Source organism: Agrobacterium leguminum (assembly GCF_005144435.2).
In the GTDB taxonomy this organism is placed as follows: Bacteria; Pseudomonadota; Alphaproteobacteria; order Rhizobiales; family Rhizobiaceae; genus Agrobacterium; species Agrobacterium leguminum.
This window is the reverse complement of the sequence record NZ_CP120211.1, coordinates 2,392,501-2,450,171: the sequence shown is the minus strand read 5'-3', so window position 1 is coordinate 2,450,171 and position 57,671 is coordinate 2,392,501. Positions and strand designations below refer to the sequence as shown.

General features: G+C 59.5%; 49 protein-coding genes and 1 riboswitch (1 of these 50 running past the window's edge). Of the genes, 19 read left to right on the top strand and 30 right to left on the bottom strand.

The features are described 5' to 3' along the window. The 5 genes from CFBP4996_RS11800 to CFBP4996_RS11780 form a co-directional block, all read left to right on the top strand. On the top strand, window positions 1-145 hold the end of the coding sequence (locus CFBP4996_RS11800) for an SDR family oxidoreductase (protein ID WP_080853044.1). 638 nt of this gene lie to the left of the window's left edge; 145 of the gene's 783 nt are visible here — the last part of the coding sequence; its start codon lies beyond the left edge, outside the window; the stop codon is at window positions 143-145. A gap of 44 nt (window positions 146-189) precedes the next feature. Next, on the top strand, window positions 190-2,109 hold the full coding sequence (locus CFBP4996_RS11795) for a beta-N-acetylhexosaminidase (protein ID WP_080853045.1): 1,920 nt from the start codon (window positions 190-192) through the stop codon (window positions 2,107-2,109). Between the two features lie 12 nt (window positions 2,110-2,121). Beyond that, window positions 2,122-3,555, top strand: coding sequence for a M81 family metallopeptidase (locus CFBP4996_RS11790; RefSeq protein ID WP_080853046.1), 1,434 nt, complete (start codon window positions 2,122-2,124; stop codon window positions 3,553-3,555). 62 nt (window positions 3,556-3,617) lie between these two features. Further along, window positions 3,618-4,823: an MFS transporter gene (locus CFBP4996_RS11785; RefSeq protein WP_080853047.1), complete on the top strand. Its 1,206-nt coding sequence runs from the start codon at window positions 3,618-3,620 to the stop codon at window positions 4,821-4,823. Window positions 4,824-4,849: 26 nt separating this feature from the next. Continuing rightward, window positions 4,850-5,590: a copper homeostasis protein CutC gene (locus tag CFBP4996_RS11780; protein ID WP_080853311.1), complete on the top strand. Its 741-nt coding sequence runs from the start codon at window positions 4,850-4,852 to the stop codon at window positions 5,588-5,590. On the opposite strand, the gene CFBP4996_RS11775 is transcribed toward CFBP4996_RS11780, so the two are convergent. The 7 genes from CFBP4996_RS11775 to CFBP4996_RS11745 form a co-directional block, all read right to left on the bottom strand. Further along, window positions 5,556-6,707, bottom strand: coding sequence for a glycosyltransferase family protein (locus CFBP4996_RS11775; protein WP_080853048.1), 1,152 nt, complete (start codon window positions 6,705-6,707; stop codon window positions 5,556-5,558). The two genes, CFBP4996_RS11780 and CFBP4996_RS11775, sit on opposite strands and share 35 nt — an antisense overlap. Next, window positions 6,704-7,951 carry a glycosyltransferase gene (locus CFBP4996_RS11770; RefSeq protein ID WP_162935969.1) on the bottom strand — a complete coding sequence of 416 codons (1,248 nt, stop codon included), beginning with the start codon at window positions 7,949-7,951 and terminating at the stop codon, window positions 6,704-6,706. Before CFBP4996_RS11770 ends, CFBP4996_RS11775 begins: the two co-directional genes overlap by 4 nt. A gap of 43 nt (window positions 7,952-7,994) precedes the next feature. Beyond that, the gene (locus CFBP4996_RS11765) at window positions 7,995-9,203 is read right to left on the bottom strand and encodes a glycosyltransferase family protein (RefSeq protein ID WP_080853049.1); all 1,209 of its coding nucleotides are present in this window, start codon (window positions 9,201-9,203) and stop codon (window positions 7,995-7,997) included. 72 nt (window positions 9,204-9,275) lie between these two features. Then, on the bottom strand, window positions 9,276-10,451 hold the full coding sequence (locus CFBP4996_RS11760) for an ABC transporter permease (protein ID WP_080853050.1): 1,176 nt from the start codon (window positions 10,449-10,451) through the stop codon (window positions 9,276-9,278). Next, a complete protein-coding gene (locus tag CFBP4996_RS11755; protein ID WP_080853051.1) occupies window positions 10,448-11,446 on the bottom strand; it encodes an ABC transporter permease in 999 nt (332 codons plus the stop codon). Before CFBP4996_RS11755 ends, CFBP4996_RS11760 begins: the two co-directional genes overlap by 4 nt. Window position 11,447: 1 nt before the next feature. Next, window positions 11,448-13,349 (bottom strand): ABC transporter substrate-binding protein, encoded by a 1,902-nt coding sequence (locus tag CFBP4996_RS11750; RefSeq protein ID WP_080853052.1) that lies wholly within the window; start codon window positions 13,347-13,349, stop codon window positions 11,448-11,450. Then, entirely contained in the window at window positions 13,346-15,238 is a 1,893-nt protein-coding gene (locus CFBP4996_RS11745; protein ID WP_078052409.1) for an ABC transporter ATP-binding protein, read from the bottom strand. Before CFBP4996_RS11745 ends, CFBP4996_RS11750 begins: the two co-directional genes overlap by 4 nt. Before the next feature lie 211 nt (window positions 15,239-15,449). On the opposite strand from CFBP4996_RS11745, the gene CFBP4996_RS11740 reads away from it, so the two are divergent. Next, a complete protein-coding gene (locus CFBP4996_RS11740; protein WP_162935970.1) occupies window positions 15,450-16,412 on the top strand; it encodes a glycosyltransferase family 32 protein in 963 nt (320 codons plus the stop codon). Here the strand turns inward: CFBP4996_RS11740 and CFBP4996_RS11735 are convergent. Beyond that, complete coding sequence (locus CFBP4996_RS11735; protein ID WP_080853053.1) at window positions 16,404-17,147, bottom strand: polysaccharide deacetylase family protein; 744 nt, start codon at window positions 17,145-17,147, stop codon at window positions 16,404-16,406. The genes CFBP4996_RS11740 and CFBP4996_RS11735 overlap by 9 nt on opposite strands. Continuing rightward, window positions 17,144-18,241: a glycosyltransferase family 4 protein gene (locus CFBP4996_RS11730; protein ID WP_080853054.1), complete on the bottom strand. Its 1,098-nt coding sequence runs from the start codon at window positions 18,239-18,241 to the stop codon at window positions 17,144-17,146. The genes CFBP4996_RS11735 and CFBP4996_RS11730 overlap by 4 nt, the downstream gene beginning before the upstream one ends. Window positions 18,242-18,368: 127 nt before the next feature. Between CFBP4996_RS11730 and CFBP4996_RS11725 the strand changes: the two genes are divergently transcribed. Then, complete coding sequence (locus CFBP4996_RS11725) at window positions 18,369-19,709, top strand: nucleotide sugar dehydrogenase (protein WP_162935971.1); 1,341 nt, start codon at window positions 18,369-18,371, stop codon at window positions 19,707-19,709. 4 nt (window positions 19,710-19,713) lie between these two features. After that, window positions 19,714-20,196, top strand: coding sequence for a class I SAM-dependent methyltransferase (locus CFBP4996_RS11720; protein ID WP_078052412.1), 483 nt, complete (start codon window positions 19,714-19,716; stop codon window positions 20,194-20,196). 34 nt (window positions 20,197-20,230) lie between these two features. Here the strand turns inward: CFBP4996_RS11720 and CFBP4996_RS11715 are convergent, their stop codons facing one another. The 4 genes from CFBP4996_RS11715 to CFBP4996_RS11700 form a co-directional block, all read right to left on the bottom strand. Next, window positions 20,231-21,925, bottom strand: coding sequence for an adenylate/guanylate cyclase domain-containing protein (locus tag CFBP4996_RS11715; RefSeq protein WP_080853056.1), 1,695 nt, complete (start codon window positions 21,923-21,925; stop codon window positions 20,231-20,233). A gap of 209 nt (window positions 21,926-22,134) precedes the next feature. Further along, window positions 22,135-22,836, bottom strand: coding sequence for an MBL fold metallo-hydrolase (locus CFBP4996_RS11710; RefSeq protein ID WP_233283549.1), 702 nt, complete (start codon window positions 22,834-22,836; stop codon window positions 22,135-22,137). A gap of 349 nt (window positions 22,837-23,185) precedes the next feature. Beyond that, entirely contained in the window at window positions 23,186-23,641 is a 456-nt protein-coding gene (locus CFBP4996_RS11705) for a cyclic nucleotide-binding domain-containing protein (protein WP_003521299.1), read from the bottom strand. Between the two features lie 43 nt (window positions 23,642-23,684). Beyond that, on the bottom strand, window positions 23,685-26,402 hold the full coding sequence (locus CFBP4996_RS11700) for an ABC transporter ATP-binding protein (protein WP_080853058.1): 2,718 nt from the start codon (window positions 26,400-26,402) through the stop codon (window positions 23,685-23,687). 102 nt (window positions 26,403-26,504) lie between these two features. Between CFBP4996_RS11700 and CFBP4996_RS11695 the strand changes: the two genes are divergently transcribed. Then, the gene (locus CFBP4996_RS11695) at window positions 26,505-26,708 is read left to right on the top strand and encodes a hypothetical protein (protein WP_080853059.1); all 204 of its coding nucleotides are present in this window, start codon (window positions 26,505-26,507) and stop codon (window positions 26,706-26,708) included. A 38-nt stretch (window positions 26,709-26,746) separates the two neighbouring features. Further along, entirely contained in the window at window positions 26,747-28,552 is a 1,806-nt protein-coding gene (locus tag CFBP4996_RS11690; protein ID WP_170988550.1) for a serine aminopeptidase domain-containing protein, read from the top strand. A 20-nt stretch (window positions 28,553-28,572) separates the two neighbouring features. Here CFBP4996_RS11690 and CFBP4996_RS11685 read toward each other — a convergent pair whose 3' ends face one another. From CFBP4996_RS11685 to CFBP4996_RS11665, 5 genes are read right to left on the bottom strand one after another with little or no spacing between them, the layout of a single operon-like run. Next, window positions 28,573-31,029: a beta-mannosidase gene (locus tag CFBP4996_RS11685; RefSeq protein WP_080853061.1), complete on the bottom strand. Its 2,457-nt coding sequence runs from the start codon at window positions 31,027-31,029 to the stop codon at window positions 28,573-28,575. Then, window positions 31,026-32,009: a DUF1839 family protein gene (locus CFBP4996_RS11680; RefSeq protein WP_080853062.1), complete on the bottom strand. Its 984-nt coding sequence runs from the start codon at window positions 32,007-32,009 to the stop codon at window positions 31,026-31,028. Before CFBP4996_RS11680 ends, CFBP4996_RS11685 begins: the two co-directional genes overlap by 4 nt. Before the next feature lie 6 nt (window positions 32,010-32,015). Continuing rightward, on the bottom strand, window positions 32,016-32,924 hold the full coding sequence (locus CFBP4996_RS11675) for an amino acid--[acyl-carrier-protein] ligase (protein WP_003504856.1): 909 nt from the start codon (window positions 32,922-32,924) through the stop codon (window positions 32,016-32,018). 4 nt (window positions 32,925-32,928) lie between these two features. Continuing rightward, on the bottom strand, window positions 32,929-34,110 hold the full coding sequence (locus tag CFBP4996_RS11670; protein WP_059759982.1) for an acyl-CoA dehydrogenase family protein: 1,182 nt from the start codon (window positions 34,108-34,110) through the stop codon (window positions 32,929-32,931). Further along, a complete protein-coding gene (locus CFBP4996_RS11665; protein WP_003521307.1) occupies window positions 34,110-34,361 on the bottom strand; it encodes an acyl carrier protein in 252 nt (83 codons plus the stop codon). The genes CFBP4996_RS11670 and CFBP4996_RS11665 overlap by 1 nt, the downstream gene beginning before the upstream one ends. 182 nt (window positions 34,362-34,543) lie before the next feature. Further along, a riboswitch (TPP riboswitch) is annotated at window positions 34,544-34,655 on the top strand. A 95-nt stretch (window positions 34,656-34,750) separates the two neighbouring features. Between CFBP4996_RS11665 and thiC the strand changes: the two genes are divergently transcribed. The 6 genes from thiC to CFBP4996_RS11635 all read left to right on the top strand — a co-directional run bounded on the left by thiC (window position 34,751) and on the right by CFBP4996_RS11635 (window position 40,016). Next, the gene (gene thiC, locus CFBP4996_RS11660) at window positions 34,751-36,574 is read left to right on the top strand and encodes a phosphomethylpyrimidine synthase ThiC (RefSeq protein WP_080853063.1); all 1,824 of its coding nucleotides are present in this window, start codon (window positions 34,751-34,753) and stop codon (window positions 36,572-36,574) included. 1 nt (window position 36,575) lies between these two features. Then, complete coding sequence (gene thiO / locus CFBP4996_RS11655) at window positions 36,576-37,580, top strand: glycine oxidase ThiO (protein WP_080853064.1); 1,005 nt, start codon at window positions 36,576-36,578, stop codon at window positions 37,578-37,580. Then, window positions 37,549-37,746, top strand: coding sequence for a sulfur carrier protein ThiS (thiS, locus tag CFBP4996_RS11650; RefSeq protein WP_080853065.1), 198 nt, complete (start codon window positions 37,549-37,551; stop codon window positions 37,744-37,746). The genes thiO and thiS overlap by 32 nt, the downstream gene beginning before the upstream one ends. A gap of 4 nt (window positions 37,747-37,750) precedes the next feature. Further along, window positions 37,751-38,524 carry a thiazole synthase gene (locus tag CFBP4996_RS11645; protein ID WP_080853066.1) on the top strand — a complete coding sequence of 258 codons (774 nt, stop codon included), beginning with the start codon at window positions 37,751-37,753 and terminating at the stop codon, window positions 38,522-38,524. Between the two features lie 88 nt (window positions 38,525-38,612). Beyond that, window positions 38,613-39,617 (top strand): P1 family peptidase, encoded by a 1,005-nt coding sequence (locus CFBP4996_RS11640; protein ID WP_080853067.1) that lies wholly within the window; start codon window positions 38,613-38,615, stop codon window positions 39,615-39,617. 3 nt (window positions 39,618-39,620) lie between these two features. Then, entirely contained in the window at window positions 39,621-40,016 is a 396-nt protein-coding gene (locus tag CFBP4996_RS11635) for a winged helix-turn-helix domain-containing protein (protein WP_080853068.1), read from the top strand. Here the strand turns inward: CFBP4996_RS11635 and modC are convergent. From modC to CFBP4996_RS11615, 4 genes are all read right to left on the bottom strand, one after another. After that, window positions 39,985-41,061, bottom strand: coding sequence for a molybdenum ABC transporter ATP-binding protein (gene modC / locus CFBP4996_RS11630; RefSeq protein WP_080853069.1), 1,077 nt, complete (start codon window positions 41,059-41,061; stop codon window positions 39,985-39,987). The genes CFBP4996_RS11635 and modC overlap by 32 nt on opposite strands. Further along, a complete protein-coding gene (modB, locus tag CFBP4996_RS11625; protein WP_020813461.1) occupies window positions 41,058-41,765 on the bottom strand; it encodes a molybdate ABC transporter permease subunit in 708 nt (235 codons plus the stop codon). The genes modC and modB overlap by 4 nt, the downstream gene beginning before the upstream one ends. Before the next feature lie 53 nt (window positions 41,766-41,818). After that, on the bottom strand, window positions 41,819-42,610 hold the full coding sequence (gene modA / locus CFBP4996_RS11620; RefSeq protein WP_080853070.1) for a molybdate ABC transporter substrate-binding protein: 792 nt from the start codon (window positions 42,608-42,610) through the stop codon (window positions 41,819-41,821). Window positions 42,611-42,877: 267 nt separating this feature from the next. Next, window positions 42,878-44,161: an NAD(P)/FAD-dependent oxidoreductase gene (locus CFBP4996_RS11615; RefSeq protein ID WP_080853071.1), complete on the bottom strand. Its 1,284-nt coding sequence runs from the start codon at window positions 44,159-44,161 to the stop codon at window positions 42,878-42,880. 130 nt (window positions 44,162-44,291) lie between these two features. On the opposite strand from CFBP4996_RS11615, the gene CFBP4996_RS11610 reads away from it, so the two are divergent. Together CFBP4996_RS11610 and CFBP4996_RS11605 are read left to right on the top strand one after the other, a co-directional pair. After that, entirely contained in the window at window positions 44,292-45,218 is a 927-nt protein-coding gene (locus CFBP4996_RS11610) for a LysR family transcriptional regulator (protein ID WP_080853072.1), read from the top strand. A 103-nt stretch (window positions 45,219-45,321) separates the two neighbouring features. Further along, window positions 45,322-45,558 carry an Lrp/AsnC ligand binding domain-containing protein gene (locus CFBP4996_RS11605; RefSeq protein WP_003521320.1) on the top strand — a complete coding sequence of 79 codons (237 nt, stop codon included), beginning with the start codon at window positions 45,322-45,324 and terminating at the stop codon, window positions 45,556-45,558. Between the two features lie 387 nt (window positions 45,559-45,945). Here the strand turns inward: CFBP4996_RS11605 and CFBP4996_RS11600 are convergent, their stop codons facing one another. The 3 genes from CFBP4996_RS11600 to epmA all read right to left on the bottom strand — a co-directional run bounded on the left by CFBP4996_RS11600 (window position 45,946) and on the right by epmA (window position 48,641). Then, window positions 45,946-46,137 (bottom strand): hypothetical protein, encoded by a 192-nt coding sequence (locus CFBP4996_RS11600; protein WP_003492264.1) that lies wholly within the window; start codon window positions 46,135-46,137, stop codon window positions 45,946-45,948. Window positions 46,138-46,515: 378 nt separating this feature from the next. Then, window positions 46,516-47,580, bottom strand: a complete 1,065-nt coding sequence (locus tag CFBP4996_RS11595) for a lysine-2,3-aminomutase-like protein (RefSeq protein ID WP_080853073.1) — start codon at window positions 47,578-47,580, stop codon at window positions 46,516-46,518. Next, complete coding sequence (epmA, locus tag CFBP4996_RS11590) at window positions 47,577-48,641, bottom strand: EF-P lysine aminoacylase EpmA (RefSeq protein ID WP_080853074.1); 1,065 nt, start codon at window positions 48,639-48,641, stop codon at window positions 47,577-47,579. Before epmA ends, CFBP4996_RS11595 begins: the two co-directional genes overlap by 4 nt. Window positions 48,642-48,892: 251 nt before the next feature. On the opposite strand from epmA, the gene efp reads away from it, so the two are divergent. After that, window positions 48,893-49,462, top strand: coding sequence for an elongation factor P (gene efp / locus CFBP4996_RS11585; RefSeq protein WP_003521324.1), 570 nt, complete (start codon window positions 48,893-48,895; stop codon window positions 49,460-49,462). Between the two features lie 112 nt (window positions 49,463-49,574). Here the strand turns inward: efp and CFBP4996_RS11580 are convergent, their stop codons facing one another. From CFBP4996_RS11580 to CFBP4996_RS11560, 5 genes are all read right to left on the bottom strand, one after another. Then, window positions 49,575-51,020: an efflux transporter outer membrane subunit gene (locus CFBP4996_RS11580; RefSeq protein ID WP_080853075.1), complete on the bottom strand. Its 1,446-nt coding sequence runs from the start codon at window positions 51,018-51,020 to the stop codon at window positions 49,575-49,577. Window positions 51,021-51,169: 149 nt separating this feature from the next. Then, window positions 51,170-54,259 (bottom strand): efflux RND transporter permease subunit, encoded by a 3,090-nt coding sequence (locus CFBP4996_RS11575; protein ID WP_080853076.1) that lies wholly within the window; start codon window positions 54,257-54,259, stop codon window positions 51,170-51,172. 53 nt (window positions 54,260-54,312) lie between these two features. Then, on the bottom strand, window positions 54,313-55,515 hold the full coding sequence (locus CFBP4996_RS11570; protein ID WP_059760011.1) for an efflux RND transporter periplasmic adaptor subunit: 1,203 nt from the start codon (window positions 55,513-55,515) through the stop codon (window positions 54,313-54,315). A 198-nt stretch (window positions 55,516-55,713) separates the two neighbouring features. Beyond that, entirely contained in the window at window positions 55,714-56,373 is a 660-nt protein-coding gene (locus CFBP4996_RS11565) for a TetR/AcrR family transcriptional regulator (protein ID WP_080853077.1), read from the bottom strand. 2 nt (window positions 56,374-56,375) lie between these two features. Continuing rightward, window positions 56,376-57,326 carry a phosphoribosylaminoimidazolesuccinocarboxamide synthase gene (locus tag CFBP4996_RS11560; RefSeq protein ID WP_065657018.1) on the bottom strand — a complete coding sequence of 317 codons (951 nt, stop codon included), beginning with the start codon at window positions 57,324-57,326 and terminating at the stop codon, window positions 56,376-56,378. Window positions 57,327-57,671: the final 345 nt, after the last annotated feature.

Sequence of the window (57,671 nt, the reverse complement as noted above, 5' to 3'; positions counted from 1 at the left end):
GCCCGAAGATGTGGCCAACGCCGTCGCCTTTCTGGCCGGCCCACAGGCGGAGGCGATCAGCGGCGTGTGTCTGCCGGTCGATTGCGGACTGACGGCGGGGCAGGCGCCGCTGGCCCGGACCTTCTCGCAATCCGAACATTACTGACCGAAGCCCTCCTGAGGGCTCAATGCGCAATAAAGGGGAGCATCATGGCGCTCGCACATTATCGTCTCGAAAATTCCTGGCATCCGCTCAAAGATTCCACCTCGGGCGGTTTTACCTTTACTCTGGTCAATCTTTCCCGCGAGCCGCTGAAGGATTTTCGCATCGTCTACACGTCGTTGACGCGGACGGTAGACAAGCCCGCTTGCGACAATGCCGTTTATCTGCGTCGCAACGCCAATTTCCATGAGTTTGCACCGCCGGCGGACTTCGTGCTCGAGCCGGGGAAATCCTGGCGCTTCACTGTCGATGGTCTGCTGCGGCCGGCCCGACATCGCACGGATGGCGCGAAATCCGCCTATGTCAGCCTTGCCGACGGGACGCATCGCGCCGTCGATGTCGGTGACGTGATGCTGGATGGGCGTCACAGCGAGCCGGCACCGGTGCTGCTTCCCGAAGGCAAGCTCGATCTGCCCTTTTCCATCCAGCCCTGGCCCGCTGAAATCGATGCCGAACCGGGCGAGGGTTTTCCCGTCGCGCTCTTCCCGGCGGAAGATGCGGGTGCAGAAGAAGTGTTTGCGGTGGAAACCGTGCTTTCGCTGTTCCGCCGGCTTTTTGCCGTCGGGCACGTGCCCTTCAGCCTTGCGCCGGTTCATGAGGGAAAACCGCTTCGTTTCAAGCGGCATAGCGGGCTGGAAGCGGAAGGTTATCGCCTCACTTTTTCAAAAGAAGCGGTGGTCGTGGAATATTCGGCCGCTGCCGGTCTGCAATATGGCCTGACGGTTCTGGCGCAGCTGCTGCATGGCGCGCGCATCGATCCCCAATTCCGCTTCCCGGCCTCCGGCACCATCAGCGATGCGCCACGTTATAGCTGGCGCGGCTGCCATCTCGATGTCTCGCGGCAATTCTATCCGACAGGCGATGTGCTGCGGCTCATCGATATTCTCGCATGGCTGCGCATGAACCGCTTCCATTGGCACCTGACGGATGACGAGGCATGGCGGCTCGAAATCAAGGCCTATCCGCTGCTGACCACCGTTGGCGCCACGCGCGGTCCGGATGCGCCGCTTCTGCCGCAGCTCGGTAACGGGGCTGAACCGGTGTCGGGCTATTACACGCAGGATGAGGTGCGCATGGTCGTCGCGCATGCGGCAGCATTGAACGTCGAAATCGTGCCGGAAGTCGATATTCCCGGCCACAGCACGGCGGCTCTCGTGGCCTATCCGGAGCTGACGGACGGGCAGGAAGCGCCGGACAGCTACCGCTCTGTGCAGGGATACCCGAACAATGCGCTCAACCCGGCCATCGAGCCGACCTATGAATTCCTCGGCAAGATATTCGACGAGATGGTGGAGCTGTTCCCGTCGCGGCTGATCCATATTGGCGGCGATGAGGTTGCGGATGGGTCGTGGCTGGCCTCGCCGCTTGCCAAGGCGCTGATGGAAAAGGAAGGGCTCGACGGCACCTTCGGCATCCAGTCCTATTTCATGAAGCGCATTCAGGGGATGCTGCATGAGCGCGGCCGCCAGCTTGCCGGCTGGGACGAGGTTTCCCACGGCGGTGGTGTCGATCCGGCCGGAACGTTGCTTATGGCGTGGCAGAAGCCGGAAGTCGGGCTTGAGCTTGCAAAGCAGGGCTATGACGTGGTGATGACGCCGGGTCAGGCCTATTATCTCGACATGGTGCAGGATGAAGCATGGCAGGAGCCGGGCGCAAGCTGGGCCGGCACTGTTCCGCCTTCGCATACTTATGCCTATGAGGCTGTCGGCGAATTTCCCGAGGAGTTGAAGGAGCGGATGAAGGGCGTTCAGGCCTGCATCTGGTCCGAACATTTCCTCAATCGCGCTTATTTCAACCATCTGGTTTTCCCTCGTCTGCCTGCGATTGCCGAGGCGGCGTGGACGCCAAAGGCGCAAAAGGACTGGCTGCGTTTTGCGGCCATCGTCCCCTTGAACCCGGTTTATTGAGGGGAAACCGACATGCGTATTGCCGTGGGTGGAATTCATACCGAATGCAGCACCTATTCGCCGGTGCTGATGGGCGAGCAGGACTTCCGCGTCTTTCGCGGCGCGGAACTGCTGGAGGCCGAGTATTTCAATTTCCTCGGCGAGCGCGGGGCGGAGGTGTTGCCGCTTCTGCATGCGCGGGCAGTGCCGGGCGGACCGGTTTCGCGCGTGGCCTATGAGGCGTTCAAGGCGGAGTTTCTCGAACGCCTTAAGGCCTGCCTGCCGCTGGACGGGCTTTATCTCGCCATGCATGGCGCGATGAATGTCGAAGGTATGGACGATGCGGAAGGTGACTGGATTTCAAGCGCCCGCGCTGTCGTCGGGCCGGATGTCGTGGTCTCTGCGAGCTATGATCTGCATGGCAATGTCAGCCAGACGATCATCAATCAGCTCGACATATTTGCCGGCTATCGAACTGCGCCGCATATCGATGTGCGCGAGACGATGGTGCGGGCGTGGACGATGCTGCTGAAGGCCCTGAAGACGGGCGAAAAGCCCGGCGTCGCTTGGGCGAAAATCCCCGTTCTGCTGCCGGGGGAGAAGACATCCACGGAAGACGAACCCACCAAAAGCCTTTATGCCGTTCTGCCGGATCACGATGCGCGGCCCGGCATTTGGGATGCGAATTTCATGATCGGCTACGTCTGGGCGGACGAACCCCGGGCGACGGCCTGCGCCGTGGTGACGGGAACGGACAAAGCGGCCGCACAGGCGGTCGCGATCGAGATCGCGCAATCCTACTGGAATGCCCGGCAGGATTTTCGTTTCGGACCCGTGACCGAGCCGCTTGAGGCCATTCTCGATATCGCCGAAAACACGGCAACGCGGCCGATCATCTTGGCCGACTCCGGCGATAACCCGACCGGCGGCGGGGTTGGCGATCGCGCCGATGTTCTGGTCGCACTGATTGCGCGCAACTGGCAGGATGCGCTGCTGGGCGGCATCACTGACAGACCGGCGGTCGAAGCCTGTTTTGCGGCCGGCGAAGGTGCCGCGCTTTCCCTGAAGATCGGCGGCAGTCTCGATCCGCAGAGCCCGTCCGTGACCGTCGAGGCCCGTGTTGTGAAACTGGACGATCCCGGTGCTGCTGACCAGCGGCAGGCAGTGGTCGCCATCGGCGGCATCACGGTCATTCTGGCGGCGCGGCGCAGGCCTTATCACATGATTTCCGATTTCACCCGTCTCGGCTTTAATCCAAAGGAGGTGCGGCTGCTGGTCGTCAAGTCCGGTTATCTTTCACCGGAGCTTGCGCCTATCGCCAATCCCAACCTCATGGCACTGACGGAAGGGGTCATCAATCAGGATATCGAAAATCTTTCCAATCGCCGCCGGGACGGCGATTTTTACCCATGGAAGCCGCATTTCGATTATACCCCTCAGCCCATCCTTTCGGCCCGCTGGCGATGACAGCGGTTCGGTAGCTTTTACCCAGCGATCCGGCGGTGCCGGATCATCTCAGGCGAATATCCATGCCGTCGGCTCTTTCCATCGTCATCAACAATCCGTCGATCCGCATCGGGGCGCTCGCCATCCTGTTCTTCGGGTTTTCGAATGCGGCGACCGCTCCCTATCAGGCGGTCATCGGTATTCGCGAAATCGGGCTGAGCAACAGCGTCTATTCGCTGTTGATGCTGTTTGCCGCCATCATCAATGTCAGCGCCAGCGTGTTGATGGGCATCGTCGCAGACAGGCTGGGCGAATATCGCAAGCCAATGCTCTATATCGCGCTCTTCGGCGTCAGCGGTTATCTGCTGGTCTATCTGGCCGGCAACGCCACCGCGTTTGTCGCTGCAAAGCTGGTACTTCTGCCGATTTTCGGAGCGATGAATTCGTTGATCTTCGCCCATGTGCGCGCCGATGCGCGCAACCTTTCGACGGGTGAGATGATCGCGGTGAATTCGATCATGCGGGCAACCATCTCGCTTTCCTGGGTGCTGGTGCCGGGCATTGTCGGTGTTTTTCTGGTGAATTCCGGCAATATGCTGATGGCATTCCTGTTTTCGGGCATCTGCGCGCTTGTCTGCTTTCTGCTCGTCGCCTTCTGTCTGCCACGCGCCGCCACGCCGGCATCGGCAAATACCGAAGCGCGGTTCGGCCTGCGTGCCTCGCTTGCGGAAATCGGATCGCGGCGGGTGCTGCTGCGGATCATCGCGATTGCGCTCATCTGCTCGATGCTGCATCTCAACGATTCCGTGCGCTCGCTCATCATAACCGGACAGGCGAGGGGCACGGTGGCGGATATCGGCATTGTTGCGGGCATTGTCGCTGCGCTGGAAATCGCCTTCATTCTCCTGTGGGGCTGGATCGAGAAGAAGGTTCCGCAGACACTGACACTTGCGGCGGGAGCGGGGCTTTACGCCATCTATCTCATTTTGCAGGGGCTTGCTTCAGCACCGTGGCATATCTACGCCCAAACGGTCATCAGTGCGCTGGGCGCCGCCGCGATCATCAGCATTCCAATTACCTACTTGCAGGAACTGATCGCGGACCGGCCGGGACTCGGAAGCTCGCTGATTGCGGTCAATATCTTCCTTGGGGCTGGTCTGGGTGCGTTGATTTTTGCCGTTGGAACCCTGGTCTCCAGCTATTCGGGAACCTCCATATTGGGGGCGATCGTGGGGCTCGGCGGCGTTTATATGCTTTACGCGCTTGATGGAAAGGGCCGCCGCAGGTAACGGCCACCCAAATGAAAGAGGTTACGATGATTCTCGAAATTTGCGTGGACGATGTCGCTGGTCTGGAAGCGGCGGTCAGCGGCGGGGCCGATCGGATCGAGCTCTGCGCGGCGCTTTCGGGCGGCGGTGTGACGCCATCGGCGGGTTTCATGCAGCGCGCGGCATCCTGTGGGTTGCCGGTGAGCGTCATGATCAGGCCGCGCGCCGGTGATTTCGTCTTCACACGCGACGAAGCGGATGTGATGAAACGCGACATTGATGCGGCAAGGGCGGCCGGTCTTTCCGGCGTGGTGCTCGGCGCATCGCGTGGCGATGGTTCTCTCGATATCGGCTTGCTTGAAGAACTGCGCAGTCATGCCGACGGGCTGGATGTGACGCTGCATCGCGCTTTCGATGTCGTGCCTGACATGGAAGAGGCGCTGGAAGCCGCCATCGCATTGGGGTTCCCAAGAATTCTCACCTCAGGCGGCGCGCGTTCGGCGCTTGAAGGGATTGAGGCTCTAGCCCACCTATCCGAGATGGCCACAGGCCGGATCGTCATCATGCCCGGTGCCGGCGTGCGTCCGCAGAGCGTTCAGACCTTGCTGGATCGCTTTCCGATCACGGAAATCCACGCATCCTGTTCCGCCGTTCCATCCTTTGATCCCGACAGTAGGGTGGCGAAGCTCGGTTTCACGGGCGCAGGGCGCAAGGTTACCGATGAGGCGGCGGTTCGCGAGTTGAAGACGATCCTCACCGCTCATCATAAAGGCGGCGCAGCGCTCTAGCCGTTCCGGCCGCGCCATCGAGATCGAGCGTGATCGTGCCGGGCGCCGGCAGGGACAATGCCGCCTTGATGGCATCGGCCATCGCTTGCGCCGAAATGTCCTTCTCCTCCAGCACATGCGCCAGCCCCAGCCGCGCCAGCCGTTCGGCGCGGGCGCTCTGTTCGGTTTCGCCTCCGGCTGCGAAAGGGATCAGAAGCGAGCGGCATTTTGCCTGAAGAATATCGCAGACGGTGTTGTAACCGGCCTGTGAAATCGAAAGCCGTGCGCCGGCGAGCAAACTTGCGAAATCCTTGCGGAAACGGAAGACGGACACATTTCCCGCCGCCCGCGCCGAGATCGCATCGAAATCCGCCTGCGGCATGTTTGGACCGGTCACGAGGCACCAGTTCTTGATGCCATCCAAGAGGGAGGCAGCCTCGAGAGCAGCCCGTATGAGTGCGGCCCCAACGGCGCCGCCGCCTGCGGAAACCACGATATCGAATTTTTCCGCCGGTTCCGGCGGTGGAAGGGGGGCGACGAGGCCGGTATAGACGATGCGCTGGCTGATCTCGCCTGCGAGGGGAAAGGTGTCTTCCAGCCGGGCGAAATCCGGATCGCCATGGACGAGCACCGCATCGAAATGTTTCTTCACCAGTGAAACGGTCTCTTCGTCCCGGCCCGGTTTGGTCTTTTCCTGCAAGATGTCGCGCAGCGACGCCATGACGAGCGGGCGTGGTTCGCTGTCTTCTATCTCATCGAGAAGCGGCAACAATTCGAAACGCACCTGCCTGCGACCGAAGGGGAATGCCTCGATGATAACGATATCGGGTTTGGCGCCGTGATAGGCGCCGATCAGCATGTCGGTTCTCAGCCTCTTGAAGTCGTCATCCACCGGTTTGCCGGAACTGTCGACCAGGCCGGCAAAGCTGCCGTTGCTGACGGCGATGGGCGGCAATTCGACATGGCGGATGCCCTCGCCCGGAAAGCCCGGAACCGGCGTGCCGCCCGTGACCAGCACGACATCGAAACCGTTCGCCTGAAGGGCGTTGGCAATGCGGCTGGCGCGGGCGATATGGCCGATGCCGAGAAGGTGCTGGACGTAGAAGAAGACGCAGGGGCGTTTTTCCGTATCGGTCATGGCGTTTTTTCCCACTCGGTCTCGAACAGGGCCTTCAGCTCGACAATGCTGGTGCGATGGTCGAAGGCGGTGCGCACACGGTTTTCGGCGGCACTGCCAAGACGCTGGCGCAATTGCGGATCGGTGATGGCCGTGCGCAGGGCCTCTGCGAAGGCGGCCGGATTTTCCGGTTCCGTCAGCAGGCCGTTTTCACCGCTGACGAAGAACTCCGGAATGCCGGAAATATTGGTGGAGATGCAGGTCAGCGCCTGGCTCGCGGCCTCGACCAGCACATTTGGCAGGCCGTCGCGGTCGCCATCGCTGGTGATGCGGCAGGCAAGGGCGAAGAGGTCCGCTTCCCGGTAGTTCTCCAGCACCTGCTTCTGATCCATGGCGCCGGTCCAGACGATCCTGTCGGCGACGCCGAGTTCGTCAGCGAGTTTCTTCAGGGAGGCCAGTTCATCGCCGCCGCCGATATGGGTGAAACGCCAATGGATATTCTGCGGCAGCGAGGCGAGCGCACGCAGGAGAATATCGATGCCCTTTTTCTTGACCGCCCGGCCGACGCTCAAAATCCTGACCGGATCATCGGCATCTGAACCGTCTCTTGCCGGTCGTGGCGTTTCGAAATGCGGGAAACGGGTGAGATCGAGGCCATGATAACTCAGATGCACATTCTGCCTGGTCCCGGAAAGGGCCTGCAGATGCTGGAAGCCGCCGGCAGTGCAGGTCACGGCCCAGCGGGCGCTTTGCAGCTTGGCGGCAAGGTCGCGGTCGTTCGAGGTCCAGATGTCCTTGGCGTGGGCCGAAATCGTCCAGGGCGTGCCGGTAATGAGGTGGGTATAGGCGGCGACCGAGGCGGGCGTGTGGATGAAATGGACATGCAGCCATTCGGCATCCGCCGGCCATTCATGCGCGAGCACGGCAGCCTGCCCGAAACGGCGGAAGCGATTGCGGCTGAGATCATGCGGCAGGTCGCTGAAAAACCGGCGGAGCGCCTTGGTGAAACCCGGCTTCCTGCGACAGGCCCAAAGCGCCTTTAGAACGCGCAGCGGCTCCTCATGCAGATATTCCGGCAGATATGTGACGGGTGCGCGGATTTCATCGTGAACGGGATGGCGCTTCTTGTCCGTGGGCCGGCGCATCGACATGAGTTCGAGTTTAAGCCCGGCCTTTTCCAGCCCCAGAAGCTCCTGGGCGATGAAAGTCTCGGACAGGCGCGGATAGCCCTTGAGGAGCACCACGATTTTTTTTGTATCGGTCACGTTGCGCGTGTCTCTTTTGAAGCGGTGTTTGTCGGGGAACCGGTCACGCGGTCAGCGTGATCGGCGCCTTGTCGCCCTCGGGCGGCAGCCATTCGGCTATCCGGCGCGATATGTTTTCCAGACCGTCCAGCTTCAGTCCGCGTGCATTGACGGAAGGCGGTGCGCGGTTCGGCAGCGCTTTCAGAGCAGCCGCCATCTTGGCGGGGTTCTCGGCATCTTCCGGCAGAAGCATGTCGAAAAGGCCAAGCTCCGAGGCGCGGCTGGCGCGGATAAGCTGCTCTTCGCGCGGCACCGTGCGCGGCACGACGAGGGCGGGTTTGTCGAAGGACAATATCTCACAGACGGTGTTGTATCCGCCCATGGACACGACGGCCTGCGCACCGGCGACGAGATCTTCCATGCGGTTGTCGAATTCGATGATTTCGATATGCGGAATATCGGCAACGCTGCTCATGAAGCGCTGGCGTTGATCCGCCGGCATATAGGGGCCGAGCACCACCAGCGCCTTGTGCGTCAGTTCGCTGTCATGGCGATAGGCGTTGATGACGTCGTCGATCAATTCGCTGCCATCGCCGCCGCCGCCGGTGGTGACGAGAAGGTAATCGCCTTCCGGCCGATGCGATACGGTTTCGGCCTGCGTCTTCGATCTTTGCAGGAAACCGACGAAATCCATCTTGTCGCGAACGGTGTGCGGAACGTCGAGCCCCGTCAGCGGATCGTGGAAATCGGGTGGGCCATAAATCCAGACGTGGTCATAGAACTGGCCGATCTTTGTCATGACATTGTTGCGCTTCCACTCCGCTTCGAGCAGCTGCGGCGCATCCATGACATCGCGCAGGCCGATGACGAGCTTGGTGCCCTGTCCCTTGAGATAGGCGAGCGTTTCCTCCACCTCGCCGCGCAGGCCCATGGGCTCCTTGTCGACGATGAAGATATCCGGCTGGAAGCTTTCGGCCGTGTGGTAGATGATGGAGCGGCGCATCTTCAAGGTTTCCTGAAGATCGATATGCCTGTCCATGGACGTATATTCGCCGTTGCGCAGCTTGATGACGCTCGGGATTTTCACGAAATCGACGCGGGCGCGGTAATCGAAGGCGCCGGCAATCGTCGCGCCTGAAATGATGAGGACGTTGAGGCCGCGATAATCCTCCACCAGAGCATGCGCGATGGTGCGACAACGCCGCAGATGCCCGAGCCCGAAGGAATCGTGGCTGTACATGAGGATACGCGCGTCGTTCAAACGGGAGGTCATGGGCCACACCTCTTTTTGCCTTTCACAAAAAAGGCGATGGCGGAAGGGCAGTTTATCAAAGGGTGTTCCATTTTATCTGAAGGGATCCGCAGCATCACGTAGTCCGTCACCGAAGAAATTAAAGGCCAGAATGACGAGAACGACCGGGATCGTCGGGATGAGAAGCCATGGATATAGCGCAATGACGCTGACGCTGCGCGCCTCCGTGAGTAGAATTCCCCAACTTGTGATCGGCGGTCTGAGGCCGAGACCGAGGAAGCTCAGCGCGGTTTCGCCGAGAATCATGCCCGGTATCGTCAGCGTTGCCGACGCGATCAAGTGCGACATGAAGCCGGGAATAAGGTGTCTGCCGATGATGCGCGGCGTGCTGGCACCCATTAATTGTGCAGACAAAACATAGTCTTCTTCGCGAAGCGCCAGAAGTTTCGAACGCACGGCGCGCGCAAGCCCCGTCCAGTCCAGCATGCCGAGAATGATGGTGATGCCGAGATAGACGAGGATCGGGCTCCAGGTCACCGGCATGATCGCCGCAAGCGCCAGCCACAGCGGAATGCTCGGGATGGATTGCAGGACCTCGATGATGCGCTGGACGATGAGGTCGAAAGTGCCACCGCGATAACCCGCGAGACCGCCGATCACAATGCCGAGAACGAAGCTCATGGCGACGCCGAGAAGGCCGATGGTCAGCGAGATGCGGGCGCCATAAATAATGCGGGACAGCACGTCGCGGCCAAGACGATCCGTGCCGAGCAGGAACAGTTCACCGCCCTCCGCCGGGCAAACGAGATGGGTTCTGCCTTCGAACATGCCCCAGAAACGGTAGGTATCGCCCTTGCAGAAGAAGCGCAGCGGCTGGATATCCGTCGGTACATCCCTGTAGACCCGTCTCAGATTGTCCATATCGAGCGTCATTTCCCGGCCGTAAACGAAGGGGCCGACAAATTTTCCGTCATTGAACAGGTGAATGGCCTGAGGCGGGGCGTAGATATGCTCGATATTGCGGGTATGGAGATTGTAAGGAGCGAGGAACTCACTGATCAGGATCGAAAGATAAAGCACTACCAGAAAAGCGCCGGACCATACCGCGATCTTGTGCTGGCGGAACTGCCACCACATGAGCCGCAGCTGCGACGCCTTGCTGAAGGCCGCCATTCCGGACGTGTTGGGTTCGATCAGCGACGGATCGAAGGGGGCGGTCGAGACGTAGTGGGGCAGGGTTTCGCCTGGTTTCGGGATGGATGAAGTCATTTGACGTTACCACCTCCAAAGCGAATTCTCGGGTCGAGTATGGCAAGGGCGATATCCGATACCAGAACGCCGATCACCGTCAGAAAAGCGAGGAACATCAGGAACGAGCCGGCCAGATACATATCCTGACTTTGCAGCGCCCGGATGAGCATCGGACCGGTGGTTTCGAGCGACAGGACGACGGCGGTGATTTCCGCGCCTGATATGATGGCGGGCAGGATCGAGCCGATATCCGAGATGAAGAAATTCAGCGCCATGCGTAGGGGATATTTGGTCAGCACCTTGAAGGGGTGAAGCCCCTTGGCGCGGGCGGTCACGACATATTGTTTCTGCAATTCGTCCAGCAGATTGGCGCGCAGGCGGCGGATCATGCCGGCCGTTCCCGCCGTGCCGATGATGAGGACGGGTATCCAGATATGTTCGAGGATCGACTTGAACTTCGCCCAGCTCATCGCCTGATTCAGATATTCCCGGTCCATCAGATGGCCGATGGAGATGCCGAACCAGATATTGGCGAAATACATCAGGATCAGCGCCAGCATGAAGTTGGGGATGGCGATGCCGAGCAGGCCGAGGAAGGTCAGGCCGTAATCGCCCCAGCTGTATTTATGCGTGGCGGAATAGATGCCGATCGGGAAGGCGAGGATCCAGGTGACGATGATGGTGACGAAGGACACCAGAACCGTCAGCCACAGGCGGTCTCCCACCACATCGCTGACGGGCAGCTGGTATTCGAAGGAATAGCCGAAATCGCCGACCAGCATGCCGGTCGCCCAGCGGAAATAGCGGATCGGCGCCGGCTGGTCGAAGCCGTAGCGGGTGCGCAATTCCTCGATTTCGGCAAGGTTCGCGGTCTCGCCCATGGCGCGCAGCTCTGCGACGTAACTTTCGAAATAATCGCCCGGCGGCAATTCGATGATGGTGAAGACCAGCATCGAGATCAGGATCAGCGTGGGGATCATGACGAGGATGCGCTTCAAAATATACCGCAGCATATCAGGCGTCTCCGTCGTACCAGAAGGCATCCGGCAGATAGACGCCGAGATAGGATGTGGGTTCATAGCCGAAAAGCGCCTTTTCCGGCACGTTTCGCATGCGTTTGACATGGACGACGGGTTGAAGCGCGCCGTTGACGATGCCGATGGAAAACACCTGCTGCGTATAAATATCAAGCATTTCCAGCCAGATGGTCGTCCGTTCTTCTTCGGTGATGCTTCTGCGCCATTTTTTCAGGAGATCGAGCAGGTGCGCCGCCTCCGGCAGATCGGGTTCCTTGCCTTCACGTCCGCCCGAGAGATAGTGGATGCCCCAGACCGGCCATTGCAGCTGGTCGTCACCGGTGGGCGCCAGGCCGGAGGGCAGCATGTCGGGCGTCGGCACGCCATTGTCCATGCCCATCCATACCGACATCAGCACCTCGCCGCCCATGGCGCGCTTGCGGAAGACATCGCGCTGGGTGGGGCGCACGGAAACGGCAATGCCGATATGCCGCCAGTGGTCCGTCACCAGTTCCATCACGTCGGTTTCAAGCGTGCTTTCGCCTGTCGTTTCGACGATGATATAGGCCGGGCGGCCATCCGGCAGGAGTCGAAGGCCGGCATTGTCGCGCTTGTCGAGACCGGCTTCATCGAGCAGCCTGTTGGCCGCCGCCCGGTCGAAGGCGCTCCATGCGTCCGCAAATTCCTGCCGGTAAAGCGGGCTTTCCGGCAGAACGGTATCGGCGCTTTCCTTTGCCAGCCCGTAAAAGCAGACCATGTTGATTTCGTGCCGGTTTATCGCGAGCGACAGCGCCCGGCGCACGCGCACGTCCTGAAAAGCGCTGCGCCAGATCGGGTCGGCACAATTCAGATTGGGCAGCAGCGCGATGCGCGAACCCTGAGAGCGCTTGTAGAGGTTCACCTTCAGGGGAAAGCGCTTTTCGGCATCCTTCAGAAAGGTGTAATCGGCGAAATCGAGGCCGAAATATTGCAGATCGCTATCGCCGGACGCCGTCTTGGCCGAGATGATATCGGACGAAGTGACGTTGAGCAAGAAACGATCGAGATAGGGCAGTTGCAGGCCGTTTTCGTCGACCCGGTGATAATAGGGGTTACGCTCGAAGACGAATTGCTCGGCTGGCGGCGCGGTGGTGTTGCGCCAGGCATCCAGCGTCGGCAGATCGGGATTTTCAGGCCGCACCTGCCGCGACATCTTGATATGCAGCCCGCTCCAGTCATCCGTCTTGTTTTTCTTGATCAGCTTGGCGAGCTTTTCCGCCGTCTGATATTTGACGTGGAACTGTTTCATGTAGGCGGCGGGCAGGAACAGCCGGGCCGGTGAGGCCGCTGCGAGCTTCGCCAGAAAATCCGGGTTCGGACCATCCCAGGTGTAGCGCACGATCAGCCGGTCGATGACTTCGATAAGCGGCGGCTTGCTGTTGACCAGAAGTTCGATCGGTGGGCCGCCCTTGTGGATTTCCCTGTTGAGGGCGACGTCCTCCCAGAAATAGCGGAAATCCTCGGAGGTGAAATCACTGCCGTCGGACCATTTGTGGCCTTCGCGCAGCTTGAAGGTGAAGATGCGTTCTTCCTGAACGTCGTAGCTTTCGAGAATATCCGGATGAAGCTCGAATTTCTCGTCGTAACCGACAAGGCGGGCATAGCTGCTGATCGGCATCAGGCGAATGTCGCGCTGGCCGCCAATGAGCATACGCACTGAGCCGCCATGTTTTCCCGGCTCGCGGCCAAGCGCTTTCATGTCGATGACGCGCGGGTTTTTCGGCAGGCGTTCGGCCACGTCGGGCAATTCGCCCTTTTCCCGTTTTTCCTTGAAATAAGCGGGGTCGGTATAGGCGGCCCGCGCATAGGCCGGCAGGAAGACGGAGGCCAAGAGGGCAAGGGTGGTGCGACGCGTGATCAAGGGCGAAGCTCCCGGATATCGGCATTGCCGTTTGCGAGCACGAAATGGCCTTCGCCGAGATCGGCGGAGATCATGTCGCCATCACCCTCGTCGCGGAACTGTTTGCCCCAGTCGAATTTGCCCGTCGCGCTGATCTTGCCGATGGTGCGGAAATCGAGCGGACGGTCGAGATCGGGGAAAGGCACGGCCGCCAGCAGGGATTTCGTATAGGGATGGACCGGAGAGCGCATCAGGATTTCGCGCGGCGCCAGCTCCACGATGCGGCCCTCGCACATCACGGCCACGCGGTCGGCCATATAGTCCACCACCGCCAGATTATGCGAAATGAAGAGATAGGTCAGCCCGAGATCCTGCTGCAAATCCTTCAGCAGATTGAGGATTTGCGCCTGCACGGAGACATCGAGGGCGGAAACGGGTTCGTCGCAGATGAGAAGTTCGGGACCGAGCGCCAATGCCCTGGCGATGCCGATACGCTGCCTCTGTCCGCCCGAGAAACTGTGCGGGTAACGGTTGAGCGCGCTTTCTCCGAGCCCAATGGCCCTGACGAGATTGCGTACTTTCTCCGCGCGGTATTTCGCATCGCCCCGTCCGTGGATTTCCAGCGGCTCGCTCAGGATGTTGCCCACGGTCATGCGTGGAGACAGCGAGGATATCGGGTCCTGGAAGACCATCTGTATCTTCGACCGCAGCTCTTTCAGGTCTCCGTCCCTGGCGTTGAGGACATCGATGTCGCCTTCAGGCCGGTGAAAGGTCACCGAGCCTTCATCCGGGCGAACGGCGCGCATGAGGATTTTGCTGACGGTGGTTTTGCCGCTGCCGCTTTCGCCTACCAGCCCGAGGCATTCTCCGCGGCGAATTTCAAAACTGACGCTGTTGACCGCCTTGGTGGCGTTGGCGTCGCCTTTGCGGAACCAGCTGGACTTCCGGGTCGTGAATGTCTTGCTGATATTGTCCACGGTCAGAAGCGGGCCGGGGGTCTTGTTCACCGCGGCGTTTTTTTTGCCGACGAGGCTTTCGTGGTCGATGTTGATTTCGCGAAGCGCCTTCAGCCTTTCGCCGGGCTTCATGTCGAAATGCGGCACGGCGGCCATCAGGCCCTTGAGATAGGGATGGCTCGGCGATTTGAAAATGTCATCGACCGTGCCGGCTTCCATGATCTCGCCCTGATAGATCACCGCGACCTCGTCGGCGATATTGGCCACCACGCCGAGATCGTGGGTGATGAGCAGCATGCTCATGTTCAGACGGCTCTGCAAATCGCGCAGAAGCTTGAGGATTTGCGCCTGTATGGTCACATCCAGCGCCGTCGTCGGCTCGTCGGCGATCAGAAGTGCGGGACGACAGATCAGCGCCATGGCGATCATGGCGCGCTGGCGCATGCCGCCCGACAGCTCGAAGGGATACATGTTCACGACCTTCTTGGGTTTGGAAAACCCCACAAGGTCGAGCGTTTCATGCATTTTTTCCGCACGTTCGGCCGGCGACAGGATGCTGTGAATCCTGAGCGCCTCATCGATCTGGTTGCCGATGGTGTGCAGCGGCGAGAAAGACGTCATCGGCTCCTGAAAGATCAGGCCGATGCGATTTCCGCGTATCGAACGGATTTCCCGGCCGTCCTTCGGCAATTGCAGCAGATCGACAGGGCCGGCCGCGGCATTTTCCGGATCGGTGAACAGCACACGGCCATTCACGCGCGCCGTCTTGGGATGGATGCCCATGATGGTCTGGCCGATGACGGATTTTCCGGAGCCGGACTCGCCGACGAGAGCGGTGACTTTTCCCGGAAGAATACGAAGGCTCGCGCCCCTGACGGCATCGATGGTGCCGCCCATGAGAGAAAACGAGACCCGCAGATTTTCAATACGGAGCAAATCTGCGCCTGCGCTCATGCCAAAGGGTTCCTTGCCGTCTCTTTATCGTTGCCTTGTGACAATTTGCTCAGGAGGGCTTAAATCCACGTTATCGCAGGGTTTGTTGTCTGTCTATGCCTCTGAAACATCGAATTGTTTAGCGAATTCAAAGCCGGCTTCCGAAACACGACGGCTTGCCTGACGCCTTTTGTTTGGCGATATGTTAACGAGCGTTTCTGGATGAGGATCCATGTCCGACAAGAAATATTACGATGCCCAGCTGGATAAGGCCCGGCAGTTGCAAAATGGCGGCCAGTATGCGGAAGCCAATGCGCTTCTCTTATCGCTGGTTGCAGCAAAGGACGGCCACCTGATGGGTGAGCAAACGGTGCTTGGCCTGCCGCGCCGGCTGCACGCGGCACGGCTGCGCCTCGCCAAGGCCGAGGGCGATATGGTCGCCAAGATCGGTTATCAATATACGCTTGTTCCACCCCCGCAGGTGCTGGAGAAATATGCGCGGTTTTCCACGGAAGAACGTCGCACGATCAGCCTCAAAAGCCGTGAAGATGTGCCAAGGCTCATTCACCAGATATGGATCGGGGAAAAAGCCCCGCCGGTATCGGTTGAGGCATGGGCCGCCCACGCTTCGAACCATGGTTACGATTATCGGCTCTGGCGGGAGGCCGATCTTGAGCGGGAAGGCGTGTTTTCGAACGGCGTCTTCAAAGCCATGCTGGACAAGGGCGATTATCCGGGCGCGGTGGATGTGGCCCGTTATATCCTGCTGGAGCGGTTTGGCGGCATCTATCTCGATTGCGACTGGTATCCGGCGCGGGACGATGTGAGTTTCGATACATTCCTGCCTCTGGCGGGGCTGACGGTGTTTGACGAAAAAACGCCACGGGACACGGGGCAGGGCAGCATGCTGCTTGCCAATTCCTTCATCGCCGCGCCTGCCGGACATCCCGTTTTCAGCAGGATGCTGAATGCCTTTCCCGGGATTATCGAAGACATGCCTCGCGCACCCGCCTGGTGGTCGACCGGCCCCTTGATCTTCACCATCATCGCCCGGGCGGGAAGTATCAGCCTCGCGCCGGCGGGGTTCGTTGCCGCGTCCCTTCCCGACCGTGCGCCCTTTGAGACGGTGGAAGCGGTCAGGCGGAAACTTTCCACTGAGGCGAGCGGGTTGCTGATCGCCTGGAAATCATGGTGAGATGTCGTCGACAAGGTCTTTCGAAGAACGCCAGCGGGCGGCGGGATGGCCGGCGGTCACCTCGAAAAGCCGTCTCAGAAAGCGCCAGACATTGTCGTCATGCACGAGATGGTGGGTGAGGATGCCGGTGGTGCCGCCGTTTTCGGCGGTCGTCAGGATGCGGGCGGCGGTCTCCGCAAAGAGCACGTCGTCGTTGCGGCCACCGCGACTGCCGTGCCAGTCGATCACATCGACATGGGTGTTCAGGCAGGGCGGCAGGGTGCTTTTCTCCGGGCCGAAAACGGATAGGGCGCGATATCCGAGGCCCGCCAGTGCCTTCACGATACCGGCATCTATGCGGTTCCACGGCGGCACGAGCATCGGCACCAAACGTGCACCATGCAGGTCGTGGAGTTTATCCAGTCCGGATTGCAATTCATCGAGAACGACAGCCGGATCGCGATGCGATCCGAGTTCCTGTTTCTTTTCCCTCTCGCTGGCATAATTCGTATGGGACCAGCCATGCACGGCGACCTGGGCAATGTCCGACACATCCAGATGCCGTGCGAGCTTATCGGTCGTCATTTCGGGGATGACCGCGAGCGTGACCGGAGCGGAAAAGCCGCCGCAAAGATCGAGCAAGGTGTCGAGCGCGGGCGTCGGCTCCACCGCATCGTCGTCCCGGAGCCAGAGATCGGCGGATATGCCGCGCCGCCCGCATTCGTCCAGTGCCGCAACGAGTTTTTCCAGACTCATGATGTTCGCGCCTTTGCTTGCAGCAGGATATGGTTCAGTTCTTTTGCGGCATTTTCCAGAGACCGTTCGTTCCTCACGAATTGCCGGGCCGCCCGTGCCAGTTCTTCGCGCTGCCTGTCATCGCCGAGCAGGGTTTCAATCGCGTCGGCATAGGCGGCTCTATCATTTTCTGGTGTCAGTAATCCTGTGGCGCCGGATTTTACCACCTCGGGGACGCCAGCCACTTCTTCGGCCACAACGGGCAGGCCGGCAGCCTGCGCCTCGAGATAGGCGAGACCATAAGCCTCACCATGGCCCGGCCAGACATAGAGAGAGGCTTTTGAAAGGAGCATTGCGATCTCGGCCGCGGTTTTTTCCCCATGCCAGACGAGACGGTGATTGGGAAACGCGCTGAACATGCCCTGTACGGCCGTGCGTTCCGGTCCGTCGCCGACGATATCCAGCGTCCAGTCGAGATCCTGCGGCAACAGGGCGAGCGCTTCGGAAAGGGCGCGATAGCTGTCGAGCTTGTCACCCGCCCGCATCATGGCGACGGTGATGAGCCTTGCGGGTGTTGGCTGGGGCGTGTTCTTGAGAAAGGCCTCGGCATCGATGAAAGGCGGCAGCATGGCCCAGCGAAGGGCGGGCGAGGCCCGCACGAGCCCTTCACGATCCCGTGCGGTGAAGCAGATATTGATGGCGGCGGCGTTCAATGCGGCCAGCAACCCACCCTGAACTGCCTGCCATCCCATCCCATTCCGTTTCGGCGAATAGGACGCTTCAGCGCTGACATAGGGGATGTCGAAACGTTTGCTCAGTTCCGGTCCGAGCAAGTCCGGAGCCTTGTAATAAGGGTGGTAACAAAACCAGAGATCCGGCACGCGATCCCGTCGCCAGCGCCGTGTGACGATCTCGATTTCGCGCTCGGCCTCATCGGCGAGCAAGGCCCTTGCCGGATCATCCGGCTGTTTCAGGAAGCTGCGCAGTTCCGAAGCGACGGAAACATCGTGACCGCCCATCGTGATCGCCGTCATTAGCAAACGGGCCATCAGCCGGTCGCCGGAGGGAACGGGATGGTTGGGAGATTTGAGCGGCGCATAAAAGGCGATCTTCATGGCGATGGTTGTGCGTTGGCGGTGGCTTGGGCGTCAACCGGAATTTGAAAGGGCCGAGCCTTGACAGGTCCGTCATTCTTGCCCAACTGAAAGGCATCTTTTGCACATGCGCGGAGCGTGACACGCTTTGACTTCCCCAGACACTTCCCGGAACCTGCTTTCCAGCATTGAAAACAAAAGCGCCAAAGCGGGGGTGATCGGCCTCGGCTATGTCGGTCTGCCGCTTGCCATGACGATCGCCAGGGGCGGTTTCAAGGTTGTCGGTTTCGATATCGATCCCGGTAAAATTACCGCGATCGAGGCCGGGCGCAGCTATATCGAGGCCGTTTCCGACGAGGTGCTGGCGAGTGTGAGACAGGATGACGGCTTTGTCGCCACCTCGGATTTCTCCAGGCTGGCCGAATGCGATGTCATTGCCATCTGCGTGCCCACGCCCCTGACGAAATATCGCGAGCCGGACCTTTCTTATGTCGAAAAGACCTGTCGCGATATTGCCGCCCATCTGCGCAAGGGACAGCTCGTGGTTCTGGAATCGACCACCTATCCCGGCACGACTGACGGTGTGGTGAAGACCATTCTGGAAAGCACCGGACTCGTCTCCGGCGTCGATTTCTTCATCGGCTTTTCACCCGAACGGGAAGATCCCGGCAATCGCGATTTCGAGACCTCGACCATTCCGAAGGTTGTCGCCGGCGATGGCGAGGCGGCCGGAAAGCTGATGGCGGCATTTTACGGTTCGGTGGTCAAAAAGATCGTCCCCGTCTCGACAAATGCCACGGCCGAGGCGGTGAAAATTACGGAAAACGTCTTTCGTGCCGTCAATATCGCGCTCGTCAACGAACTCAAGGTCGTCTACGAGGCGATGGGTATCGACATCTGGGAAGTGATCGATGCGGCGAAGACCAAGCCGTTCGGTTTCATGCCCTTTTATCCCGGCCCGGGCCTTGGCGGCCATTGCATACCGATCGATCCTTTCTACCTCACCTGGAAGTCGCGCGAATATGAATTGCCGACGCGGTTCATCGAACTGGCCGGCGAGATCAATACCGGTATGCCGCGTCACGTCATCGGGCGGGTCGCGGAGGCGCTCGATATTCATTCCGGCAAGGCGCTCAGCCGCTCGAAGGTGCTGGTCGTCGGGCTCGCCTATAAAAAGAATGTGCCGGATATTCGCGAAAGCCCCTCTCTGAAGCTCATCGAGCTTATTCAGGAGCGTGGCGGCGAAGCGGCCTATTTCGATCCCCACGTGGCCGAAATCCCGAAGACCCGGGAATATAGCCACCTGATGGGCATGAAATCCGTGCCGTGGGACAGGCAGGCGATCGGCGCCTTCGACGCCGTTCTCGTTGCGACCGATCATGACAATGTGGATTATGCCGCTCTAAGCGAATGGGCGCCGCTTATCATCGACACGCGCAATGTTTTCGCGCGTCGGGATATAGCTGCAAAACACATCATCAAGGCCTGATAACATGAGCAGACTCGATAGTTTCATTCGCCGGCTGACCGCGCAGCGGGATATCCTCAACCATGTCGCAGCCGATCTCGATCTGCCGGATGAAGGCGCGCTTATGGAAATCGGCCTTGGCAATGGGCGCACCTTCAATCACCTGCGGGAACTGTTCCCCAACCGCCGCATCATCGCTTTCGACAGGGCCATGGGTGCGCATGCCTCCTCCGTTCCGGCGCAGGAGGATCTGGTGATCGGTGAAATATCGCAAACCGCTCCGGCTTTCGTCGGCACGGAAGCGGCGTTCGTGCATGCCGATATTGGCACGGGCTATCCGGAAAAGGATGCGGTTACCCTCACATGGTTGCCCGATCTTGCGGCGGGCATGCTGGCGAAAGGCGGTCTCGCGGTCAGCGGTCTGCCTCTGGATCATCCCATGTTGAAGCCGCTGCCGGTGCCGGCAAGCGTGCCGACGGACCGCTATTTTCTCTATCGCAAGATTTGAGATCGCACACCCCGACAGATGTGTCGGGGCTATCTCATAAATAGCGCTCACTCTCTTCTTTCGAGAGCAGGAAGACCTTCATTTGTGAGTTGCGGCCGCGGATGGCGATTTCTTCGCTTCTGAGATCGGCAATCTCCTGCCCCGCCTGAATGATGGCCGGTTCGGAAACAACGATGGCTGCACCGAATTCCTTGGCCTTGGATTCGAGCCTGCTTGCCACGTTGACGGTATCGCCGATGGCCGTCAGGGTTTTGGCCGCGCCATATCCCATGACGCCGACGATGCTCGGACCGGAATGAATGCCGACGACGACTTCCAGGCGGACGGCGAATTGTTTCTCCAGCCCCTCGTTCAGAATTGCGATATCCCGCAATATGGTCGCGGCCGCCTTCATGGCGTTGCGGCAGGCATGCTCCGCGTCCTCGCCAAGTCCGAAAAGCGCCATGGCGCCATCGCCGATGAATTTGTCGAGATGGCCTCCCGCCTGTTCGACGGCCTGGCCGACGATGGTGAAATAGCGGTTCAGAAGGAAAACGACATCATAGGGCAGCTTCGCTTCGGAAAGCGTGGTGAAGTTGCGCAGATCGCAAAAGAGGATGGCGATTTCTTCTTCCCGGCCGGGTCGGGCCGGTTGTGCATCGGCCGGCAGGTCGCTTTGCTGGGGCGGTGAAACGAGAAGCGCGATATCAATATCGCTGGTGGGGCGTAGCTGGCAGCCGAGCCGAACATCGGAATCGGCATGGATGCGCCGCAATGTGGTTTGCTCGATGTCTCCCGGTGGCGGTAGCGGGCCTTTGCTGTTCAGAACCTTGACCCGACAGGTTGAGCAGCGCCCCTTGCCGCCGCAGACGGAGTAATGCGGAATTCCCGCAAGGCGGCTCGCTTCCAGAATGCTGAGCCCGGCAGGTACATGTACCTGCGCGCCATGTTCATAGCGGATTTCGATCGCCGTCAATCGTTGCCGAAAGCTGCGTAAGCCACGCATGGCGAAAACCAGCATTACCGCGCCGACGAACAACGTCTCCGCTGTGCCGGTGATGAAACGGATCTGTGTTTCCATTTCCCGCTGCAGTGGCAGCTCGTCCTTTTGAATCGTATTGTCGGCAAGTCCGGGCGGAAGCGCGTATTTTTCATCGATTTCCGCCAGCCAGCGGCCGGCATCGCTGAAGCCCAGCAGCGCCAGGAGCGGCAGCATCACGGCCACCGTCATGAACAGCCCGGCTATCCGCGGATACCAGTCCCGGTAACGCAGCCAGAAATAAAGGCCAATGCATCCGTGGACCCAGATCACGATCAAGGCGAGGCTTTGCCAGGCGCCCTGTATCGGGTTGTTGATCCACAGCCTGCGGATGACGGAATAATAGCCGACATCGATGCCATAAAGCATATGCGACACACGGATATTGACGGCGTGGCCGATGATCAGGAACGGGATCGACAGGCCGAAGATGACCTGAAGCGCTTCGCGGAGCGGCATGCGCAGCGTTCTGCGCAGATAAAGCGAGCGCAGAACTAGACAGACATGCACCAGAACAGAACCGTAAAAAAGCAGGCTGCTGACAGGGTTGAGCCAGATCAGGCTGAACCATTTTCGCGCCCGTTCGGCGGTATCGATGGAGATGAGTGCGAGGGAGTGATTGAAAAGATGAGAAAATACGAAAGCAAATATGATGAGGCCGGATAAAATCCGGGCGCGTCTCAAATTGGTCTCCGAAAAGAAACGGATCATGCAAATCCCATCATGTGGTCATTCAGCGCAGAATCATCATGTAGTATGTGGTGGCACCCTTATTGCAGGCCGTCTCGTGGCAATATCGTGGAGCAATCGATCGGAAACGGTCAATTGTGCGTGTTCGAACGCCCGCATGGCAAGGGATGTCGAAATCAGGGTTTCGAAAACGCGGTCGGACAGGTCGACTTCGCCGGAGCCAGATTGCGTCAGAGCTCGATGATCTGGCCGTCCATGGCCGCGAAGGCGCCACTGAACTGGGCTTTCGCCTGTTTTTCGATATTGTCCAGTTCTTCGTCGCTGCGGCTCGGGGCGTGGTGGATGAAGCCGACATTTTTTGCGCCGGCGCGTTTGGCGAGGCGGATCGCCTGTTGCCAGGACGAGTGGCCATAGCCGCGATAAAGGCTCATTTCCTCATCGGTGAACATGGCGTCATAGAGGAAAAGGTCGACATCCCTGATCAGGTCGAGCACGGTTTCGTCCATATCGCCCGGCTCATGTTCGGTGTCGGTGATGATGGCGAGGGACTTTCCTTCCCAGTCCAGCCGATATCCGATGGCGTTGCCGGGATGGTTGAGCATTCCGGTTCTGATCGAAAGGCCGGGATGCACATCGAGCGCATCGCCCGGCATGAAGTCCCGCGTGTCGATTTTTGCGCAGCAGATTTCTAGCGGCACGGGGAACCACGGCGGGCTCATGAAGTCCTTGAGCATTTCCCGGGTGCTCATGGTGCCGGCGAGGTGTCCCGACCAGATGGCGACATCGTTGGAGCTGTTATAAAAGGGCTTGAAATAGGGGAAGCCGACAATGTGGTCGTAATGACAATGCGAGAAGAACAGGTTGACGTCGGTAATGCCTTCCGCCCGCAGGGCGAGGCCAGCGGGATGCAAGCCCGAACCCGCATCGAACAAAAGAACGTGATCGCCGCATCTCACCTCGATGCAGATGGTATTTCCGCCGTATTTTCGGAAGTTTTCACCTGAAACAGGAAGCGTTCCCCGCGCACCCCAGATCTTTACCCGAAAATTTCTATTACTTTCCCGACTTGCTGTGTCGGAATCGAACGCCATGACACACCCCAATAACAACGGAATCTTGCACGCTTTCCTCCCATGAAGCCCGTTGTCTCTATAGATTCTTATATCCGCTCGTTTCTGGCGGACGCCTTTACCCCTTATTCAGTCAGCATTTCATTTATATTGCAATAGTACGACATTTATTTTTCCAATATCGCCATTCAAGGTAGCAAGGAATTGTCGTTTATGTCCGGGCGCCTGCCCGCGCTTTGCTCAGTTCCGCCGTCGTCTGGGTAAGGCGTTCGGCCAGAACGCGCATGACCTTGATGGTGATGTCGGGGAAATCGGACATGAGCTTGAAGAACTGTTCCTTGCCGATGCGCAGGGCTTCCACATTGGTGGAGGCGCGAACGGTCGCGGTTCTGACGCTATCGCAGAGAATGGCGATTTCGCCGACAATGGCATTGCCGGTCATTTCGGCCACTTTCAGCGTGCCCGAAGGGGAATCGACCAGAACATCGACTTTTCCGGTCAAGACGACATAGGCCGCATCGCCGACATCTCCCTGATGAAACAGCACGTCGCCAGCATGATAGGACACCCGGTCGGATGCGAATGCCAGTAGTTTGAGCTTTGACGGTTCCATTTCCGAAAAAAACGGCACCCTTTTCAGCATCTGAATTTCGTCTTTAAACAGCATTGACTTACCCTGTTCTTGTTCCACCTCGGTCACCTTCTTGGATTTATGTTGCGACCATGTCCTTGAATGTACCGTTTTCCTCGGCGAGAGTCTCGTAACTTCCGTCGGCGGTGATCAGGCCCTGATGAACAACGATCACCCGCTCGAACATGCGGGAGAGCGTCGCATTCGACAGGACCCATATGATCGACGGGTTATTGTTGTTCTGTTTCAGGAGTGTGATGACCCGCTCGACAATTTCCTCCTGCTGTCGGGGATCGAGGCCGGGAAGAGGGCGGTTGAAGACGTAATAATCGGATTTGCGGATCAACGCCCGCGCGAGATTGAGCTTCTGGCGCTGGAGCGGGCCAAGCCGCTTGCCGCCGGCGCCGAGGTTGAAGTCCAGGCCCACCGCCAGCACGCGTTCATAGACACCCTGCTTGCGCATGACATCGGCCACGATGCGGGTGATGCGCCGCGAGGCGTCGGTGTAGCGATGGCTGACCTTGCCGAACAGGATGTTGTCCAGCAGGCTGGTGGCGCTCATATATTTGGTCGGATCGTAGATTTCGATCACGTTTTTCAGGCTGTCGGGCAGGTTCTCATGGAACATGTGTCGGACTTCGACGATCCGGTTCATGATCTCCGGCGATAGCAGACCGAAACGCTGGCGAGGCTCGATGTAGAAGAAGCTGAGCCGCAGCATTGCGCGCTTTTCGCTTTCATTAGCCTCGTCGAAACTCCGGCTCTGAAGACGTTGCAACATCTGCTGATACACCGGAATGTCGTCGGGCGTCATGAAGGTGAGCTGCTGGAAGAAGGGGTGGTCTCCCGGCAGGTCGGCGAAGATTTCCACGATGTTTTCGGCAATCGTGTAACCCATCTCGAACAGGGTTTTCACGAGGCCGGTTTCGCGCATCAGGGAGCGGAAATAGTCGCTTTCGATGACGGTTCGGATCGTCTGGGAAGAATCCCGCATGGTGCCGAACAGCAGGTTTTCGCCGACCGTCGCCTCGCTGTTATAGCTCTCCAGTTCAAAGGGCGCGATGAGGCCGCTCAGATTTTCCTTTTCCAGCTCCGCACGCAGCACATGCCGCAGTTCAACGATGCGTGCGGCGAGATGCAGGTCGGTCAAAGGGTCGATCGACGAACGCAGCGCAAACTCCAGAATATCCTGCGACAGTTCCACGCTGTCGAGGACGGCCAGAATGGCCTGGATGAGATTTTCCGGCCTGCCGTCGCCAGCCGGGCTCGAAGCGTAGTCGATCCATTCGCTGTTGATATCGATCAGCGGATTGCCCGCCATCTTGGCTTCGCGGATTTCCCACTTGCGATGTTCCAGCGCTGCCCCCTCATAGTCCCTGTCCGCGAGCGGGGCGTGTTTGAGGCCGTAAAGAAGATTGTCCTTCAGGCTGGCGTGGAAGAAATAGCTGTCCGAGGATACATAGGAAATGCGCCGCCCGGTCAGCGATTCCGGCAGTTCCAATATGTCGACGTCGTTGATGCTGATCTTGCCCGAGGTTGGCCAGAGTGTGCGGCCGATCGCATCCGCCAGCGCCTCGGCACCCGAACCGCCGACGATGGCGATCACCTCGCCCGGCTCGACCTTCAGCGACGCCTGTTCCAGAAGTCGGCTGCCGCTATCGTCTTCCAGTGTCAGATTGGCGACGACGATCGGGGCGCTGATCGCCGCGACAGCGCCGGGAGACAGTTTCTGCACCTTCTCGTCGATCATGTTCGGGGCATCGAACTGCTCGAAGACCTGCTCGTATTTCACCTGCACGTCCTGACGCGCCTGATCCCAGTCGATCAGTTCCTTCAGCGGTCCGGGCAGTTCCTTATAGGCATTGATGACGGCGACCAGCTGCCCGACATCGAGGCTGCCCTTCAGTGTGAGATAACCGCCGAGCGCATAAAAGAAGAAGGGAGTGAGCTGTGCGAGGAAGTTATTGATGAACTTGACCAGAAACTTCCACTGGTAGAGATCGTAGCGGATCTTGAAGATGTCGCCGAGCCGGTGCGAGGCATCCGCGCGCTCGTAATTGGACGTGTCATAGGCATGGATGGTGCCGATACCGTCAACCATTTCGCCGATGCGTCCGGCAAGCTGGCGGGCGCTGAGTTGCCGCTGGCGGCCAAGCTCGATGAGGCGGCGGCGCATTTTGGGAATGATGCCCACCTGTATGGCGGCCATGAAAGCCGCGATCAGGCCGAGCCAGAAATTCTGCACGAGAATGAAGAAGAGCGCGGAGAGCGCCTGGCCGCCGAGAAGGGCCGGCTGCACGAAGGCGTCGCCGGTAAAGCCGCCGAGCGGCTCCACCTCGTCCTTCACCATGCTGGAGATTTCCGCACCTTTGACCCGCTTGAAATGGGAGGGTGGGAACCGCAGGATCTTGTCGATGAGCTCGAAGCGGATGCGCCGCAGAAGCCGCTCGCCAAGGCGGCCCTTGTAGGTATTGATGTAATATTTGAAGAGCCCGTTGATGATGACAAGCGCAAGGAACGTCAGGCTGAGCGCCATCAGCATCGACATGCGGTTGAGCTCGAGCCCGGGGAATAATGTCACGGTGCCCCAGTAGGGAATATCGACCGTGAGATGCATGAAAAGCTGCGTCGCATTCGCCCCTTCGAAACCATCTCCCTGAATTGGGCCGTTGACGATCTGCTTGGGCAGATCGAAGGCGAGGAAATAGGGGATCATCGACAGGGCCACGATCAGCAGAATGAAAAGCTGCTGCCGCCTCGTGTGCGACCAGATATAACGCGTAAGGCTTTGTTCCATATAAAACTTCTATGACCTGTCGGGCGTGGCCCGGCGTGTTGGTTTGCGCGGTGTCTAGACGATCCGGTGGCCGGGTGGCGCAACCTCCTCCTGCAAATAGGTATGGGACTCGCTATTTATCAGTATATTCAAGCGGTTTCGAGCAAAATAGCGGCCCCGCCGGGACTTGCCCGCCATCCCGGTGTTCGTTTTTGCAACGTGCGGGCGGCAATGGATATAAATGCGACTATATTTTTAGACTTCTCTAATGTTGTTGTTTTTATTGTAGATCAGGCGGTAAGACGCTTCGATACAATGATCCCGTAATGGTTGAGCCAGACACTGGCGCAATGATGGCAAGGTCGATGGCGATAGATATTTCAGAGCGTACAGGCAGCGATCCGTCTCTTGATGCATTGTCGCTTTCCGGCATTGCCTCGAATGGGGCGGTTGCGCATCCGGTCTCTTTTGATGGGCTCACCGGGATTTTCCATCCGGCGCGCAAGGACGTCAGACAGCGCCATGCCGTTCTTTTCGTCAGCCCATGGGGCATGGAGGAGCTGTGCAGCCGCAAGTTTCAACGGGTACTGGCCGAGCGGCTGGCCGCTTGCGGTGTCGCCAGCCTGCGATTCGACTATCTGGGTGCGGGTGATGCCTTCGACCCTGATGATGTGGGCCGTGGAGCGGACTGGATTTCCGATGCGCGCGCGACGCTCAACTGTCTGAAGCGTCTTTCCGGCTGCGCTGAAGTGGTCGTTGTCGCTCAGGGCCTCGGCTGCCTGATTGCTGCACAGGCGTTTGCCGATGTGGCTGAAGTGGGTTCCATGGCGCTTCTGGCGCCTGTCGTTTCCGGCCGCGCCTATCTGCGCGAGCTGGCGATGTGGTCCTCCATGATCGACGATGGCCTCGGTCTTCGGCCCGCGCAACGGATGACGGAGGCGGGATCGATTGCCGGCATGGCCATGCCTGCCGGTGTTGCCGATGCGATCAGGAAGGCCAATCTTTCAAATCTGACCGCTGCTCCGGCGCGCACCATTCTGGCGCTTTCCCGGCCGGGCCGCGTAACCGATGCCGATTTCGCCAGGCATCTCGTTGCGATCGGCGGTGCGGTGGAGGAGGCGGAGTTTTCAGGTTACGACGATCTCGTCTCCAGCCCTACGCTTTCGAAAATATCCGACGATGTGGTCAACCGGCTGGTCGATTGGGTGCTCTCCCAGACCCATGCCGAGAGTCCGGCGATCTTCCAGGAGGATTTCACAGTCAATGCTCCGCAGCGTGGGCGCGGTTTTGTCGAGCAGCCGGTGCAATTTGGAGAAGGTGGGCGGCTTTTCGGTATTTTTTGCGGGCCTGACGACCGGGAGGTGGTTTCTTCGGTTCTTCTGCTTGGCGCCGCCTATGACCGGCATGCGGGCTGGGGCAGGCTTTCCGTACAGATGGCCCGTACATTGGCGCGCGAGGGGGTGGCATCGCTTCGCTTCGACGCGGCCAATATTGCCGACAGCCCTCCGGTAAAAAACGTGCCCGAGCAGGTTCTTTACGATGCCGCGCAGAATGACGACGTGGCTGCCGCACTCGATTTTCTCGGCAAGCGCGGCAAGGGGCCTTTCATTGCGGCGGGCCGGTGCAGCGGCGCTTATCTCGCCTTCAACGGCGCAATCGCCGATGAGCGGATCGGTGCTGTGGTCGCGGTCAATCCGGTCGTCTTCCATTGGCGCAAAGGCCGCTCGGTGGATGAGGCCCTGCATAAACGCCCGCGTTCCTTCGGGGAATACAGCCAGCGCTTTCGACAGGGCGCGACATTCAAACGTCTCATCAGCGGCGATGTCGATGTGGCAAGCGCGGGGCTGAATATCGTCAAGGCGACGATCAAGAGGCTTTCGACAAAAACGGCGAGGCTGTTCCGCAGGGGCAGCGAGGAAGGGCGTGCCGTCTATGGCGCGTTCGATAAATTGAAAGCGACTGATACCGCCGTTCATCTGCTCTACAGCGACAACGACGATGGTCTGGAACATTTCCAATATTACTTCGACGCCAATGGCAAAGGACTGGCTGCCTATAAGAACGTGTCGCTGACCATTATTCCCGATGCCGATCACAATCTTTCAACGCCGGAAGCCAGACAAATCTATATCGACGCGGTGAAGCGGCTGGCTCTCGCGCATTTGCGGTAAAAATGCTTGGCTGTCATACCCTAGAAGGAAAATCGCCGGCTGGAACCCAGTGACACGACCTCTCCGGAAGGAGGAACTTCCGTCGCCGGGGTCTCCGGCAGGAGGCTGATTTTTCTTGTTTCGCCGGGGCCGAGATGGAACCAGTTTTCCGAGGCGAAATAACCCTGCACCTCGACATGGACGGACTGCGCCAGCCGATCCGTGCCGATTTCAAGAGACCAGTTGCCGCTCGTTTCACCGATCGTGGCCTGAAGGTTTGCGGCGTGCAGCGCCTTTTTACGGCCGAGAGGGAAATGGAATGCGTCGGCGATGACGTGTCCTGTCGCAACGTCGCGAAGCCGGGCGACGGTTACATCATGGGATGGAGGGCCGAAACGATAGGCATAGGTCGTATCGAAAAAGGCGCCGAACAAATCTGTTGCGGCAATGGTCTGGCTCTGTCGCGGTGAAAGCGTGAGCGGTCGTTTGGCGTGGACGACGGGTTGCACACCTTCGCGCAGGCAGGTCAGTTCCAGCATGGCTTCGAGGCTGCCGCCGGTCTCGTTGACGAGGTGTATATCCAGCCCGTTCGTGCCCTCATCGGAAAAAGTAACCTGGATGGGGCGGAACGCCCTTTTCAACGCGTGCCAGACGGATTTGGGCCTGCCGGTCGCATCGATGACACCCCAGCCTGCGCCGGGAACGAGATCCTGCAGGGTCCAGATCAGAGCGCCCTGACAGGAGGAGCCGCTGCGCCGCCATTCGGCGAAAGTCGCCTCCATGACCTCGGCCGTGGCAGCCCGGGACATGTCGAGATAAAGGCCGCCGTCTTCCCGCCGCAGCAGGTCCGGTTCGATGTCGTAGAGCAGGTTCAGATAATGGTCGCGAACATCCTCGAAGTCCCAGGATGCCCCGCGATCGCGCGGTGCGCGTGCCTTCCATCGCGGATCGTGCACGGCCACGCCGGGTAGATATCTGTCCAGCGTTTCCTGTTCGGGAATATTGGCGAAGGCGAGGCACTCGGCGGCGAAGCGCAGATCGGCGCGGCGCGCATCTTCCAGCGGGCGGCAATAGGCGCCCACGCCGTAATAATGGCCGACCCCGACGTCGGGAAAGAAGGGCAATGCACCGCCGGAGGGGGAATTGGCGACATAGGCTGCGTCCGGGCGTTTTTCGGCAAGGAGTTCCGGCAGAACCTCCTCGGTGAGCGTTCCCTTCCATATCTGTTCCGGCAGACCGAGCATCGCGCCCTGCTGGTACATTTCACTGCCGCCGCAGAAGACGGTGAGCGATGGAGAAAGCGCGGTGGCCTCGAGGAACTGCGAGATTTCCGTGACGATATGCTGGCGCAGGCTCTCGTCCTTTGCCGGGTAATCGAAATTGGCGAGCATGGCGTCCTGCCAGACCATGATGCCGAGTTCGTCGCAGAGTGCGAAAAATTCCGGCGTCTCATAAGCCATGGTGCCGCCGATGCGGATCATGTTCATGCCGGCTTCCGCAGCTTTTCTAAGCCATGGCTCGTAGTCCGCCCCCGTTCCCGGCAGGCGCACAATATCGGCCGTCGTCCAGACCGCGCCGCGGCAGAAGACCGGCTGACCGTTCACCTTGAGGCCGAAACCATTACCGTCTTCGCCATGATCGATCTCGACCCGCCGGAAGCCGGTACGCCCCAGCCTATGTTGTTCGCCGTCCAGTTCCAAAAGCGTGTCGTGCAGCGCAGGCCTGCCATGGGTGTGCGGCCACCATGGTTCGACTTCGGGTATGTGGAGCTCGCCGGAAAACTTGCCGTTCTCATCCCTGGAAAGATCGGCGCTATAACCCGCGCAGCCAAGCCGTGCCGATTTTATGGGCCGCTTGGTTTCCAGCGCGATGGCGAGCGTTCCCGTTCCTGCCTCGTCCAGTGAAGATCGGAGCGTGCAAAGCACCGCTTCCTGTCTGATCAGACTGATGGGCCGCCATGGGCCGGCGGCGTGGATTTCCGGGCACCAGCCGGGCATGTAACCGAGTGCAGTGGTGCGGATCAGCCGCAGCCCCTGCGTATTCATCATCTGCGGCCGCCAGCGGGCGCGGGGACCGGTTTTTTCAAGTCTCGGCGCAAGCGCCCGGAAGCAGATGCAAAGCTCGTCCGCGCCCGTGAGTTCGACCGGCACTTCCAGCCTTTCGAACATGCTCTGGCTCGCGGCGATCAGCTCGCCGTTGAAGAAGATTTCGGCAATGGTGGAGAGACCGTCGAAGCGCAGGGTGGCGCGTTCGCGCGTATCGGAAATCATCGTCAGCCGATACCAGGCATCCCTGTCATTGAGAGGCGCCGGGGCAAGGCGGTCGAATGTTCCAGCCGCTTCCAGAGCCTGCGCCACGGTGCCGGGAACGGAGACGTGAAGGCTTTCAAGCGATGCGGGAATATCGGACGGCGTCTCACAGGCATCGGCGGGCGTCAGCGTCAGCGTCCAGCCTTCGCTCAGCAATTCCTCGCTTTCGCCGGGAAGATAAGTCCTCACGCGGCCTCGCTGGCATCAGTGAGTTTAGTCGAAAGCGCTTCCATCATGCCATCCCACGCATCCGCTGCTGGATCGAGCACGGTGGCCAGTGCATCAAATTTGCGGCGGGTGACGGCGCGGGCGAGCTGGAACTGCACGGTCTTGGCAACCTCGGAAATCTTGAGCGCGTGGTCTCTTGCTTCAGAAAAACCATCCGCGTCCAGCCATTCGAAGTGACTTGCCGCCAGTTCGAAATTGGCGCCGAGCTGGCGCAGCGTGTTGAAGGCATATTTGTGGAAAAAACCGAAGGGTCGGTCGGCGACCTTTTCCACCTGCGCCGGAAAAACGCCGGCAAAAGCGCGGACAGGGTTGGCGGAGGGCCGTCTGGAAAAATGAAATTTCAGGAGCCGTTCGGCCGTCTTGCGAATATGTGCGGGCGACGGGCTGCTATCCGCGAATTTTGCAAATTCGGTATAGGGCAGGAAAGGCGGGTCGGTCTCGGCCAGATGATGCTGGAACAGGCCGTCAAAATCTTCGCCTGAAAGGTGGAAGAAGCCGGCGTTATGGAAATAGTCGAGTTCGCGCTTCGCGAGGTCGAGCCGATTGATGGCGATGGTGGTCTTGCCATGTTCCTTCCGGTAGCCCACCCCATGGGTATCCGGCATATAGAAGCTGTCCATCTCGATCAGGCAGATGCGGCCGCGTGCGAGCTGCGCCTCGATGTGGCTTTCCACGCTGTCGAAGATCGCAAGTTCGGTGGCGCGAACGCCATAAAGCGCCTCAAGGTCTTCCAGCGGCACCTTGAAGAAGGTGAACTGGTCGCCTTCGAAATCCTGCGTGAGCGTGAAACCGAACATGGCTTCCGGCGGCAGTCCTTTCGAGGCCAGCACCTCGATCCATAAATCGATGTAGCAATTGGTCTCCGGCCACATTCTCTCGGAGGAATGGAGCGGATGCTGCACATAGTTTTTGGGATCGAGACCGGGAAAAATCTGCCGCATGAATGATCAGCCCCAGAGCGTTTCCACGACCTTCGCAGGCCATTTCTTCACGTCGAGACCGTGATGTGCAAACAGCGCCAGCGCGATGCGCTCAAGGCCGAAACCGACGCAGGCGGTATGTGCGACATCGCCATTGTCGAGGTTGAGGCCCCATTTCTGGCCGAAGGCATCCTGATGGTAGTTGAAGCTCATGCAGGCCGTCGGGCTGGTCGTGGATGTGACCGGGATCAAGAGTTCGAATTTCAGGTTCTGGTCGCGCTGGTTGTTGGCGAGCATCTTGCCGGCGCGGCCAAAGAAGGGATCGTTGGCGACATCGATGGTGACGTCGAGCCCGACCGCTTTCATCATCTCCACGCCGCGATCCATCCAGGTTTGGCGGAATTCGGTGACGTCGGACTCGGTGCCCATGCAAACATATTCGCGCATGCGGAAAAGCTGCTGGCGGGCCGGGTCCTTGGAAGGTTCATGGCGGAAGCAATAGGACTGGATGTCATAAAGACCGCCGCCGGCAGGTAGCGCGCCGCGCTTGGCAATCGTCGGATAAAGCGGGTAGCAGGCCGCCGGCGTCAGCACGATGTCTGTCGCTTTCTGGTCTTTGGTCCAGTCGCCGCCCTCATCCATGGTTTTCAGCAGGCTGACATGGTCGAGCTCACAGCCGCAGAAGGAATGGACCGTGCCGGCGAGCTGCGGGAAGCTCTTCATATAACCGCTCTTTTCGAAATAGGCGCGGTTGATGCCGGGCGGAAAGCGGATCGCTTCGGCGCCGTCAGCGCCGCCCGTGCGGTCGATCAGCCGCTCGAAGGCGGCAATGACATCCTCGAACTGGCCGCTGCGTCCATAAAGACCGTCCACACCGGTTTCAATCAGCAGGCCTTCTTCGAACAGTCGATCGAGAAACGAGGTTTGCATGTCCATGGTCTTATCCCAAGAGGCTGGTGTCCTGCTTGTGAACCAGCAGGAGATTGGCGGAATTGCCGAGAATGCGGTCGTTGGAAATCATCAGACGGGCGGAGTGCGCGTCGCGCAGGTGCCGGCCGAGGCTGTAGGGCGTGCCGTTCTTGTAGCCCATGATGCCGCAGACCAGCATGGCGTGGTCGATGATCTCGAGAATGGTTTCGGAAGAGCAGATCTTCACATTGTTCATGGCGACGGCAAAAGCCATGGACATCAGTTTTTCGGGGTCGCTCTTGGTGTCCTCGTAAGCCTTGATGCCGGCGATGATGTTGGATTTCACGACCTGCAGCTTGGTGGAGACCTCGGCAAGACGGATCGCGCCGGGAGGAGCGGTGCCGGGCGACTTGCGCGCCGCGGCTCTGACGAAAGACTGGGCGCGCAGCACGGCATCCGAGGCTATGCCGTACCAGACGGCACTCCACAGGAGATGCGAGCTTGCAAGCATGGATTGTGCGGCGATTTCCGCAAAGGGTTTCGGGAATATCTGCGCCGCCGGCGCTTCGCCACGGAACAGGAAGCCATCCGAACAGGTGCCGCGCATGCCGAGCGTATCCCACACATGGGTCTTTTCGAGCGTGTACTGGTTTTTCAGAAAGACCGTCATCACCTGATCGGCGGGCGCGGCATCCTTGTGGGCGCGCGAGGTGATGAGGATCGCATCGGCATTGCTGCCATAGGAAATGACGGTGGCGTCTTTTTCCAGCCGGCAGAAATCGCCTTCGACCTCGATTGCACAGATGGAGTTGCGCAGATTGCCGCCAATGCCGCCTTCGGTGGTGGCGGAGCCGAGCAGAAGCTGTTCGCTGGCGATGCGGCTCATGAAGCCGGCATGCCATGCGCTCGTCTCGCCGTGTTCCACCAGGCTGGATGCCTTGATATGGTGCATGGCGAAAATCATCGCGGTTGCCGAACAGGCCTGACCGAGCCGGGCGCAGATATCGGCGATTTCCTGTAAGGAAGCGCTTTCGCCGCCCAGCGAAGAGGGGACCTGGATGCCGAGCAGGCGTTCCTGTCGCAAGGCGTCGACGGCTTCCTGTGGGAAACGGCCGGTGACATCCACCTCATCCGCGTGTTTGGCGGCGATTGCTGCGACACGGCCTGCGCGCGCGGACAGCGTTTCATCCTGCGGCGCTACGGTGACGTTCATCAGGCTGCCTCTTTACCATCCAGAATGAGCTTAACGGTGTCTTCAATGGCCCTGATGCTCGCAAATGACTTGCGGTTCAGCAGATTGTCGGGGAATTCGATATCGAATGCTTCTTCGATGCCGAGCATCAATTGCACGGATGCAAAGGAAGAAAGGCCTGCCGCATAAAGATCGGCTTCATCTGCAATCGTATCGACTGGAGTTGGAAGCTGGCCGAATTTGGCCAGTATTTCACGAATAGTCGCGTTCATTCCGACGTATCTCCCATGAATTTCACATCAGGATGGTTTGTGCTTATCGTTACGTTGCAAACGATAATATTCGCCTAAACCGTTAGGTTAATTACAACTAACGGCAGCATGCGCCATTCCCGCACCTTTGCCAAGCATGGATCGTCGGCCTTGACAAATGCCGGTCGGTGTTTTTTGCTGTGGCCATTCACCAGGGGTGTCCCGTCAAGGGGCTGAGATTCTGCTTTCATGCGCAGTGACCCGTTGAACCTGATCCAGTTCATACTGGCGTAGGGACGGTGCAAAGACCGAAGGTCGGGCGGGCGTATGACGTCGCGTTTCGGCAATTCGGTATTTTCCATCATTCCGGCTCGAACTGGGTCTCCACTGTCAAACTTTGGAGCCTCAAGATGAATATCGCTGCCAAGAATATCCCGCTTGTCGTCACCACCGGGCCGCATGCCGCCTCTACCAAAATCCACAAAGCCGGGATTTTACATCCCCATATCCGCGTCCCGATGCGCGAGATCGCCGTTCATCCGACGGCGGGCGAACCGCCGGTGACGGTTTACGATTCCTCCGGTCCCTACACCGATCCTTCGCATCCCGTTCTGATTGAAAAGGGTCTGCCGCGTCTGCGTCATGACTGGATCGTGGCGCGGGGCGATGTCGAGGCCTATGACGGCCGGCACGTCAAGCCGGAGGATAACGGCTTTGCCACCGGCGAACGCCTGACGCCAGAATTTTCCGTGCGCCACCAGCCGCTCAGAGCCACGGCCGGTAAAGCCGTGACCCAGCTTGCCTATGCGCGGGCCGGTATCATAACGCCGGAAATGGAATTCATCGCCATCCGCGAAAATCTCGGGCGCGAGGCGGCCAGGGAAAAGCTGGCGCGTGACGGCGAGAGTTTCGGGGCGCATATCCCTGACTACGTCACGGCGGAATTCGTGCGTCAGGAAGTGGCGTCGGGCCGCGCTATCATCCCTGCCAATATCAATCATTCGGAACTCGAGCCGATGATCATCGGCCGCAATTTTCTCGTCAAGATCAATGCCAATATCGGTAATTCCGCCGTTACCTCCTCCATGGCGGAAGAGGTGGAGAAGATGGTCTGGGCGATCCGCTGGGGTGCGGATACCGTCATGGACCTGTCTACCGGCCGCAACATCCACAATATCCGCGAATGGATCATCCGCAATTCGCCGGTGCCGATCGGCACGGTGCCGCTTTATCAGGCGCTTGAGAAGGTCAACGGCATTGCCGAAGACCTGAACTGGGAAGTGTTCCGCGATACGCTGATCGAACAGGCGGAGCAGGGTGTGGATTACTTCACCATCCATGCCGGCGTGCGGCTGCATTACATCCCGCTCACCGTCAACCGCGTCACCGGCATCGTCTCGCGCGGCGGGTCGATCATGGCCAAGTGGTGTCTGCATCACCACAAGGAAAGCTTCCTCTATGAGCATTTCGACGAGATTTGCGACATTTGCCGCGCTTACGACGTCTCCTTCTCGCTGGGCGATGGCTTGCGTCCCGGCTCTATTGCCGACGCCAATGACGCCGCACAATTCGCGGAGCTGGAGACGCTCGGCGAGTTGACGCAGATCGCCTGGGCGAAGGATTGCCAGGTGATGATCGAAGGCCCCGGCCATGTGCCGATGCACAAGATCAAGGAGAATATGGACAAGCAGTTGAAGACCTGCGGTGAGGCGCCCTTCTATACGCTCGGGCCGCTCACCACCGATATTGCGCCGGGTTACGACCACATCACCTCCGGCATCGGTGCGGCGATGATCGGCTGGTTCGGCACCGCGATGCTCTGCTACGTCACGCCGAAGGAACATCTCGGCCTGCCGGATCGCAACGACGTGAAGGTCGGCGTCATCACCTACAAGATCGCTGCCCACGCCGCCGATCTCGCCAAGGGCCATCCGGCGGCACAGGTGCGGGACGATGCGCTGTCGCGCGCGCGGTTCGAGTTCCGCTGGGAGGATCAGTTCAACCTGTCGCTGGACCCGGATACGGCGCGCTCCTTCCATGATGAGACCTTGCCGAAGGAAGCGCACAAGGTCGCGCATTTCTGCTCCATGTGCGGGCCGAAATTCTGCTCGATGCGGATTTCCCACGATATCCGCGCGGAGGCGCAGAAGGAGGGACTGGAGGCCATGGCCGCACGCTTCAAGGAAGGCGGTGAGCTTTACATGCCGCTCGCGACGCCTGCGGATGCCGAATAGCATGCGCGTTCTGGTCAAGGGAACGGGGGTCGCCGGTCTGACGGCGGCCTTCGAACTGGTGCGGACCGGCGTTACCGTCGAGGTTTGCGAGCGCAATGCCGAACCCTCGCGCGGCGCATCCTGGTATGCGGGCGGCATGCTGGCGCCCTGGTGCGAGCGTGAAAGCGCTGAAGAGCCGGTTCTGACGCTCGGTCAGGCGGCGCTCGATTGGTGGGATGAAGCGACACCCGGCCTTGTCGTGCGGCACGGTACGCTGGTCATTGCGCCGGCCCGCGACAAGGCGGAGCTTTCGCGTTTCGCATCGCGGACCGCTGGCTATCGCTGGGTGGATGAGGGCGAAATCGCCGCGCTGGAGCCAGATCTTGCCGGGCGGTTTCGCTCAGGGCTTTATTTTCCGGGCGAGGGGCATCTCGATCCGCGTCTAGCACTGAAATCGCTGCATGAGCGGCTTCGCGCCATGGGGGTGCAGTTCCATATGGGTATCCCGTTGGATGAAGAGCCGTTCGACCGGGTGGTGGATTGCACTGGTTCTGCGGCGATCGGCGGGATTTCCGATCTTCGCGGTGTGCGGGGAGAGATGCTCTATCTCGCCACGCGGGAGGTTTCCCTGTCTCGTCCCGTCCGGCTGCTGCATCCGCGCATTCCGCTTTACATCGTGCCGCGCGAGCCCGGCCGTTTCATGGTGGGCGCGACGATGATCGAGACGGAAGATGCGGGCGCCATTTCCGCCCGCTCGATGATGGAGTTCCTGAATGCCGCCTATGCCGTGCATCCGGCTTTCGCGGAAGCGGAAATCATCGAGACAGGCACCGGCGTGCGCCCCGCCTATCCCGACAATCTGCCGAAGGTCACGCAGGATGGCCGGACAATTTTCATCAACGGCGCGCACCGGCACGGCTTTCTGCTGTCGCCGGCGATGGCGCGGCAGGCGGCTGAAATCGTCTGCCAAACTCTCTCTCAAAAGGAACGGGATCATGAAATTTCTGGTGAATGGCGACGAGCTTGATCTCGCCGCCGAGACGCTGGCCGGCCTGCTCGCCAGCCTCGAATACGAGGGTGAGTGGCTGGCGACGGCGGTAAACGGCGATCTGGTGCATTCGGAAGAGCGCGCCGATTATAAGCTGAAGGCTTTCGACCGTATCGAAATCCTCTCGCCGATGCAGGGAGGCTGAAACGATGCTGATGCTTTATGGCCGCGAGGTCTCGTCCCGTCTCCTGCTCGGCACGGCGCGCTATCCGTCCCCTGCCGTGCTTGCCGATGCCGTGCGGGCGAGCAACACGGATATTCTGACGATTTCACTGCGCCGGGAAACGGCGGCTGGCAAGAAGGGCGGTCAGTTTTTCGAACTTATCCGTGAGCTGGATCGCCAGATTCTGCCCAACACCGCGGGTTGCCACACGGTCAAGGAAGCGGTGCTGACGGCAAAGATGGCCCGCGATGTGTTCCGCACTAACTGGATCAAGCTGGAGGTCATCGGCCATCATGACACGCTGCAGCCCGATGTCTTCGCACTTGTCGAGGCGGCGAAAATCCTCTGCGATGATGGTTTCGAGGTCTTTCCCTATACGACCGACGATCTGGTCGTCGCCGAGAAGCTGCTGGAGGCAGGCTGCAAAGTGCTGATGCCTTGGTGCGCGCCAATCGGCAGCGCCATGGGACCGCTCAATCTGACGGCGCTGAAATCCATGCGGGCGCGTTTCCCGGATGTGCCGCTGATTGTCGATGCCGGTATCGGCCGCCCGTCGCATGCGGTCACGGTGATGGAACTCGGTTACGATGCCGTTCTGCTCAACACGGCGGTGGCGGGTGCGGGAGACCCGGTCGGAATGGCGGAGGCTTTCGCCCGCGCCATAGAAGCCGGCCATCAGGCATATCTCTCCGGGCCGCTGGAGCCGAGGGACATGGCCGTTCCCTCGACGCCCGTGATCGGAACGGCTGTTTTTTCCTGATCGCGGCTTGTCGTCGACATCAGGCACGTCACGTTTTGCGTTGACAGTGCCTGATGGTGGCGGGATACCGGAAGAAAAGGGAAACGGCATGGCGGCACTCACCAATCTTCTGACGGATATCGGCGGCGTTTCGGTCGGCAATGTCACCGATCTCGCCCTCGGCTCCGGTGTTACGGCGATTGTTTTCGAAAAGCCCGCCGTCGCTTCCGGTTCTGTTTTGGGTGGTGCGCCGGGCGGGCGCGATACCGGCCTGCTCGACCCGACGATGACGGTGGAAACGGTGGACGCCTTCGTGCTGTCCGGCGGTTCTGCCTTCGGACTGGATGCGGCGGGTGGCGTTCAGGCCGGGCTGCGCGAAATCGGACGCGGCCTGCAGGTGGGCTCCACCCGCGTTCCCATCGTGCCGCAGGCAATCCTGATGGATCTGCTGAATGGCGGCGACAAGGATTGGGGGCTGCATTCACCCTATCGCGAGATGGGATATGCGGCCTTCAAGGCGGTGCGTGCGGAGCCTTTCGAACTTGGAACGGCCGGTGCGGGAACGGGTGCGACGACCGCCACCTTCAAGGGCGGGCTCGGTTCGGCAAGCGCCGTCAGTTCCGGCGGTTATAAGGTGGCGGCCATCGTTGCCGTCAATGCGCTCGGCTCGGCAACCGTTGGAACGAGCCGCCATTTCTGGTCCGCGCCGTTTGAAGTGCAGGGTGAATACGGCGATTGCGGTTTTCCCGATCGTTTCGAGCCGGATCATACCGCGCTGCGCCTCAAGGGGGTCAATCTCACGGCAACGACCATCGGTGCGGTGGTGACGGATGCCGCGCTGACCAAGGCGCAGGCGCATCGCCTTTCCATTATGGCGCATGACGGGCTGGCGCGCGCCGTTCTGCCCGCCCATCTGCCAAGCGACGGCGACACCATGTTCGCGGCCTCGACCGGTGAAAAGCCGCTTGAGGGCGGCGTTCATTTCGCCGAGCTTTGCCATCTGGCGACCATGGTGATGGCGCGCGCGGTCGCGCGTGGCGTCTATGAGGCGACGGCCTTGCCGGTGGATGGAGCGCAAAAGGCCTATCGCGATGTTCATGGACGGAGCCTTTGAACGATGAGTGAGGCCCTTTCTCCACTGAAGCCTGTTCTTCGTATCGACTTTCCACCTGGGGAACGTCTCGGCCATGGCAAGATTGAATTGATGGAGTTGATTGTCGAGACCGGCTCCATCTCTGCCGCAGGGCGGGCGATGGACATGTCCTATCGTCGCGCATGGCTGCTGGTGGATGCGCTGAATCATATGTTCAGGCAACCGGTCATTGAATCGCAGCGTGGCGGCAAACAGGGCGGCGGTGCGGCGCTGACCGCTTTCGGCACTGAGGTGTTGGAGCGTTACCGCAGCATGGAAAAGCGGATGAACGAGGCCTTGCGCGCGGATATCGACTGGCTGGAGGCCAACCGCAATCCCGACGCGGCTCTCAATAGGGATCGAGAGCCGCCGACTTTATGATCGCGTGCACCGGTTTTCCGGGCTCCAGCTGCAGCCTCTCGCGTGACAGATCGGTGATGCGCGACTGGATGATGTCGCCGCCGCAATCTACATGAACCGTGACCATGCCGTCTTCGCTGGCAGAAACAGTCGCGATATGGCCCGCGAGAATGTTGAGCGCGCTTAAGCCTTCGGGCTTTACGGTTGCCAGCATCACATCGCGCGCCGGTATGAGCACCCGTGCCGGGCTGCCGGCCGTTCCCCTCTTTGCCGGAACATGGAGCATCATGGTCTTCAGCCTCACGGCGGCAAGCCCATGTCGCTCATCAAAGCTCTCAATGTGCCCGGAAAGAATGCTGCCCGCCTCGCGTCGTTCGAGATGCGTGCTGAAATCCGGTCTGGAAAGCACGTCGGCCGCTTTTCCCTGCGCCTCCACCTTGCCGTCCTTCATCACCACGATGCGGTCGGCGAGGCGGGCGACCTCCTGAATAGAATGGCTGACATAGACGATCGGGATTTTCGTCTCGTCGCGCAGCCGTTCGAGATAGGGAATGATTTCGGCTTTTCGCTCCTCGTCGAGCGAGGCGAGCGGCTCGTCCATCAGCAGCAGCCTGGGTGATGAGAGGAGCGCGCGGCCAATCGCGACACGCTGTTTTTCGCCGCCGGAAAGCTTGTCCGGCCGGCGCTGCAGGAGATGGCCGATGCCGAGCATGTCGACGATGCGGTCTTCATTCGCGCTCCCGGTTTTGTTCACGGCGAACCATCTGCCGTAATGCAGGTTCTGCGCCACGCTGAGATGCGGGAAGAGCCGCGCTTCCTGAAAAACATAACCGAAGCGGCGTTTATGAGCCGGCAGGAACAGCCGTGTTCCGCTATCGGCCAGCACTTCGCCATCGAGCAAAACCTGTCCCTCATCCGGCTGCAACAGGCCTGCTATGATGCGGATCATCGAGGTTTTGCCGGAGCCGGAGCGCCCGAACAGGGCGGTGACGCCGCCTTCGGAGGTGAATGACGCATCGAGTTCGAAAGAACCGAGGCGATGGCGGGTGGCTACCGAAAGCGTCATTCCATGCTCACCCGTTTGCCGACGATGCGGGCCAGAAACTCCGAGACGAGCAAAGCGAGCATGGAAATCACGACAGAGACAATGGTTAGCCGCAACGCACCGGCATCGCCGCCCGGAACCTGGGTGAAGGTATAGATGGCGGCGGACAAAGTCTGGGTCTCGCCGGGAATATTGGACACGAAGGTGATGGTCGCGCCGAACTCGCCCATGGCCTTGGCGAAAGCCAGGATCATGCCGGCAATGATGCCGGGCAGGGTCAAGGGCAGGGTGACGGTGAGGAACACCCAGAACGGGCTTGCCCCCAATGTTCCCGCCGCCTCTTCAAGCTTGCGGTCCACCGCTTCTATGGAGAGGCGGATGGAGCGCACCATCAGCGGAAAGGCCATGACGGCGCAGGCGAGCGCCGCTCCGGTCCAGCGGAAGGAAAAGACGATGCCGAACCAGCTATCGAGAAATTGCCCGATCGCGCCCCTGCGGCCGAACAGGACGAGCAGCAGAAAGCCGGTGACGACGGGCGGCAGGATGAGCGGCAGGTGGACGATGCCGTTGAGGAGAGACTTGCCCCAGAAGCGACCGCGCGCCAGCGCCACGGCGACCAGAATTCCGAAAGGCAGGCTGGCAAGCATGGCGATGGACGACACCCACAGGCTGAGCCTGATCGCCGTCCATTCTTCAGGGCTGAGTGTCCACCAATGCAATGCCATATCCTGCAATCGTCATCTCTCGCGGCCCATACGTTGGGGCCACGAAAGGCAGTTTATTTCAAAACGGTAAAGCCTTGCTTTTCGAAGAAGGGCGTTGCCTTGGCCGACTTCAGGAAATCCAGATAGGCTTTTGCTGCCGGGGACTTGGCTTCCGAAAGAATGGCGACCGGGTAGATGATCGGCGGATGGCTGTCTTCCGGGAAGGTGCCGACGATCTTCACACCCGGATCGGCGGCGGCGTCGGTCTGGTAGACGATGCCATAGGGTGCTTCGCCGCGCGAGACGAGCAGCAGGGCGGCACGTACGCTTTCCGCGCCGGCGACCTTCTGTTCGACCGAGGACCAGACGCCAAGTTTTTCCAGAGCGGCCTTGCCGTATTTGCCCGCCGGCACGGAATCGACCGCGCCCATGGCCAGACGGCCATCGCCCACCAGAGCGGCAAGATCGAAGCCCTGCTTGATCTCGACCGGCTTTGCCTTGTCGGCCGGAGCGACGAGAACGATGCGGTTGCCGAGAAGATTGGAGCGGCTGTCAGCGTTGATCAGCTTCTTTTCGGCGACATAGTCCATCCATGCGAGATCGGCGGAAATGAAGATATCCGCCGGTGCGCCCTGCTCGATCTGCTTGGCCAGCGCCGAGCTTGCTGCATAAGAAACGGTTGCTTCGTTACCGCTTTCCTTTGCCCATTCGGCGTTGAGAGCATCGAGCGCGTTTTTCATGCTTGCGGCGGCAAACACTGTGACTTTTTCGGCGGCATGAGCCGGAACGGCCGCGAGTGAGGCCGCCATCCAGAAGGATGTGGCTGCGGCAATGGTTTTGAAGAAACTGCGACGCAAAAGTCTCATGGTCTGTTACCCCCGGTTCGAGATATTCTGATGAATATATCGATAGGCCTATAGGGCAATCATTATATTTTCAAGGATATATCGATGGGATGGGGAAAAGAGGCTGCCGGGGTGTCTGTGCAGAGGGGTGGTTAAGCTCGAAAAGCTCTCCTCGTCATGCTCTGGCTTGTCCCGCGCATCTGCAACGTCTCCATTTTTTGAATGTGATTAGATCCTTGGGACAAGTTCAAGGATGACGTCGTTCCCTTGAAGCGGCTCCGTGTCCGATCAAAAACGCTCGCCGGCGAAATGGGCGATCTGTGCGCCTGCCTCGTAATAGGCTTCCTTCACCGTCCGGAAATCCTGCGCTTTCGGCTCCGTCAAAGGCAGCGGCAATTCGGCTTCAGCAATCTCACCGAGAATATGCTGCGCAATGACCTTGCCGAAGGCCGTACCCGGCGCGATGCCGCGGCCGTTATAACCTGAAAAGCCGACGACATTTTCAGCGAATTTGTGAAACCGTGGAACGGCATTGTCCGTCATGCCGATCTGGCCGTACCATTCACATTCGAACTCCGTATCTCCGAGTTGCGGGAAAAGCCGCTTCAGCGAGCGCTTCGCCCAGGCGCGATGAATGGCGGCTCCGGTGCCGCGCAGGGCGCCGACGCTGCCGAAGACCAGTCGGCCGGCTTTGTCCATGCGGAAGGATGAGAGAATCTCCTTCGTATCCCAGCAGCCCTCAAGGCCGGGCAGGATGCTCTTTTGCAGGTTATCGCCGAGCGGTCTGGTCGCGAAATTGAAATAGGGCAGGTAGACCTGTTCATCGCGAACGATCTGCCATGGGCCGGTGCTATAGGCTTCGGTGGCCACAACGATCCAGTTGGCGATTACAGACCCTTGCGGCGTCTTGACCACCCATTTTCCATTGCTGCGTTCGGTCGCTACAACGGGGCTTTCGGTGTGCAGGCGCACGCCCGCTTTCTGGGCGGCTGCGGCAAGGCCTCGAACATAGGCAAGCGGCTGTATCGTGCCGGCGCGTGTATCCAGAAGCGCACCGGAATAGCCCGTGCTGCCGGTGCGTCTTGCTGTCTCTTCGGCATCGAGGATACGGACGGGTGCGCCCCTCTCTGCCCATTGTTCGCAGCGCTCACGGATTTCGGCGAGCCCTTTTTCTCCGACAGCGCAATGGAGCGTGCCGTTTTTTTCGATCTCGCAAGGAATTGCGTGTTTTTCCACCAGTTCGCGCACGAGAAGCGGGGCATTGCCCAGAAGGTCGAGAAGGCGTTCGCCGTAAACCTCGCCGAGCACGCCGGGCAGCTCTTTCGGCATGACCCACATGCCGCCATTGATGAGGCCGACATTGCGGCCTGCGCCGCCGAAGCCGATTTCCCTTGCTTCGAGAAGAACGACATCCACACCGCGTTCGGCAAGATGAAGGGCAGCGGACTGGCCGGTGAAGCCACCTCCGACGACGACGACATCAGCGACCGCTGCGCCCTGCAAGGCGGGCGTTACGGGCGGCTGCGGCGCGGTCTTTTCCCAGAGGCCGTGCGAGCGGGGGTCATTATACATCGTTCCACCATGTTCCGGGCCAGTTCATTTGTTCTTCGTATGAGTGACAAGCCCTTGTTTATAAGACTTTACAAGCGGTCTTGCCTGTTGAATATCGACATATCGTCAAGAGTTCATTCCGGGAGGGAATATGGTCCTGCCGCCACGCCGTTTTCTGCCGTCGCTTTCGTTGCTGGCGGCTTTCGAAGCCGCTTCCCGGACGGGCAGCGTCACCGCCGCTGCGAGGGAACTGGGGCTGACGCAGGGTGCGGTCAGCCGCCAAATCCTGGCGCTCGAAGAGCAGCTTGGGGTGGCGCTGTTCCTGCGTGAGCGGCAGACGATCCGGCTGACAAGGGCGGGGGAGGGGTATGCGCGGGAAATCCGCGAGGCCTTGCGGCGCATATCGACGGCCTCGCTCAACCTGCGCGCCAATCCGGATGGCGGCACGCTCAACCTCGGGGTTCTGCCGAGCTTCGGCACGCGCTGGCTCGTGCCGCGCCTACCCGATTTCATCGCCAGACACCCCGGCATTTCGGTTAATCTTCTGACGCGGTCATCGTTGTTCGATTTCCGCACCGATACAGTCGATGCGGCGATCCATTTCGGATTGCCGCATTGGCCGGGCACCGAGCTGGTTTTCCTGATGCATGAAAAGGTCATTCCGGTATGCAGCCCCGCCTTCAAGGCGCGACACGGACTTTCAAAGCCGGACGATCTGCTGCATGTCCCGTTGCTGCACATGACGACACGGCCGGATGCCTGGGAACAATGGTTTCGCAGCCACGACGTTGGTTTCGACAATGTGCATGGCATGCTTTTCGATCAGTTCACGACGATTGCCGAGGCGGCGAGCGCAGGGGTTGGGGCGTCGCTCATTCCTTCTTTCATGATCGAGGAGGAGTTGCGAAGCGGTCGTCTGGTCGCGGCTGTTGCGGGGGAAGTGGAGAGCGAGGAAGCCTATTATCTCGCCTGCATGCCGGATCGCGCCGGCTATGCGCCGCTCGAGAGTTTCCGGCGGTGGATCGTTTCGGAGGCCGCAATCGGCGCGAACGGCAGGACCGCGGAGTTTTCGGCGTAAACCGGTAAGCGGTCTTGCAAGACGGACGCCGCTCAGCCAATAGTGCGCCATGACGCGTGGCGCGAGCAGCCATGCACCGAAAGTTCAAATACGGGAGATGTCCGTGAAGCCCATTTTCGTTCAGCTTCAATGTGAGCCCGGCAAGACCTATGATGTCGCCGACGCCATCTATAAAACGGAACTGGTTTCCGAGCTTTATTCCACCAGCGGTGAATATGATCTGCTGCTGAAAATCTATCTGCCGCAGGAAGAGGATATCGGCAAGTTCATCAACCAGAACATCGTCAATATTCCGGGAATCGTGCGTTCGCTGACGACGCTGACGTTTACTGCATTCTGACCCGCAATTCGAACCTTCGATTACGCGCTCGGCCCTCATTCCTGTGCTTGTCACAGGAATCCAGTCGACGCGCGTCTGCGCGGAGGGAGAGGCCTTTCAGCCCAAGGACTTGGTCTGGCTAGATTCCTGTGACGAGCACAGGAATGAGGGAAGAGTTGGATGCGTCAGGAAGACCGCGTACGTGGCGTTCGGCTCTAATCCTGATTTTCAGGCGTTTTTTTTAGCTTAGTGCATCAGAGCTTTTGATACACCCTGAATGGCTGGTGTCAGGCGGGTAGATGGCTTGTCAACCGAGAAGAAAGCGCGCCATCGGGCCGCTGTTCGGGGTCCGATATTTGGCGCGCTCTGGTTTTGACGGTTCTGTGAGCGGGCGAAAGTTTTCCCGCATCAGGCGACCGCGGCCAGATTCCGGTTGCGCACGAGATCGCGGATCGCAATCCGCACGTCGTCGGCGCTGTCGAACTTCTGTTCGTCCAGGTCGTGAACGTGGAACTTCACCGCGATGAACTTCAACCGGTCATTATCCGGGATGACGATGCCGACGGGCTCGCCAGCGAATTCAATAACTTGCTTCTGCATAGATATACTCCCGCTGTGGCTACTTCACACAGCATGTTGTCGAACTGATTTTCAGGAAATTGAGACCGTTAAGTCACATTCGACAGCAGCGGGAACACGTGGATTTAAATCCAGCGTTCCAGGACTCAAAACCAAGGATTGCGTTGATGTTGATATGTTTTGACATGACACACTCCCTGTATTGGTGTTGGCCCGGAATCAGGAGACTCGTTCTCCCGTTCCACACTGATAATCCAGACCAGCACTAAAATCAATGCTGATTGTTATAGGTAGAATATTTTTCTTTATGATGACAGGAGAGGGGCGGAAATGTGAAATTTTTGTTTTCGTTGGCCGCCGTCGCGAAAAGCCCGCTGTAGCAGGCTTTTTATGTATTTTTTAATCGTCGCCGGTAGATGGCGGCGGGTAAATATGATCGTTTCCGTTGAAATCGGAAACGGAATAACAGCCATCGCGGGTCTTTTCGGCCGCATTTCTGCCAATCGCCGCTTTGCCGTGGCCACCGGGAATGTCGAGAACATAGGTCGGCTGGCAAAGGCCGGAGACATGCCCCCGCAAAGCGGAAACGATTCGCTGTCCCTCTTCTATCGTCAGCCTGAAATGGCTGGTGCCGGGCGCAAGATCGGGATGATGCAGGTAATAAGGCTTGATACGGGTCTCGACAAAGGCGCGCATCAACTCGGCAAGAACAGCCGGGTCGTCATTGACGCCTTTCAAAAGGACCGTCTGGCTGACCATGGCGATGCCGGCATCGATCAGGCGTGCCGAAGCCTGTCTTGCGGCTTCGCTGAGTTCCCGGGAATGATTCGCGTGCAGGGCCACATAGGTGGTTTTGCCGCTGGCCTTCAGCGCATCGATCAGCGCCGCGTCGATACGGTCGGGATCGACAACCGGCACGCGGGTATGGAAGCGGACGATCTTCACATGCGGTATGTCTTTCAGGCGCGTCATCAGGTCGGACAAGCGCCGTGGGGAAAGCACCAGCGGATCGCCACCGGTCAGGATGACCTCCCAGATGGCGGGATTGGCCTTTATATAGCCGAATGCGGCGTCAAGTTCCGCCGGGCTCATCATACCGTTGCCCTGCGGTCCGACCATCTCCCGGCGGAAACAGAAGCGGCAATAAACGGGGCAGACATGCACTGCCTTTAAAAGCACCCGGTCTGGATAACGGTGGACGATGCCGTGGACGGGGCTATGCGCGTCGTCGCCAATCGGATCGTCCCGTTCTTCAGGAAGATGAACGAGTTCGGCCGGATCAGGAACGAATTGTCGGGCGATGGGATCCTGCGGGTCGCGGCTGTCGATAAGCCCGGCAATCGGTGGCGTGATGGCGAGCGCGTAACGTTGCGTCACCGTGCGCAGCGTCTCGAGCGCTTCGGCTTCGATAAGCCCCGCTTCAAGAAGTGCTTCGGCTGTCTTGATGGTCTCAAGCCCTGTCATCGTCCATATTCCGCGACTGGGGCCCACATGACGAGATCGATACGGGGCGCGCCGGTTGCCAGCATCACCAGCCGGTCGAAACCGAGCGCTATGCCGCTTGCCGGCGGCATGATTGCCAGCGCGGCCAGAAAATCCTCGTCCAGCGGATAGGTTTCGCCGTAAACCCGCTGCTTCTCGGCCATTTCCATTTCGAAACGTCGCCTCTGCTCGGTGGCGTCAGTCAATTCGCCGAAGGCATTGGCGAGTTCAACGCCGCAGGCATAAAGCTCGAAACGCTCCGCCACCCGCGCATCCTTGGGTGATTTGCGGGCAAGGGCCGCTTCACAGGTCGGATATTCATCGAGAATTGTCGCCCTGTCGAAACCCAGTTCCGGCTCCACCCGCTCCACGATGACGCGGCTAAACATATCCGCCCAGGTATCGTCATCGGCCACGCGGATGCCGGCATCGGTGAGGTTCGCCGCAAGATGGCGAGCGTCGGTTTCGCCGCTTCGGCTGATGGTGGCCAGCAGGTCGACGCCCGCATATCGCTCGAAGGCTTCGGCGACACTTACCCGCTCCGGCTCGAGGAAGGGATCAACGCTGCGGCCGCGATAGGTGAAATTCTTCGTCTTTGCGGTTTCGGCTGCCAGCGCCAGAAGATTGGCGCTGTCCTTCATCAGGCTCTCATAGGTTTCGTCGACCCGGTACCATTCCAGCATGGTGAATTCCGGATGGTGCAGAGGGCCTCGTTCCCGGTTTCTGTAAACATGGGCAAAACAGGTGATGCGTTTTTCACCGGCGGCGAGCAGCTTCTTGCAGGCGAATTCAGGCGAGGTGTGCAGATAAAGCGGCGCGGCGTCGCCGGCCGGCGTCAGGCCCTGTGTGGAGAAAGCATGCAGATGCGCCTCATTACCGGGGGAAATCTGCAATGCAGCAGTGTCGACCTCTAGAAAATCGGCGCTGGCGAAATAGCCGCGAAAAGCCGACTGGATCGCATTGCGCCCAATGAGAAACGCGCGGCGGTCGGCGTGGACGTCCGGCGTCCACCATGGCGACATTGTCTCGTTGCTTGCGCGCATTCTCTGTTCTTTTCCGTCTTCTCTGCGGCGCCCAATTGCGGATAAACGGCCCGCAAAACGCCTGATCGCGTCATTTAAAGCTATTCCGGGCGGAAAACCGCTAGGCACTCTTCCGCGAATTGCTGTAGAAGGCTGGCAATTCGTGCGGATTTAAGGTAGTTGCGCCCCAGAAAAAAGACAAAACGTCTGCCGGGGCCGGTGCTGCCGCGCAGTCCTTTACGACGCATTTCATCGAGTTACAAGGAAGTCATATGGTCAAGGTTATCGCCTCATCCGTCCGCAAGGGCAATGTTCTCGACGTGGACGGCAAGCTTTACGTCGTTCTTACCGCGCAGAACTTTCACCCCGGCAAGGGCACGCCGGTCACGCAGGTGGACATGCGCCGCATCGTTGACGGCGTGAAGGTCTCCGAGCGCTGGCGCACCACCGAGCAGGTCGAGCGCGCTTTCGTTGAAGACCTCAACTTCCAGTTCCTTTATGAAGATGGCGAAGGCTTCCACTTCATGAACCCGGAGAACTATGACCAGGTCGTGGTCGACACTGAGACGATGGGCGATCAGAAGGCCTATCTGCAGGAAGGCATGACCTGCATTCTTTCCATTCATGAAGGCAATCCGCTGGCCGTCGAACTGCCGCGCCACGTCACGCTGGAAATCACGGAAACCGAACCGGTCGTTAAGGGTCAGACGGCGTCTTCTTCCTACAAACCGGCCATTCTTTCCAACGGTATCCGCACCATGGTGCCGCCGCATATCGATGCCGGTATCCGCGTGGTCATCGCGACGGAAGACAATTCCTACGTCGAGCGCGCCAAGAACTGAGCCTGACGGCCGGTTAGACAGAAGCACCGGGAGACCGGTGCTTTTTTTGTGTCATGAATAACAAAAAAGCCCGCGTCGAGACGCGGGCTTTTTCTTTGCCTAGCGGCGTATCTTACATGGCCTTTGCCGCGGTCCGGGTCGGGCCGGGCGCCTTCTTCGGAGCCGTGGTCTGGCCAACGGCGTAACCGCCGCCGAGCGCCACGTTCAGCGAGACGTAGTCCTGCGCGGTCTGTTGTACAGCCTGTGCAAGGCTTGCCTGTGCGGTGGAAACCTGACGCTGCGCATCGAGAACGTCGAGCAGCGAGGAGGCGCCGTCGCGGTAGCTGGCCGTCGAAAGCTGCAACGCTTCCTGATAGGATGCCACGGTCTTGCGCAATGCATCGGCCGTGCGCTGATCGCGGGTGACAGCGGCCAGAGCGTTTTCGACTTCTTCCACAGCGGTCAGCACCGTCTGCTTCCAGACGAGATATTCTTCACGGGCCTGGGAATTCGCCAGATCGATATTGGCGCGGATGCTGCCGCCATCGAGAATCGGCAGAACGAGGCTCGGACCGAAGGACCAGCTATTGGCCGTTCCCCTGCCGCCGCCGCTCAGGAAATTGTAGCTTGGCGTGATCGAGCCGCCGAGCTCGATGCTGGGATAGAGCTGCGCTTCCGCGACACCGATTGAGGCAACTGCGGCGGCGAGATTGCGTTCGGCGACACGAATGTCCGGACGATTGCGGATGAGATCGGCCGGAATGCCGGTGCGCGGAATGCTGCGGGCAACCGGCTGGCGTGCGCCCTTCTGCAATTCGGAAATCAGAGATGAGGCCGGCAGGCCAAGCAGCGTGGCAATGCGATGCGCCGCCTTGCGGAAGTTGGTTTCGAGGCCCGGAATGTCGGACAGCGTGGAGTTGACCAGACCTTCGGACTGGACGACATCGAGGCGGGAGGCCGCGCCCGCTTCAAGCTGCAACTTGGTCAGGTCCAGCGTTTCGCGGCGGGAAGCCAGGTTCTGACGGGCAATCGCCAGGCGCTCCTGATAATAACGCACATCGATATAGGCTGCGGCGACCGAGGAAATCAGCGTCAGGCGCTGAACATCGACGGTGGAGTAAGCGGCATCGAGCGATGCATTGGCGCTTTCCGTGGCGCGGCGATAGCGGCCGAAGAGGTCGAGCAGCCAGGAGACGCTGACACCGCCCGACGATACGTTGGTGACGGGAACATCACGGTAGCTGCCCTTGGTCTCGCTGGTCGTGTGGCTGCCGTTAGCCGTCAGGCTCGGCAGACCGCCCGCGCCGGCCGAGATAACCTGGGCTTCCGCCTGATTGATGCGCTCGATCGCCTGCATCACGGTCAGGTTCTGGCTGAGGCCAGTGGAAACGTAACCATTGAGGCGGCTATCGTTAAAGGCTGTCCACCACGCAACGCTGCTGATGTCGCCATTACTGGTTTTTCCGGCTTCCGCAAACTTTCCCGGCAATTGGATTTCCGGCGTCTTGTGGTCGGGCCCGACAACACAGCCTGAGAGCAGCAGCATTGTCAGGGGAAGAGTAGCGCGAATAGACAGCATGTAATTTTCCCAATTCTCTGGTTGGCTTACCGAGCGCGGCTTGCTGACAAATGGGCTGCGCGGTCGATATGCCGTAGAAACGTGCATTTGCCAAATCGGCAACATTTCTAGCAGCGTATTAACGGTTGGCACAGCCCATTTTTGTTTTGTTAACGCCTTGAAAGGCGACGAATGATGACGAAAAAGGACGGAACGAAGAAAATTCCGAGCAGTGTTGCAGAAAGCATACCACCCAGCACCCCGATGCCGATTGCATTTTGTGCGGCGGAACCCGCTCCGGTTGCGATTGCGAGAGGCACGACGCCGAGGATGAAGGCCAGCGAGGTCATGATGATCGGACGCAGGCGCAGCTTCGCCGCCTCCAGTGTCGCTTCCATCAGGCTTAGTCCATGCTCCTGTCTTTCCTTGGCGAATTCGACGATCAGAATCGCGTTTTTCGCTGCAAGGCCGATGGTCGTCAGCAGGCCCACCTTGAAGTAGACGTCGTTCGACTGGCCGAAGAAATGCGCCGCGGTCAATGCGCCGAGGACGCCCACTGGCACGGCCATGATGACCGAGAAGGGGATCGACCAGCTTTCATAGAGGGCGGCAAGGCAAAGGAAGACGATCAGCACCGAGAGCGCATAGAGCATCGGCGCCTGCGAGCCGGAAAGGCGTTCCTGATAGGAAATGCCCTGCCATGCCACCGTGTAACCGCCCGGCAGGCTTGCCGTCAGCCGTTCCATCTCGTCCATGGCGTCACCGGATGCGACGCCCGCGCCGGCGGTACCTTCAAGCGAGATCGCGCCCGTGCCGTTGAAGCGGGCGAGAGACGGCGGAGCATTGATCCATTTCACTTCGCTGAAGGAAGAGAAAGGCACCATCTCGCCGCTGGTATTGCGGGCATACCAGAACTTGAGATCGTCCGGCTGCATGCGGTAGGGCGCATCACCCTGAACATAAACGGGCTTGAGCTCGCCGTTCAGCGTGAAGTCGTTGACATCCCGGCCGGCAAAGATCGTCGACAGCATGAGGTTCACGGAGGAGAGATCGACGCCCATGGCGCCCATCTTTTCCTGATCGAGAATGATCTTCATCTGCGTTTCATTGTCCTGGCTGTCGCTTCTGAGCGAGCTGACCTTGGGATTGCTGGTCGCCAGCGCGATCAGCTCCTTGGACGTGGCGGTCAGTGCCTCGGTGCCGTTGCGGCCGCTATCCACCAGATACATCGAGAAACCGCTCGATGTGCCCATGCCCTGAATTGCCGGCGGCAGAAGCGGGAACACCTGCGCGTCGCGGAAACCGAAGAAGGTGCCCATCGCACGCTGCACGATGGCGCCGGCGTGTTGGTCGGGGGCCGTTCTCTCGGCGAAATCCTTGAGCTTGGTGAAGACGATAGCGTTGTTCTGGCCCGAACCGCTGAAGCTGAAGCCGAGAACGCCGAAAACCGATTCGACATTGGCGGCTTCCTTTTCACGGAAGTAGCTTTCGACCTGCTTCACCACCTCATTGGTGCGTTCGATGTTCGAACCGGTCGGCGTCTGGATGATCGTCAGCAGTACGCCCTGATCTTCCTGCGGCAGGAATGAGCTGGGCAGCTTGCTGAAGAACCAGGCGCAGCCGCCGATCACGATCGCGAAGATAATCATCACGCGCAGAGGCCGTTTCAGCAGGTAGCCAATGGAGGAGACGTAACCATCCGTCGTCTTGCCGAAGCCGCGGTTGAACCACGCGCCCGGTCCGCGCTGCTTCTTGTGATGGTCGATCGGCTTCAGCATCGTGGCGCAGAGCGCCGGCGTCAGAACGATGGCGACCACCGCCGAAAGCAGCATGGCCGAAACGATGGTGACCGAGAACTGACGGTAGATGATGCCCGTCGATCCACCGAAGAAGGCCATCGGAATGAACACGGCGGTGAGCACGAGCGCGATGCCGATGATCGCACCGGTGATCTCGCCCATCGATTTTTCGGTCGCCTCTACCGGCGACAGGCCCTCTTCCGACATGATTCGTTCGACGTTTTCGACGACGACGATGGCGTCGTCAACGAGAAGGCCGATGGCCAGAACCATGGCGAACATGGTGAGCGTGTTGATGGAATATCCTGTCAGCGCAAGGACGCCGAACGTGCCGAGAAGCACGACGGGAACCGCGATCATCGGAATGAAGGTGGCCCGCAGGTTTTGCAGGAACACCAGCAGCACGACGAAAACGAGGATGATCGCCTCGATCAGCGTGTGTACCACTTTCTCGATCGACAGCTTCACGAAGGGTGTCGTGTCATAGGGATATTCGATCGAAACACCCTCGGGCAGCGAGCCTTCGACAGCGGAAAGCGCCGACTTTACGCGCGCTGCCGTATCGAGCGCATTGGCACCCGTGGCAAGGTTGACTGCGAAACCGGCCGAAGGACGGCCGTTTGAACGGGAATCGCCACCATAGGTTTCCTGGCCGATTTCAATGCGGGCCACGTCGCTCAGGCGAACGGTTGCGCCGTCCTTCTCGACTTTCAGGATGACCGATTCGAAATCGGCGACGGTGGTGAGCTGGCTCTGCGCCGTCACGGTCACGTTGAGCTGCTGACCCTTGACTGCGGGCACCGCGCCAAGCGAACCGACCGAAACCTGGGTGTTCTGGCTCTCGATGGCGCTGGTCACGTCGGCCGTGGTCAGCTGGTATTTATTGAGCTTGAACGGATCCAGCCAGATGCGCATCGCATATTCGGAACCGAAGACGTTGATGCTGCCCACGCCCTCGAGGCGCTTGATCTGGTCTTCGACACGCGAGGAGAACACATCGCCGAGATCGGCCGAGTTGCGCTTGCCGTCGGTCGAGATCAGCGCTCCCACCATCAGGATGCTCGATGTGGAGCGGCTGACCTGGATACCCTGCTGTTGCACGGTATCGGGCAATTGCGACTGGACGAGCTGCAGCTTGTTCTGCACCTGAACCTGCGCAATGTCAGGCATGATACTGTTGCCGAAGGTCAGCGTCACTTCAGCGCTGCCGGTGGAGGATGACGAGGTCATATAGGTGAGGTCGTCGAGGCCGGTCATGCCGTCCTCGATGATGGTCGTCACCGATTTTTCGACTGTCTCGGCGCTCGCGCCATTATAGGTCGCGCTGACGCGTACCGTCGTCGGTGCGATATCGGGATATTGCGAAATGGAAAGCGTCCAGATCGCAAGGGCGCCGCCCAGCATGATGACGATGGCGATAACCCATGCAAACACGGGGCGCCGGATGAAGAAATGGGCCATGGCAGTCCTGCCTTACCTTTTACGAGCTTCGACCGAGGGTTTCGTGCTCATGCTTATTTCGAGGGGGCGGCGGCAGGCTGAGCTTGCTGCGGCAGAACGACGATACCGCGATCGTCGATGGTCACTTCAACCGGTGCGACTGTCGCACCGTCGGCAATCCACTGGAAGCCGTCGACGATGAGCTTGTCGCCATCCTTGACGTTTTCCGTCACCAGCCAGGCATTGCCCGACTGCTGGCTGGACGGGAAGGTGCGGGTTTCCACCTTGTTTTCCGCCGTCACGAATTTCGCTGTCAGTTCGCCATTGGCGTTGCGGCTCGCGGCACGCTGCGGAATGCGGAAGCCTTTTTCCTTGCCGATGGTCAGCGTGGCGCGGACATAGGTGCCGGGAAGCAGAAGATCGTCCGGGTTTTCGAAGAGGGCGCGGATGGAGAAGGTGCCCGTCGTTTCGCTCACGGCCATGTCCGACATGTCGATCTTGCCGTCATGCTTGTATTCCGTGCCATCTTCCAGCGTCAGGTGAATGCCGGTCTCCTTCGTGTCGCCGCCGAGCTGGCCCGACGAGATCGCCTTTTTCAGACGCAGAAGATTGATGCTGGATTCCATCAGGTCGATATAGATCGGATCGATGCGTCGCAGCGTCGTCAAAGCCGTCGTCTGGTTGGCCGTCACAACGTTGCCGATGCTGAAAGCGGTTGCGCTGGTGATGCCGTCGAAGGGAGCGCGGACCTTGGTGAGATCGAGGTTGATTTCCGCCGTTTCCAGCGCCGCCTTGGTCTGGGCCACATCGGCTTGGGCCTGCAGCAGCGTCACCTTGGCGTTTTCATATTCGATCTGCGTCGCGCCGCTGTTGACCAGGCGTTCGTAACGGGCAAGGTTCGCCTGGGCGCTCGGAATGCTTGCTTCCGCCTTCGCCACGTTTGCCTTCGCCTGCGCTACTTCCGCCAGATAGGTATTGTCCTCGATCTGGTAGAGAATATCACCCTGTTTGACCTCGCTGCCTTCCTTGAAGGGAATTTCGCGGATGATGCCGGTGACGCGCGGGCGGATTTCTGCTGTCTGGAACGCGCTGGCGCGGCCGGGCAGAACGGTGGTCAACGGATATTCGCTGGTCTTCATCAGGATGATGCTGACCGGAGACGGCGGACGCTCGGCGCTCTGGGCGGCGTTCTGGCTACTCTCGCCGCCATCGCTGCAGCCCGCCAGAAGCGCGGTCACACACAGAGAAGCAAATAGGGGTAAAATACGTCGGCTCATTGTTCTTCCCTGCGTATCGATCGCATTCAACTATAAGCGCAATGTCGCTCGGCGGATGCGCGTCCGGAAGCAGACACGACAGGCGAAGGCCTTGGAAGGACCCGATTCGCTCATTCTGTCCGGACCGCCAAGCGCATAGAAGCGCAGGCTTTTGCGCTTCGCAAGCAATTGCGAGAAGGTGACGTAAATTGGGAATCGTCACTTAGCAAGCGGATTGCGCAATCCCGCGTCGATTAAATCGACGAGTTGATCGCAACGTGTTGCTAAATTGCCGATATCTTCCCGGGCAATGAGGACGGGATGAATCACGCTTGTCAGCGCGTGGAGCACGGTTTCCGCCAGGGGAGAAATCTCGGCCGGCGCGTAGATTCGCGCATCGATACCGTCGCGGATAATGTCGGCGAGCAGGTTGGCGATGACGGCTTTATAATAGTCGCCGCACTTCATGTCCTGCTTCGCCGTCATCAGGATCATTTCGAATATGTAGGGATTGTCGTTTAGATCCCGGTGGTGCTGTTCCATCAGGGTGCGGGCGAGATGGCGCAGTCTCGAAAGCGGCGCGTGGCTTTTATCCAGCGGCTGGATGCCCCGTTCGAATGCGCCGATCTGCTCGAAGGCGATCGCATCGACGAGCGCGTTCTTCGAGCTGAAATTCTTGAAGACGTTGGCGGGAGACATGCCGAGTGCCGCGGCGATATCGGCAATCGCCACAGCATTGAAACCACGTTCCCGGAAAAGCTCTTCTGCTTTGGCGAGAATGTCCCGCCGCGTTTCCTCGGCGGAACGGCGAGGCCGGCGCTTGACAGGACGGTCACTCTTCCTGTCGTCCTTTCTCGCCTGTTCGATCGTTTTGCTCACGGTCAGACTCCGGGGAAGAACGGCTCCAGATTCCGGCGTATTCTTGCAAGCGGCGTCTCGCCACTATCGTCGGGAACGAAGCTTTGTCCGGTAATGCGCTCGTATGCATCAATATAGACCTTCGAAGTCTGCAAGACGAGGTCCTGCGGAATTTCGGGAACGTCGTCCTTATAAGGATCGCAGCGTTCGGCGACCCAGGCCCTCACGAAATCCTTGTCGAAGCTAGCCGGCCGTGTTCCGTTGCGGAAGCTTTCGTCATAACTGTCGGCCATCCAGTAGCGGCTGCTATCGGGCGTGTGGATCTCGTCGGCTAGGATGATGGTGCCGTTTTCATCCGTCCCGAATTCATATTTCGTGTCGACGAGAATGAGGCCCTGCTTCGCGGCAATTTCCTGCCCGCGCTTGAACAGCGCCAGCGCGTAACGGGAAAGCGTGTCCCATTGCTCCTGCGTCAGCAGTTTCTTCTCCACGATCTCGGCCGGTGTCAGCGGCTCGTCATGACCGCCATCGAAGGCCTTGCTTGTCGGCGTGATCACCGGCTCGGGCAGAATCTGGTTGTCTTTCATCCCGTCCGGCAGGCTCATGCCGTACATCTGCCGCTCGCCCTTCTTATAAAGGGTCAGGATCGACGTGCCGGTGGTGCCGGCAAGATAACCGCGAACCACCACCTCGACCGGCAATATGTCCAGCCGCTTGCCGATGACGACATTGGGGTCGGGATAGCTCACGACGTGGTTCGGACAAATATCCTTCGTTTGTTCGAACCAGTAGCGTGCCGTCTGGGTCAATACCTGCCCCTTATAAGGTATGCAGGTGAGGATACGATCAAAGGCGCTAAGGCGATCGGTCGATATGATGATGCGGTTGCCGTCGGGCAGATCGTAGTTTTCCCGCACCTTGCCACGGTAATAATTCGGCAGCTCGGAAATGACGGCTTCATCGAGAATGCGCACGGGCTCTCCAATTCTTGGCTTTATAAAGAGGCGTTAGACGCCTCAAGTCTTCTGAAACTCTCGTCCGTTCCTATTGCATGTTTCCTGGAACAGGGCCAGTCGCGACATGAAGGCCGTCTTTTTCTCCGGTTCCCGTTAAAAACGCAAAACTCCCTAATAAAATCAATGGTTTGATAAAAATGTCAGTTTTTTGACGAAGGGTGTGTTGACTTGTTTGGTTGGGTGGATTTATAAGTCCGCTCACTGAACGAGGGCGGCGGCGCTGCTGGCGACGGCGACTTTCGTTCTTAAGAAATCAAGTTGATGAGCGGATTGCTTGTTGGGTTTCGGGGCTTATGGCTTTGG

What these genes read in the sequence shown, in the direction of transcription:
- CFBP4996_RS11795 (WP_080853045.1), top strand. Translation starts at nt 190, where the DNA reads ATGGCGCTCGCACATTATCGTCTCGAAAATTCCTGGCATCCGCTCAAA.
- CFBP4996_RS11790 (WP_080853046.1), top strand. Translation starts at nt 2,122, where the DNA reads ATGCGTATTGCCGTGGGTGGAATTCATACCGAATGCAGCACCTATTCG.
- CFBP4996_RS11785 (WP_080853047.1), top strand. Translation starts at nt 3,618, where the DNA reads ATGCCGTCGGCTCTTTCCATCGTCATCAACAATCCGTCGATCCGCATC.
- CFBP4996_RS11780 (WP_080853311.1), top strand. Translation starts at nt 4,850, where the DNA reads ATGATTCTCGAAATTTGCGTGGACGATGTCGCTGGTCTGGAAGCGGCG.
- CFBP4996_RS11775 (WP_080853048.1), bottom strand. Translation starts at nt 6,707, where the DNA reads ATGACCGATACGGAAAAACGCCCCTGCGTCTTCTTCTACGTCCAGCAC.
- CFBP4996_RS11765 (WP_080853049.1), bottom strand. Translation starts at nt 9,203, where the DNA reads ATGACCTCCCGTTTGAACGACGCGCGTATCCTCATGTACAGCCACGAT.
- CFBP4996_RS11760 (WP_080853050.1), bottom strand. Translation starts at nt 10,451, where the DNA reads ATGACTTCATCCATCCCGAAACCAGGCGAAACCCTGCCCCACTACGTC.
- CFBP4996_RS11755 (WP_080853051.1), bottom strand. Translation starts at nt 11,446, where the DNA reads ATGCTGCGGTATATTTTGAAGCGCATCCTCGTCATGATCCCCACGCTG.
- CFBP4996_RS11745 (WP_078052409.1), bottom strand. Translation starts at nt 15,238, where the DNA reads ATGAGCGCAGGCGCAGATTTGCTCCGTATTGAAAATCTGCGGGTCTCG.
- CFBP4996_RS11740 (WP_162935970.1), top strand. Translation starts at nt 15,450, where the DNA reads ATGTCCGACAAGAAATATTACGATGCCCAGCTGGATAAGGCCCGGCAG.
- CFBP4996_RS11735 (WP_080853053.1), bottom strand. Translation starts at nt 17,147, where the DNA reads ATGAGTCTGGAAAAACTCGTTGCGGCACTGGACGAATGCGGGCGGCGC.
- CFBP4996_RS11730 (WP_080853054.1), bottom strand. Translation starts at nt 18,241, where the DNA reads ATGAAGATCGCCTTTTATGCGCCGCTCAAATCTCCCAACCATCCCGTT.
- CFBP4996_RS11720 (WP_078052412.1), top strand. Translation starts at nt 19,714, where the DNA reads ATGAGCAGACTCGATAGTTTCATTCGCCGGCTGACCGCGCAGCGGGAT.
- CFBP4996_RS11715 (WP_080853056.1), bottom strand. Translation starts at nt 21,925, where the DNA reads ATGATCCGTTTCTTTTCGGAGACCAATTTGAGACGCGCCCGGATTTTA.
- CFBP4996_RS11705 (WP_003521299.1), bottom strand. Translation starts at nt 23,641, where the DNA reads ATGCTGTTTAAAGACGAAATTCAGATGCTGAAAAGGGTGCCGTTTTTT.
- CFBP4996_RS11700 (WP_080853058.1), bottom strand. Translation starts at nt 26,402, where the DNA reads ATGGAACAAAGCCTTACGCGTTATATCTGGTCGCACACGAGGCGGCAG.
- CFBP4996_RS11695 (WP_080853059.1), top strand. Translation starts at nt 26,505, where the DNA reads ATGGGACTCGCTATTTATCAGTATATTCAAGCGGTTTCGAGCAAAATA.
- CFBP4996_RS11690 (WP_170988550.1), top strand. Translation starts at nt 26,747, where the DNA reads ATGGCGATAGATATTTCAGAGCGTACAGGCAGCGATCCGTCTCTTGAT.
- CFBP4996_RS11680 (WP_080853062.1), bottom strand. Translation starts at nt 32,009, where the DNA reads ATGCGGCAGATTTTTCCCGGTCTCGATCCCAAAAACTATGTGCAGCAT.
- CFBP4996_RS11675 (WP_003504856.1), bottom strand. Translation starts at nt 32,924, where the DNA reads ATGGACATGCAAACCTCGTTTCTCGATCGACTGTTCGAAGAAGGCCTG.
- CFBP4996_RS11670 (WP_059759982.1), bottom strand. Translation starts at nt 34,110, where the DNA reads ATGAACGTCACCGTAGCGCCGCAGGATGAAACGCTGTCCGCGCGCGCA.
- CFBP4996_RS11665 (WP_003521307.1), bottom strand. Translation starts at nt 34,361, where the DNA reads ATGAACGCGACTATTCGTGAAATACTGGCCAAATTCGGCCAGCTTCCA.
- thiC (WP_080853063.1), top strand. Translation starts at nt 34,751, where the DNA reads ATGAATATCGCTGCCAAGAATATCCCGCTTGTCGTCACCACCGGGCCG.
- thiO (WP_080853064.1), top strand. Translation starts at nt 36,576, where the DNA reads ATGCGCGTTCTGGTCAAGGGAACGGGGGTCGCCGGTCTGACGGCGGCC.
- thiS (WP_080853065.1), top strand. Translation starts at nt 37,549, where the DNA reads ATGAAATTTCTGGTGAATGGCGACGAGCTTGATCTCGCCGCCGAGACG.
- CFBP4996_RS11645 (WP_080853066.1), top strand. Translation starts at nt 37,751, where the DNA reads ATGCTGATGCTTTATGGCCGCGAGGTCTCGTCCCGTCTCCTGCTCGGC.
- CFBP4996_RS11640 (WP_080853067.1), top strand. Translation starts at nt 38,613, where the DNA reads ATGGCGGCACTCACCAATCTTCTGACGGATATCGGCGGCGTTTCGGTC.
- CFBP4996_RS11635 (WP_080853068.1), top strand. Translation starts at nt 39,621, where the DNA reads ATGAGTGAGGCCCTTTCTCCACTGAAGCCTGTTCTTCGTATCGACTTT.
- modC (WP_080853069.1), bottom strand. Translation starts at nt 41,061, where the DNA reads ATGACGCTTTCGGTAGCCACCCGCCATCGCCTCGGTTCTTTCGAACTC.
- modB (WP_020813461.1), bottom strand. Translation starts at nt 41,765, where the DNA reads ATGGCATTGCATTGGTGGACACTCAGCCCTGAAGAATGGACGGCGATC.
- modA (WP_080853070.1), bottom strand. Translation starts at nt 42,610, where the DNA reads ATGAGACTTTTGCGTCGCAGTTTCTTCAAAACCATTGCCGCAGCCACA.
- CFBP4996_RS11615 (WP_080853071.1), bottom strand. Translation starts at nt 44,161, where the DNA reads ATGTATAATGACCCCCGCTCGCACGGCCTCTGGGAAAAGACCGCGCCG.
- CFBP4996_RS11610 (WP_080853072.1), top strand. Translation starts at nt 44,292, where the DNA reads ATGGTCCTGCCGCCACGCCGTTTTCTGCCGTCGCTTTCGTTGCTGGCG.
- CFBP4996_RS11600 (WP_003492264.1), bottom strand. Translation starts at nt 46,137, where the DNA reads ATGCAGAAGCAAGTTATTGAATTCGCTGGCGAGCCCGTCGGCATCGTC.
- CFBP4996_RS11595 (WP_080853073.1), bottom strand. Translation starts at nt 47,580, where the DNA reads ATGACAGGGCTTGAGACCATCAAGACAGCCGAAGCACTTCTTGAAGCG.
- epmA (WP_080853074.1), bottom strand. Translation starts at nt 48,641, where the DNA reads ATGCGCGCAAGCAACGAGACAATGTCGCCATGGTGGACGCCGGACGTC.
- efp (WP_003521324.1), top strand. Translation starts at nt 48,893, where the DNA reads ATGGTCAAGGTTATCGCCTCATCCGTCCGCAAGGGCAATGTTCTCGAC.
- CFBP4996_RS11580 (WP_080853075.1), bottom strand. Translation starts at nt 51,020, where the DNA reads ATGCTGTCTATTCGCGCTACTCTTCCCCTGACAATGCTGCTGCTCTCA.
- CFBP4996_RS11575 (WP_080853076.1), bottom strand. Translation starts at nt 54,259, where the DNA reads ATGGCCCATTTCTTCATCCGGCGCCCCGTGTTTGCATGGGTTATCGCC.
- CFBP4996_RS11570 (WP_059760011.1), bottom strand. Translation starts at nt 55,515, where the DNA reads ATGAGCCGACGTATTTTACCCCTATTTGCTTCTCTGTGTGTGACCGCG.